Below are 56,419 nucleotides of genomic sequence, written 5' to 3'. Positions count from 1 at the left end.
GAACTCGAGGTGAGCGGCGCGTTCATGCCGCAGCCCGTGATGGACATGGCCGGCGGCTTCCTGACCATCAAGAACGACAGCACCACCGCGGACAAGCTCACCTCCGTCACCAGCCCCATCTCCGACGACGTCCAGATCCACGAGACGAAGAACCAGAAGATGCAGCAGGTGACGTCCTTCGACATCCCTGCCAACGGTGAGCTGAAGCTCGAACGCGGCGGCAGCCACATCATGTTCATGGGCCTGAAGACCAAGCCGAAGCAGGGCGAGAAGGTCAGCATCGAGCTGCACTTCGAGAAGGCCGACCCCATCAAGGTCGACCTTCCCGTCGAGGCCGCCACCCACAACCCGAAGCAGCACTGAGCTCCTTGAGGGACTGACACACTCATGCCAGCCACCGCCCCGCGCCTCGGAACCGCCCTGGCCCGACTGCTGCTCGTCGCGGCCGCGCTCCTCGGCACCCTGCTCGCCGGCGCCGCCCCCGCGTCCGCACACGCCGCGCTCACCGGCAGCGACCCGAAGGACGGGGCGGTGGTCGCCATCGCCCCCAAGGACGTCAACCTCACCTTCTCCGAACAAGTCGCCATGAGCGCCGACTCGATCCGGGTCCTCGACCCGGATGGCAAGCGCGTCGACACCGGAGAGATCCGCGACCTGTGCAGCGGATCGATCGTCAAATACGGGGTCGGACTCCGCTCCGGACTGCCGGAAGGCACCTACACCGTCGCCTGGCAGACCGTCTCCGCCGACAGCCACCCCATCGCGGGCGCCTTCACCTTCTCCATCGGCGCCCCCTCCCAGACCTCCGTCGCCCTGCCGGACCAGGAAGCCGGCGGCGGACTCGTCGGCACCCTGTACGGCATCGCCCGCTACCTCTCCTACGCCGGCTTCGTCGTCCTCGTCGGCGGCGCCGCCTTCGTCCTCGCCTGCTGGCCACGCGGCGCCGGCGCACGCCCCGTGCAGCGGCTCGTCGTCAGGGGCTGGCTGACCCTCACCGCGGCCACCCTCGCCATGCTCCTGCTGCGCAACCCGTACACCGGCTCCGGCGAACTCGCCGACGCCTTCGACCTCGGCGGACTGAAGACCGTCCTGGAGACGAAAACCGGCGCCGCGCTGATCTCCCGGCTGATGCTGCTCGGCGCCGCGGCACTCTTCGTCGCCGTGCTGTTCGGCGCGTACACCAAGCGGACCGACGAGAAGGAGAAGAAGGACCTCACCTTCGGACTCGCCATCGGCGGCACCGTCGTGGCCGCCGGCATCGCCGGCACCTGGGCACTCGCCGAACACGCCTCGACCGGCCTGCAGCCCGGCATCGCGATGCCCGTCGACATCCTGCACCTGCTGGCGGTGGCGGCCTGGCTGGGCGGCCTGACCGCGCTGCTCGTCGCGCTCTACCGGGCTCCCGGCATCGAACGGACCGCCGTCGAACGCTTCTCGAAGGTCGCCTTCGGATCGGTGATCGTCCTTGCCGCGACCGGGCTCTACCAGTCCTGGCGACAGGTCGGCTCCTGGTCGGCCCTCACCGGCACGGCGTACGGACAGCTGCTGCTGGTCAAGATCGGGCTCGTGGCTGTGCTCGTGGGCATCGCCTGGATCTCCCGCCGATGGACCCAGCGACTCGGCGCACCTGCGGCGGACGCCGAGACGGCGGAGGCGGCCGAAACCGCAGAGGCCGTCGACACCGCGGAGAGCGCTGATGTCGAGGAGGTCGAGGAGGTCGAAGACGTCGACCCCGAACGCGCCGCCCAGCTCGCCCGGCAGCGGGCCGCCGTCGCCACCGCCCGCAAGAAGCGGAACCGGGACGCCGACCCCGAGCGGACCGGCCTGCGCCGCTCCGTACTGACCGAAGCCATCGTCGCCGTCGTCCTGCTCGCCGTGACCACCGTCCTCACCTCGACCGAGCCCGGCCGCACCGAGGAAGAGGCAGGACGCTCACAGTCCGCCTCCGGCTCCACCGCCGTACCCGAGCGGCCCGTGGACATCCGGCTGCCCTTCGACACCGGAGGCGTCGACGGCAAGGGAACGGTACGACTCAACCTCGACCCCGGCCGCACCGGCGCCAACGCCCTGCACATCTACGTCGACCGCCCCAACGGGCGCCCGCTCGACGTCCCCGAGATCAAGGTCGCCTTCACCCTCAAGGAGAAGAACGTCGGCCCGCTGCCGGTCGTACCCGACCGGATCCAGACCGGACACTGGAGCGCCACCGGCGTCCAGATCCCCATGGCCGGCGAATGGCAGATCCAGGTGACGGTCCGCACCTCCGACATCGACCAGACCACCATCGACAAGAACGTGAAGATCGGCTGACCCGCGTGAGCAACGACGACAACCTTGAGATCTCCCGGCGGCGGCTGCTCGGCACGGTCGGCGCCGCAGGCGCCGCCGGCATCGCGCTCGGCGCCGCCGGTGGCGCCGGGGTGTACGCGGCGGCCGCCGACTCCGGCCCCTCGGCCACCGACGCGAAGGCACTGACGACGGTCGGAGCGACGGAGGCGATGTTTCACGGGAAACATCAAGCGGGGATCACCACTCCGCTTCAATCACGGGGCCACCTGATCGCCTTCGACCTCGCACCCGGAGCCGGCCGCAAGGAAGCCGCCGCACTCCTGCGCCGCTGGTCCGCGACCGCCAAGGCCCTGATGGCCGGCGAGCCCTCGACCGACGACACCGGCATCGCCCTCGACGCCGGCCCCTCCTCCCTGACGATCACCTTCGGCTTCGGCCACTCCTTCTTCGGCCGCACGGGCCTCACCGCACGCCGCCCCACCCAACTCGATCCACTGCCGGCGTTCTCCGCCGACGCACTCGACCCGAAGCGGTCGGAGGGCGACCTGTGGGTCCAGATCGGCGCCGACGACGCCCTGGTCGCCTTCCACGCCCTGCGCGCACTCCAGAAGGACGCGGGCGCGGCAGCCAAGGTCCGCTGGCAGATGAACGGCTTCAACCGCTCCGCGGGCGCCACCGCGAAGCCCATGACCGCCCGGAACCTGATGGGCCAGGTCGACGGAACCGGCAACCCGAAGCCCTCCGACCCCGACTTCGACCAGCGGATCTTCGTCCCCGCGGGCGCGACGGGCTCGCAGGAATGGATGGCCGGCGGCTCGTACGCCGTCGTGCGCCGCATCCGCATGCTCCTCGACGACTGGGAGAAGCTCTCCCTCGACAAGCAGGAGAAGGTCATCGGCCGGCGGAAGTCCGACGGCGCCCCGCTCACCGGCGGGAACGAGACGACGGAACTCGATCTGAACAAGGTCGGACCGGACGGCAAGCTGGTCATCCCGGACAACGCCCACTCCCGCATCTCCGCCCCCGAACAGAACGGCGGAGCGGCCATGCTCCGCAGGCCTTTCTCCTTCCACGACGGCATCGGACCGGACGGCACACCCGACGCCGGCCTGCTCTTCGTCTGCTGGCAGGCCGATCCCCTGAGGGGCTTCGTGCCCGTGCAGCGCAAGCTCGACCGCGGCGACGCCCTGTCCACCTTCATCCGCCACGAGGCCAGCGGCCTCTTCGCCGTACCGGGCGGGGCGGCCGAGGGCGAGTACGTGGGCCAACGACTGCTGGAGTCGTGAGCCCGGGCGAGCGGCGGGTCCACACGTCCGGCGCCTATTAGGGTGACCGTATGTCAGCCACCCGGTATACGTATCTCGGTCCCGAAGGCACCTTCACGGAGGCCGCGCTGCGTACGCTGCCCGAGGCCGCGACCCGGGAGCTCGTCCCGATGGTCTCCGTCCCGGCCGCGCTGGACGCCGTACGCAACGGAGAGGCCGCCGCCGCTCTCGTACCGATCGAGAACTCGGTGGAGGGCGGCGTCACCGCCACCCTGGACGAGCTGGCCTCCGGCGAGCCGCTGATGATCTACCGCGAGGTGGTCCTGCCGATCGCCTTCGCCCTGCTCGTACGGCCGGGCACCACCATGTCCGAGATCAAGACGGTCACCGGGCACCCGGTCGCCCAGCCGCAGGTGCGGAACTGGATGCGGGCCCACCTGCCCGATGCCCTGTGGGAGTCGGCGGCGTCGAACGCGGACGGCGCCCGGCTCGTCCAGGAGGGCCGTTTCGACGCGGCCTTCGCCGGCGAGTTCGCCGCGGCGACCTACGGCCTGGAGGCCCTGGTCACCGAGATCCACGACGCCGAGAACGCCGAGACCCGGTTCGTCCTGGTGGGCCGGCCGGCCCGGCCGGCCGCCCCGACGGGCGCGGACAAGACCTCGGTCGTGCTGTGGCTGGGCGAGGACCACCCCGGTGCCCTCCTCGAACTGCTCCAGGAGTTCGCGGTGCGCGGGGTCAACCTGATGCTGATCCAGTCCCGGCCGACGGGCGCGGGCATCGGGAACTACTGCTTCGCCGTGGACGCGGAGGGTCATATCTCCGAGCGGCGGGTGGGCGAGGCGCTGATGGGCCTCAAGCGGATCTGCCCAAAGGTGCGCTTCCTCGGGTCGTACCCGAGGGCCGGTGTCTCGCGGGAGGACGTGCGGGGGCTGCGGCGCGGGACGTCGGACGAGGAGTTCATGGCGGCCTCCGATTGGCTGGCGAGGGCCCAGGACGGTCGGGCCTGATCCGATGATGCGCCACCGCTCCCGGGGCCGGGGGCGGTCGTCCACAGGTGTGAACCACTAGTCCTACCTGCATACTTTTCGGTTACCCACAGAAGTTATCCACAGGTGCGCTTCTCGACCTGGGGACAAGTCGACAACACAAGCAGACATGGTCGACAAATCACCCTAGTCACTCCACAAGCGTCCACAGTGCGCCACGTCGGCCCGTGTCACCTCAATTCCATTGATCAACTCTTTAGAGCGAGGAATTCCCACCCGAATGAGTGTGTGGGGGAGGTTTGATCGGGGAATTCTTGGGCCTGCACAACCGATTCGAAACGATCTCCTCAGTGATCCACAGAACTTCCGCACAGCCTGTGGATAACTCTCGGGAGGCCCGCACTCCTGTGGAGAAGTCCCTTGATCCACTGGGCGGTTCGGTCAAGCCGCGCACATCGATCCGCCCCTTTTCGGGGGCTCGCGGCCGGTTTATTGACGAATAGGGTAGGCATTTCCCAATCCCGGCAATTCGGGCAAAGCGACACGCAAGGCTATATCCGGTTGGGGTGTCACGACCCCGCACCGGTAGCCTGGTGGGGTGATTGACCTTCGCCTGCTCCGTGAGGACCCCGACCGTGTTCGCGCCTCCCAGCGCGCCCGTGGAGAGGACGTCGCGCTCGTCGACGCCCTGCTCTCTGCCGATGAGCGGCGCAGGTCGTCCGGCGTCCGCTTCGACGAGCTCCGTTCCGAGCAGAAGGCGCTCGGCAAGCTGATCCCCAAGGCCACCCCCGAGGAGCGCGCCGAGCTCCTGCAGCGGGCCGAGCAGCTCAAGACCGACGTCAAGGCGGCCGAGGCCGAGCAGAACGAGGCCGACGAGACCGCCCGCGCGCTCCTGCTCCAGCTCGGCAACATCGTCCACGCGGACGTGCCCGTCGGCGGCGAGGAGGACTTCGTCGTCCTCGAGACGCACGGCACCATCCGCGACTTCGCGGCCGAGGGCTTCGAGCCCAAGGACCACCTGGAGCTGGGCGAGGCGCTGGGCGCCATCGACGTCGAGCGGGGCGCCAAGGTCTCCGGCTCGCGCTTCTACTACCTGACGGGTGTCGGCGCCCTGCTGGAGCTCGCCCTCGTCAACGCGGCGATCGCGCAGGCGACCGAGGCCGGGTTCATCCCGATGCTGACGCCGGCGCTGGTGCGCCCGCGGGCCATGGAGGGCACCGGCTTCCTCGGCCAGGCCGCGGAGAACGTGTACCACCTGGAGAAGGACGACTTCTACCTCGTCGGTACGTCCGAGGTGCCCCTCGCCGCGTACCACATGGACGAGATCATCGACGCCGACAAGCTCCCGCTGCGCTACGCCGGCTTCTCGCCGTGCTTCCGTCGCGAGGCCGGTACGTACGGCAAGGACACCCGGGGCATCTTCCGGGTCCACCAGTTCGACAAGGTCGAGATGTTCTCGTACGTCGCTCCCGAGGACGCGGAGAACGAGCACAAGCGGCTCCTGGACTGGGAGAAGCAGTGGCTGACCGCCCTTGAGCTGCCCTTCCAGGTGATCGATGTGGCCACCGGCGACCTGGGCTCCTCCGCCTCGCGCAAGTTCGACTGCGAGGCGTGGATCCCGACGCAGGGCAAGTACCGCGAGCTGACCTCGGCGTCGAACTGCGACGGTTTCCAGGCGCGCCGCCTGTCCGTGCGGATGCGTGACGAGCGGGACGGCAAGAAGGTCGTCCAGCCGCTGGCGACGCTGAACGGCACGCTGTGCGCCGTGCCGCGCACGATCGTGGCGATCCTGGAGAACCACCAGCTGCCGGACGGTTCGGTGCGGGTGCCGGAGGTGCTGCGGCCGTACCTGGGTGGCCGCGAGGTCCTGGAGCCGATCTCCAAGTGAGCCCCTTCCCGTACAAGCTCGTCGCGACGGACCTCGACGGCACGCTGCTGCGCGCCGACGAGTCGGTCTCGGAACGTACGCGTGACGCCCTCGCCGCCGTGGTGGCGGCGGGGGCCGCGCACATCGTGGTCACCGGGCGCTCCGTGCCCTGGACCCGGCACATCCTCGACGACCTCGGTTACGAGGGACTCGCGGTGTGCGGTCAGGGCGCGCAGGTCTACCACGCGGGCGAGCACCGGCTGCTGACCTCGGTGACCCTGGACCGGCAGCTGGCCGGCCTGGCGCTGTCGAAGATCGAGGCCGAGGTCGGGCCGCTGGCGCTGGCCGCGAGCCGCGACGGTCTCGACGGCGAGGTGCTGGTCAGCCCCGATTACCGGGTCCAGGAGGGACCGCTGCCGGTGGTCCTCTTCGAGGACCCGACGGAGCTGTGGTCCGCCCCGCTGAACAAGCTGTACATCCAGCACCCCACGCTGTCCGACGACGAGCTGGCGGGTGCCGCCCGGCAGACGGTCGGCAGTCTGGTGGATGTGGTGATGGCCGGTCCGGGGATCGTGGAGATCCTTCCGCTGGGTCTGACCAAGGCCACGGGTCTGTCGCTGGCGGCGCGCCGGTTGGGTGTGAAGGCGGCGGATACGATCGCCTTCGGCGACATGCCGAACGACATCCCGATGTTCGGCTGGGCGGCGCGGGGTGTGGCGATGGCCAACGCGCACGAGGCGCTGAAGGCGGTCGCGGACGAGGAGACGGCCTCGAACGAGGACGACGGCATCGCGGTGGTGCTGGAGCGTCTGCTCGCGGAGTAGGGGTTTTCTGTGTCTGCGGAGGATGCGCGGATCGAACGCGCGCGGGGGTGACCCCGACCAGGGCTTAGCAAGCCCGTGCCTTACCACTCGGCCAATCCTCCGGGTGGGCGGCCCGCGCGGAGAACCCGCGCGCTCGAAGCGGCCGCCCCGGCGGCGCTAGGGGGCGCCGCCCTGCAGGGAGCTCGACGGACTCGAACTCCGGCTCGAACTGGTGTCGGTCATGGTCGCGCTCCTCCCCGGTCTCGTGGCCGGCCTGGCCTCACGGCGGGTGTCTCCCGCCCGCACAACTAGTGTGCGCGCGGCGGAGGTTCGTAGGCCAACGATTTACTGTGCGGGACGCCCCGGGTGAGCGGCCGGCAGGCAAGGCCGATCGCGAGCGAGATCGCGTGCCCGAGGTCCGTGTACGTATGGCTCGTGCAGAGCGGTACGGCGAAGAAGGCCACCGCCCCCGCCAGATAGAGCCACCGCCAGGGGCGCGGGATCCGGTACGTGAGGATCCCGGCCGAGGCCGCGAGCCCGTAACTGACCCCGATGTCCACGACGTGCGCCATGCTGCGCGGCACGTCGTGGTCCTGGATCGCCTCCAGGACGACCTTCTGGCTGATGAGCGTCGCCGCGATGTGTGCCGTGGCGACGGTGAGGAGCCATCTCGGCGTGCCGAGCCAGCGCTCGACGGGCGCGTGGAAGGCCTCGAACAGCACCGCGTACGCGAGGAAGTCGGAAGGGTCCTCGATCCAGAAGGCGCTGCCGAGCAGGGCCTGGAGGGGGTGGTGGGAGAGCTGGTGCAGGTTGCTGCTGTTGCGGTGCAGGAGGTAGTGCTCCAGGCCGTCCGACGACAGCGCGATGACGATGCTGGTCATCGCGATGATCAGCAGCCAGACATGCGTACCGGGTGACGAACGCACCCACGACCTGATCGGTCGGGACGGTTCGCCACCCGGCGGCTGGGGTTCGGGGGTCGGCACCCTTCAGTGCCTATCACCCTGAGGTGGGAGAACCCTTAGAAATTGATCATGTGTCCGGCAAGGCCGTGGATGGCTTCCTTCACGGCCTCGCCCAGGGTCGGGTGCGCGTGGACGTTCCGCGCGACCTCGTTGACGGTGAGGTCCCACTGCTGGGCCAGCGTCAGCTCGGGCAGCAGCTCGGTGACGTCGGGGCCGATCAGGTGGGCGCCGATGATCTCGCCGTACTGCGCGTCGGCGATGATCTTCACGAAGCCGGTGGAGTCGCCGAGGCCGTGCGCCTTGCCGTTGGCGGTGAAGGGGAACTTGGCGACCTTGACGTCGTAGCCCTTCTCCCGCGCCTGCGCCTCGGTCCAGCCGAAGCTGGCGATCTGCGGCTGGCAGTAGGTGGCGCGCGGGATCATCGGGTAGTCGAGCTCCATGGTCTCGGCGTCCCCGATGGTCTCGGCGGCGACGACACCCATGGACTCGGCGGTGTGCGCGAGCATCAGCTTCGCGGTCACGTCGCCGATGGCGTAGATGTGCGGCACGGACGTGCGGCAGCGGCCGTCGACGTCGATGGCGCCGCGGTCGGTGAGCGCCACGCCGGTGTTCTCCAGGCCGTAGCCGGAGACGTTGGGGGCGAAGCCGATGGCCTGGAGGACCTTGTCGGCCTCCAGGACCTTCTGCGCGCCGTCCTTGCCGGTGACGGTGACGCGGACCTGCGGGCCGGACTCGTCGATCGTCTCGACGCGGGTCGAGGTGAGGACGTCGATGCCGAGCTTGCGGTACTGCTTGGCCAGCTCCTTGGAGACGTCCGCGTCCTCCAGCGGCGCGATCCGGTCCAGGAACTCGACGATGGTGACCTTCACGCCGTAGTTGTGGAGCACGTACGCGAACTCGATGCCGATCGCGCCGGCGCCGGCGATGATGATCGACTGCGGCACGTCCTCGGCGACGATCTGCTCCTCGAAGGTCACCACGCGCTCGCTGCGGGCCGTGCCGGGCAGCAGGCGCGGGGTGGCGCCGGTGGCGATGATGCAGTTGTCGAAGGTGATCGTCTGCGTGGTGCCGTCGGACTTGGCGACCTGCATGGTGTGCGCGTCGACGAAGGTGCCGCGGCCGTCGAACTCCGTGATGTTGTTCTTCTTCATCAGGAAGTGGACGCCCTTGACGCGGCCGTCCGCGACGGTGCGGCTGCGGCGGAACGCCTCGCCGTAGTCGAAGGAGACCGTGCCGTCGACCTTGATGCCGAAGGTCTTCGCCTCGTGGTTGAAGATGTGGGCGAGCTCCGCGTTGCGCAGGAGCGCCTTGGTGGGGATGCAGCCGACGTTCAGGCAGACACCGCCCCAGTACTTCTCTTCGACGACCGCGACCCGCTTGCCCAGCTGGGCGGCGCGGATGGCGGCGACGTAGCCGCCGGGGCCAGCTCCGAGTACGACGACGTCGAAGCGGTCTGACATGACTGACTCCCGAAGGTGGTGAGGGTGTTCGTGTCCGCGTACGGGCCCACAGTAGTCCGGTGCCTCTCGCACGGTCAGTTGTAGGATGACTGGGCAACCGGGCGAATATCTTTCGTGGAGTGGTGATGGCGCTGAAGGCGGCGGGGCGGACCTCGCTGGTGGACTCCGTGGTGGAGCAGCTGCGCGACCAGCTGGCGGAGGGCGAGTGGGAGGTCGGGGACCGCATTCCGACCGAGCACGAGCTCGCCGAGCAGCTGGGCGTGGGGCGCAACACGGTCCGCGAGGCGGTACGGGTGCTGGTCCACGCGGGTCTCCTGGAGTCCCGGCAGGGCAACGGCACCTTTGTCAGGTCGACCGCCGATCCGGCCGCCGTCCTGCGTGGAATGCGCCATGCGGGTGCGGGGGACGTCCTGGAGCTGCGGATGGCGCTGGAGGCGGAGGCGGCGCGCCTCGCGGCGGTACGGCGGGACACGCACGACCTGCTGCGGCTGCGGGCGGCGCTGACGACGCTGCGCGAGGAGGGCGGCCGGGACGCGGACGCGGACATGGCCTTCCACCTGGCCGTCGTCGGAGCCACGCACAACGCTGCCTTCACCGAGATGTACCGCTTCTTCTCCACCCAGGTGCACGAGGCGCTGGTGGAGGCCCTGGGTGACCGGGAGATGCCGCCCGTCGACATCGACGCGCACGAGGCGCTGCTCGCGGCGATCGAGGCGGGCGACGCGGAGGCGGCGGAGGCGGGGGCACGGGAGCTCCTGCGGGTGCCCCTGGAGACGGTCGCGACGCTGACGGGTGAGGCCCATGCGGACGAGAAACCGGCGGGCGGGGCGCTGTGACCATCGGGTCCGAGCCGCCGCCTGTCGTCGACGCCGAGGCCGGCGGCCAGGGACCGGAAGGTCTGAGCCTGCTGGGTCCCTGGCCTCGGCGTCCGCCCCCGGGCTTCTACTCCTCGCCGGCCAGCTTCAGCGTCCGCAGCTTCTGGCCCGCGTACCAGGTCGCGGCGACCGTCACGCCGACCAGCAGCGCCACCGCCGTCCCCAGGCTCACGTCCGAGGTGACCAGCCCCTCGCCGCTGACCTTCTGGGCGACCGCGAGCGCCCACTGCTGCACGCTGAGGGTCTTCGCCCCGGAGATCAGGGAGCCGAACAGGGCCTCCCAGACCAGCGCGTAGACCAGCCCGATGACCACCGCGTGGCGGCTGACCGTGCCGAGCAGCAGGAACAGCGCGCTGTACGCGATGGAGGCGACCAGCGCCGCGACGGTGTACGCCACCGCCACCTGCTGCCCGTTGCCGTTGAGGATCATGCCCGCGATGAAGGTGGGCACCGCCGAGAACACCATGGTCACGGCGATGGCCACGATCAGCTTGGTGAAGATGATCGTGGGCCGCTTCACCGGCTTGCTCAGCAGGTAGACGATCGAACCGTCGTCGATCTCCGGGCCGATCGCGCCCGTTCCGGCGATGACGCCGATCAGCGGCACCATGGTGGCGAGCGCGAAGCCGCCGAGGACGTCGGCCGCGATCTGGTCGTCGGCGCCGTTGAACGCCCGTACGGCTGCGGCGATCACCAGCAGGAGCGCGGGGAGCGCGAAGAGGATCAGCGCCCGCCGGCGGCCGAGCAGGGCCCGGTAGGTGAGCCGGGCGACTGTGGGGTTGTACATCGGTCAGGCTCCTTTCACGCCGCTACGAGGTACGAGAAGACGGATTCGAGGGACTCGTCCGACGGCGAGACCGTCAGCAGCCGGATCCCCTGCTCCCGGGCGACCCGGGGCAGCAGTTCCGTGAACCGCCCGAAGTCCACCGCCTGGATGCGCAGGGCGCCTTCGGCGAGGTCGACCTCGATGCCGGCCGTGGACGGGTCCGCGATGAGCGCGGCCGCGAGCGCCCGGTCGTCGCTGGAGCGAACGAGATAGCGGTGCGGCCGGTCCGTCATCAGCCGGCGGATCTTGCGGAAGTCGCCGGAGGCCGCGTGACGCCCGGCCACGATGACCTCGATGTGCGAGGCGAGCTGCTCGACCTCCTCCAGGATGTGCGAGGAGAACAGCACCGTGCGGCCCGCGGAGCCCATCCGCCGCAACAGGTCCATCAACTGCATGCGCTGGCGGGGGTCCATGCCGTTGAACGGCTCGTCGAGCAGGAGCACGGACGGATCGTGGACGAGGGCCGACGCCATCTTCACGCGCTGCCGCATGCCCTTGCTGTACGTGGCGATCTTGCGGTCCTGCGCGTACTCCATCTCGACCGTGGCGAGCGCCTGCTGGGCCTCCTTGGCACCCAGTCCGTGCAACTCGGCGTTGGCGACGACGAATTCGCGTCCGGTGAGGAAGTCGTACATCGCTTCCCGCTCGGGGACGACGCCGATCTTCCGGTAGACGGACTCGTTGCGCCAGATCGCCTCGCCGTCGAGGGTGACCGTGCCGGTGGAGGGGGCGAGGAAGCCGCCCATCATGTTGATGAGGGTGGACTTCCCGGCGCCGTTGGGGCCGAGGAGGCCGGTGACACCAGGGCCAATCGTCATGGTGACGTCGTTGACGGCGACGACGTTGCCGAACCACCGAGAGGCGTGGTCGATGTTCAGGGTTGTCACAGCCCGACCTTTCGGTAGCGGCGCATCAGGACTCCGTACGAGCCGGCGATGAGCGCGAGGACGACCAGCAGGTACACCACGCCGACTCCGGCGCCCGGTCCCACTCCGTCCCCTCCGGGGAAGGAGGTGGTGGCGCCGAGGAAGGCGGTCTGCACCCCGTCGATCAGCGTGATCGGCGAGAACAGGCCCATCCACTGGATGGCGTCGAGGTTGTCCGTGCCGTAGGCGATGCCCTGGAGCGTGGAGACCGCGCCGTAGGAGATCACCAGCGTGGCGATGACGGCGGCGACGCCGAAGCCGCGGCGCGGCGTGAGCGCGGCCATGACCAGGCCGATGCCGCCGAACAGCAGAGAGAGCAGCGCCACGGAGACCAGACCCTGGCCGAAGCCCTCGGCCTGGTCGGCGAAGTCCAGCTTCGCGAGCAGCGAGCCGACGAAGAGGATCAACAGCGGCGCGGCGGTGAGGATGAACAGCGCCGAGGCCATCGCCCCGAACTTCGCCAGGACGTAGTCGATCCGCTCGATCGGGCGCGAGAAGTACAGCGGCACCGTCCGGAACCTCAGGTCTCGGGAGACGGACTGGGGGGCCTGGGCGGCCAGGTAGATGCAGATCACCAGCTGGAGGTAGATCGCGTAGGCCGTGTAGTCGACCGGCAGCTTCGACGCCTTGGTGACGACCGCCACCGCCACGATGATCAGCGCGGGAACGCACATCACCGCGAAGAGGATCATCGGCAGCACCTTGGACTTGGCGCTGCGGCCCAGTCCGTACGCGCCGCGCAGCGACTGCGAGAACAGCGCGCGGCGCGCGTACGCGCGGCCGAGGCGCGGCCCGTCGTAGTTGCGGTAGCCGATGTTGTGGATCCGAGTGGTCTCGGGGGCCTGGGAGCTCATCGCGCCGGCACCTCCTCCTGCTGCTGGGCGTCGGGGCGGAAGACCTCGGCGATGTGGTGCCGCCGCTGCTCCATCCGTACGAGTCCGAGGCCGAGGTCGGCGACCGTGTCGCGGACGAGGTCGTACGTCTCCTCGCCCGCGGCCTCCACGAGGAGGATGTGGCCCGCGCCCGGCAGCCCGTCCTCGACACCCTCGTGGAGCGTGACGCCCGCCGCGGCGAGCGCGGTACGCACGGCGTGAGCGCCGTCGGGGTGGGTGTCGGAGTCGGTGACCTCGACCGCGAGGGTCGTGGTGATCTGCGTGAAGTCGCTGGTGGAGCTGGAGCGCAGCAGCTGTCCGCCGTCGATGACGACGACGTGGTCGCAGGTGCGCTCGAGCTCGCCGAGGAGGTGGGAGGTGACGAGGACGGAGATGCCGAAGTCGGTCCAGATCCGTCGGATCAGTCCGAGCATCTCGTCCCGGCCCACCGGGTCGAGGCCGTTGGTGGGCTCGTCGAGGAGGACCAGCTGCGGGTCGTGGACCAGCGCCTGGGCCAGCTTCACCCGCTGCTTCATGCCGGTCGAGTAGCCGCCGATGGGGCGGTACCGCTCCTCGTACAGACCGACATGGCGCAGGGTGTCGGCCGTCCGCTCACGGGCGGCGGTGGCGGGCAGGCCCGACATCCGCGCCATGTGGACGACGAGCTCGGTCGCCGAGACGTCCGGCGGGAGGCAGTCGTGCTCGGGCATGTACCCCACGCGCTCACGGATCTGGGCGCCGGAGGTGGCGACGTCCAGGCCGAGCACTTCGGCTCGGCCTTCCGTGGCGGGGGACAGGCCCAGCAGAATTTTGATCATCGTGGACTTGCCGGCTCCGTTGGCACCCACCAGTCCGGTCACACCGGGCCCGATGTCCAGGGAGAGCCGGTCGAGAGCGGTCACCCGGGGGAACCGCTTGCTGAGGCTTTCGGTGGCGATCACAGTCACGCTTCGAAGGTAGTGGCGCAGACCACAGGAGTCGTCAGCCCAACGGCTCGTTCCGTATCCGACTCCAGGTGTACGAACCCGTAGGGGAGCCGAGACCAAAGTCGTTCGCCGGCCACCGGCACCGAGTTTTCCACAGGCGTCCTGCACACCCCTTGACGCAGCCGCCGGGCATTGTCACATTCATCAGTGTCAAGTTACGACCGCGTAGCGCACGCATACGCTCACGGGACGGACGGGTGGCATGACCTCAGCAGTGACGAGCGAACTGACCGCGGAACTGCGGGGGTTCAGGGAAGTGCAGCGCCTCTCCTTCGAGTGCGCGGAAGCCGTCGCGGCGCAGCTCAAGCCGGGCGTGACCGAGCGCGAGGCCGCGAAGATGCAGCGCGACTGGCTGTACGAGCGGGGTGTGCGGGACTGGTTCCACCGGCCCTTCGCCTGGTTCGGCGACCGTACGGCCTTCGTCGACTTCAAGATCCCCCTGCAGTTCTTCCCCACGAACCGGCGCCTCGAGGCGGGGATGCCGTTCATCCTCGACATGGCCCCGGTGCACAAGGGCTACACCTCGGACATCGGCTACTCCGGCTGCCTGGGTCTCAACCCGGTCCACGACAAGCTCCTCGCCGATCTGAAGGCGCACCGCGAGCTGATCCTGAGCGAGGTGCGCGAGCGCCGCTCGCTGCGGGAGATCTACGAGAACGTGGACCGGCTCATGGTCCGCCAGGGGTACGCCAACCGGCACCGCGCGTATCCCTTCGGCGTGATCGCGCACAAGATCGACCGGGTGAAGGAGCGCCGCTGGTCGCCCACGCTCTTCGGCTTCGGCACCCAGTCGCTGAAGGGGCTGGCGAGCGACGCGATCCACGGCCACCGCGACGGCTGGTCGCCGCTCTGGTCTCCGTACAAGTTCTCCGACCACCCGCCCCGGCCGGGGCTGTGGGCGGTCGAGCCGCACCTCGGATTCCGGGGTACGGGCGCGAAGTTCGAGGAGATCCTGGTCGTCACCGACTCCAAGGACCCCGAACAGAGCGCGTTCTGGCTGGACGACGATCTGCCGCACGTGCGGCGCTGGAACGAAGGAGCGGCGTGATGGCGGGGCTGACGGGGGCGCGGGAGCGCTGGGTCCGTACGGGCGGGATCGAACTGTGCGTGGCCGAGCTGGGCGACGAGAGCCGGCCGACCGTACTGCTCGTGCACGGCTATCCGGACTCCAAGGAGGTCTGGTCCGAGGTCGCGCACCGGCTCGCCGAGCGGTTCCACGTGGTGCTGTACGACGTCCGCGGCCACGGCCGGTCCACCGCGCCGGCCCCGCTGCGTGGCGGATTCACCCTGGAGAAGCTGACGGACGACTTCCTGGCGGTCGCCGACGCGGTGAGCCCGGACCGGCCCGTCCACCTGGTGGGGCACGACTGGGGTTCGGTGCAGTCCTGGGAGTTCGTGACCGTCCCGCGCACCGAGGGCCGGATCGCCTCCTTCACCTCGATGTCGGGCCCGTCCCTGGACCACTTCGGGCACTGGATCAAGCAGCGGATGACCCGGCCCACCCCGCGCCGGGTCGGCCAGCTCCTCGGCCAGGGGGCCAAGTCCTGGTACGTGTACATGCTGCACACCCCCGTCCTGCCCGAGCTCGCGTGGCGCGGCCCGCTCGGCAAGCAGTGGCCGAAGCTGCTCCAGCGCATCGAGAAGGTCCCGGCCGGCGACTACCCGACGCCCTCCCTGCCCAACGACGCGGCGCACGGCGCCTGGCTCTACCGGGACAACGTCCGCGCGCGACTGGGCCGTCCGCGCGCCGACGCGTACGCACACGCCCCGGTCCAGCTGATCACGCCGACCGGTGACGCCTTCCTCTCGGAGCGGCTCTACGACGACCTCGCCACCTGGGTACCGGAACTGACCCGGCGCTCCCTGCCGGCCAAGCACTGGGTGCCGCGCACCAGGCCCGACCAACTCGCCGCCTGGATCACCGAGTTCGTGGACCGCAACGAGGACCCGTCGATGAAGGCGCCCGCGCCGGCGACGAAGAGCCAGGCGAAGCCGGAGTACGCCGAGCGGTTCGGCGGCCAGCTGGTCCTGGTGACCGGCGCCGCGAGCGGTATCGGCCGAGCCACCGCCTTCGCCTTCGCCGAGGCGGGCGCGCGGATCGTCGCCGTCGACCGGGACGGCGAGGGCGCGGCACGGACGGCGGAGATGTCGCGGCTGATCGGCGCGCCCGAGGCCTGGGGCGAGACCGTCGACGTCAGCGACGAGCAGGCCATGGAGAAGCTCGCCTCGAAGGTGGCGAGCGAGTACGGAATCGTCGACGTCCTGGTCAACAACGCCGGGATCGGTCTGTCCGGCTCGTTCTTCGAGACGACCACCGAGGAGTGGAAGAAGGTCCTGGACGTCAATCTCTGGGGCGTCATCCACGGCTGCCGGATCTTCGGAGGACAGATGGCCGAACGCGGCCAGGGCGGCCACATCGTCAACACCGCCTCCGCCGCGGCCTTCCAGCCCTCCCGCGCCCTGCCCGCGTACAGCACGTCCAAGGCGGCCGTGCTCATGCTGAGCGAGTGCCTGCGCGCCGAAATGGCGGGCCAGGGCATCGGGGTCTCGGCGATCTGCCCCGGAATCGTGAACACCAACATCACCGCCACGGCCCGGTTCGCCGGGGCCGCCGACGAGGAACAGAAGCGCCGACAGAAGGAGGCCTCCCGCCTCTACGGCCTGCGCAACTACCCGCCGGAGAAGGTCGCGGACGCGATTCTGCGGGCCGTCGTACGCAACCAGGCCGTCGTCCCCGTCACTCCGGAGGCGCGCGGCGCCCACTTCATGTCCCGATTCGCCCCCAGGGCCCTGCGGGCGATAGCCCGACTGGAGCCACCGGCATGAGCAACGAGGAGCACACGGAGCACCATGTGATCGCGCCGCGGCGGGTCTCCTTCGACTGGGAGTCCACCCCGCTGCACTGGATACCGGACGAGCCGACCGCCACCCATGTGATCAACGTCCTCCATCTGCTCCTGCCCGCCGGGGAGCGGTGGTTCGTCAAGGTCTTCAAGGAGGCCCTGCCGCTGGTCCGCGACCCGGCGCTGCTCAAGGACGTCAAGGGCTTCATGGGCCAGGAGGCCACCCACAGCGTCCAGCACGCCTCTGTGCTGGACCACCTGGCCGCCCAACGGTTGGACACCTCGGCGTACACCCGGCACGTGGACTTCCTCTTCGAGAAGCTCCTCGGCGAGACCCCGCCGTGGGGCGTGCCGATACCGACCCAGGAGTGGCTGCGCTTCCGGCTCTCCCTCATCGCGGCGATCGAGCAGTTCACCGCGGTGCTGGGGAACTGGGTGCTGCACGCCGAGGCGCTCGACCGGGCGGAGTGCGACCCGGTCATGCTGGATCTGCTGCGCTGGCACGGCGCGGAGGAGGTCGAGCACCGGGCGGTCGCCTTCGACATGTACCAGCACTGCGGGGGCACGGGGGCGGCGCGCTATGCCCGCCGTATCGAGGGCATGGCCGTCACCGCACCCGTACTCCTGTGGCTGTGGGCGTGGGGCGCCTCGTACCTGATCCGGCACGATCCCCGCCTGGCGGGCCGGCTGCGGTATTCGCTGCGCGCGCACAACCAGGCGGTCGCCAAGGGGCTGCTGCCGAGCTGGCGCGAGCTGGGCGCGGCCGTACCCCGCTACTTCCGGCGGTCGTACCATCCCTCGCAGGAGGGGTCCCTGCGCAAGGCCGTGGAGTACCTCGCGTCCTCTCCCGCGGCGAGGGCCGCCGCAGGCGCGGTGGGTCGCGCCGCGATCGGGTAGCCGGAGCGAGCGGGTGGGAGCGGGTTTGTCGGAGCAGTCGACGGAGTACCGGATCGAGGACCTGGCCCACCACAGCGGTGCCACGGTCCGGACGATCCGTGCCTACCAGGACCGCGGCCTGTTGCCCCGGCCGGAGCGCCGGGGCAGGTCCAACGTGTACGGGGACACGCATCTGGCCCGGCTGCGGCAGATCGCCGATCTGCTGGACCGCGGGTACACCCTGGCCTCCATCAAGGAGCTCCTGGAGGCCTGGGACGCGGGGCGCGGGCTGGGCGGCGTGTTGGGTCTGGTCGCCGAGGTCGACGGTCCCTGGACGGACGAGAAGGCCGACCGGATCTCCCGCGAGGAGCTGGACGCCACGTTCGGCGGCAAGCCCGACGAGGACGCGATCCGGGAGGCGATCGAGCTCGGGGTCCTGGAGCGGGTGACGGACCGGGACGACGAGTTCCTGGTGCCGAGCCCCCAAGAGCTGGCGGTGGCGGCGGAGTTGTACGAGGCTGGCGTGCCGCTCTCCGCAATCTCTGGTCATCTGCGGGAACTTCGCGTCCAGGTCGAGCACATCGCCTCGCGCTTCCTGGAGTTCACCACCGAGCACGTCTTCGCACGGTATCTGGAGCACCGGCCGCCGACGGACGCCGACGCGGCCGCGGCGGCGACGATGGTGCGCAGGCTGCGGCCGCTCGCCCAGCAGACCGTCGATGCCGAACTCGCGCGTGCGATGCGCCTGTTCGCCACCCGGCATCTGCAGCACCACCTGTCACCCGACCCTCCGCCGGCGCGGGACGACGAGCCCCGTCCGGTGGCGCTTCCGTCCGGAACGATCCGGGCCGTTCAGCGGCTGGTTGGCGCGGAGAACGTGGCGGCGTTCATCACGGCCGCGACCGAACGTGAGGTACAGACAAGAAGATTGGACACGCTCGCCTCAAATGCCATGGAAGACAGCTAAATAGCCCAATACCCCTTAAATCGCAGGCCTGTTGTCCACAGAATCGTCAATTCCCCTGTGGATAACTCCAGTTGGCTGTGGATCAAACATCCGTGCTGCAATTCAATGGCCCGCCCGGCGACCCTCCGGCATCCTGTCGCCATGAACAGACCGATGGACGAGAGACGCACCGTGAAGGTGTCGAAGTACCTCTCGAAGCATCTGCGCCATCAGCCCGAGCGGATCGGACTGGTCCTCGACGCCAACGGCTGGACCGAGATCGACACCCTCCTGCGGGCGGCGGCCGCGCACGGATTCCCGATCAGCCGCGCCGAGCTGGACCATGTCGTCGCCGCCAACGACAAGAAGCGCTTCGCGATCGAGGGAACACGGATCCGGGCCAGTCAGGGCCACACCGTCACGGTGGACCTGGACCTTCCGCCCGCCGAGCCGCCCGCGTTCCTCTACCACGGTACGGTCGCCGCCCGCCTGGACGCCATCCGGGCCGAGGGCCTGCGCCCCATGGCCCGCCACCACGTCCATCTCTCCCCCGACCGCGAGACCGCGACCCGGGTCGGCGCTCGCCGCGGCCGCCCGGTGGTCCTGAGCGTCGACGCCGGGGCGATGCACCGGGCCGGGTACGTCTTCCACGTCAGCGCCAACGGCGTCTGGCTGACGGACACCGTCCCCCCGGAGTTCCTCCGCTTTCCCGGCTGAGCCTCCCCGGCCGAGATCTCGACCTCACGGCCGATCCAGCCGGGCCGGCGGCGAGGCATGATCGTTGCCATGGGACACCCGCACCTGCCCACCACCGAGTCGGCCGTCGCCGCGATCCGCGAGATCGCCCACGAGTACAACCTGGAGATGACCGTCACCGACGACATCGGTGCGGACCAGACCTCCCGCCGCACGTCCTCCGGCGTCTTCACCGTCCTCGACCCGGACGGTTCGCTTCCGCACGAGGCGTTCGTCGAGCTCGGCGGCTCGCCCCCGGTCAGCGTCCAGCTCTTCCCCGAGGACGACGCGAAGATCACCGTCGACGGGGTGGCGTTCGAGGACATCCCCCGCGACTCCGTCCCCGCCTTCCTGCGCTCCGTCCACGGCGGGCTCGCCCATGTGAAGGGCAGGTTCTTCCCTCCCGGCTGGTGGCTGGTCGTCCCCCTCCCCGGCGACGAGACGTACAAGGAACTCGTCCTGGACGGCTCGCTCAGCACCTGGCTGAGCCGGCGGGTCCGCTGACCCGGGCCACGTACGCCGCCCGCCGCCGGCGGCTGCCCGGCCACCCCGCGGGCACCGCCCTCCGCCACCGGGCGACGGGAGAGTCCCCCGAGACCGTCGTAGGCTCGAGTGCATGACCTTGCGCCTGAGTACCGTGATCCTTCCCGTCCACCGCTGGCACGACGGCGGACGCGAGCGCTGGCGGCGGGCCGAGGAGCTCGGCTTCCACGCCGGCTACACCTACGACCACCTGTCCTGGCGGAACTTCCGCGAGGGCCCCTGGTTCGGCGCGCTGCCCACGCTCACCGCCGCCGCGACGGCCACCGAGCGGCTGCGCCTGGGCACCCTGGTCACCTCGCCGAACTTCCGGCACCCCGTGACGCTCGCCAAGGAGCTCATCTCCCTGGACGACATCTCGGGCGGCAGGGTCACGCTCGGCATCGGCGCGGGCGGCAACGGCTTCGACGCCACCGTGCTCGGCCAGGAGGCATGGACCCCGAAGGAGCGGGCCGACCGGTTCGGCGAGTTCCTGCCACTCCTCGACCGGCTGCTCACCGAGGACGTGGTGACGGAGCGGGGCACCCACTACTCCGCGCACGAGGCCCACAACATCCCCGGCTGCGTCCAGCGCCCGCGGCTGCCGTTCGCCGTGGCGGCCACCGGCCCGCGCGGCCTGAAGCTCGCCGCGCGCCACGGGCAGGCGTGGGTGACCACCGGCGACCCGAAGCTGTTCGAGGAGGGCACGCCCGAGCAGTCGTTCGAGGCGATCCGCGGCCAGGCCGAGAAGCTCGGCAAGGCGTGCGCGGACCTCGGCCGGGACGTGGCCGAGCTGGACAAGGTGCTGCTCACCGGCTTCACCCCGGACCGCGCGCGGCCGCTGGAGTCCTTGGATGCCTTCGTCGACTTCGCCGGCCGTCATCAGGAGCTCGGCTTCACCGAGATCGTGATCCACTGGCCCGTCCCCGACTCGGGCTTCGCGGCCGACCAGGCCGTCTTCGAGAAGATCGCCACCGAGGCCGTCGCACAGCTCGGCTGACCCGGGAGCCGGAGCGGCGCCGGAGCCCGGTGCCGCGAAGGAGACCGGAGCGGCGGACGCGCCGTGGCGGCCGGGGCGGCGGTCGCCGTGGCGGCCGGGGCAGGTGCGACGGGAACGGACAGAATCGTCCCTCTCAGATGTGCGCCCCCTCGCACGCCCGTGCACGCGGTACGGAAGAATGGATCGGTGACCTCACCCCACTCCCCGCGCCCTGCCGCCCCGGCCCCCCGGCTGATCGCCACCGACCTCGACGGCACCCTGCTGCGTGACGACAAGTCCGTCTCGGAGCGCACGGTCGCGGCGCTCGCCGCCGCCGAGCGGGCCGGGATCGAGGTCTTCTTCGTCACCGGCCGTCCGGCCCGCTGGATGGACGTGGTCAGCGACCACGTCCACGGCCACGGCATGGCGATCTGCGCCAACGGCGCGGCCATCGTCGATCTGCACGCGGGCGGAACGTTCCTGAAGGTGCGCCCGCTGGAGCGGGACGTCGCGCTCGATGTCGTGACGACACTGCGCGCCGCCGCTCCGGGCACCTCGTTCGCGGTCGAGCTCACCACCGGCATCCACTACGAGCCGCAGTACCCGCCCTTCTTCCTCGACCCGGGCGCGACCGTCGCCACCGCGGAGAAGCTCCTCTTCGAGGAGGAGCCCGGGGCCGCCGCCCCGGTGCTCAAGCTGCTCGCCCAGCACCCGGATCTCGACCCCGACGCCTTCCTGTCCACGGCCCGGGCGGCCGCCGGGGATCTGGCCTCGTTCACCCGCTCCAGCCCGACCGCGCTCCTCGAGATCAGCGGCCTCGGCGTCTCCAAGGCGTCCACCCTGGCTCTCTTCTGCGCCGAGCGGGGCATCTCCGCCGACGAGGTCGTCGCCTTCGGCGACATGCCCAACGACATCGAGATGCTCAGCTGGGCGGGCCGCTCGTACGCGATGGGCAACGCCCACCCGGACGTGATCGCCGCCGCCTCCGGCCATACGGTCGCCAACAACGAGGACGGCGTGGCCGTCGTCATCGAACGGATCCTCGCGGGCACCGTCGACGACGCCTGACGGGCCCGGCGGCTACAGCGGGGCCTGCCACACCACCGTCGTACCCCCGCCGTCCTCTCCGATCCCCGGACCGCACCAGCTCGATCCGCCCAGGGACTCGGCGCGCCGGGTCAGATTGCGCAGTCCGCTGCGCCGGCCGCCCTCCGGGATGCCGACCCCGTCGTCCGCGACGGAGAGCCGGACCCCGGCGGTGCCGTCGGGCAGTGCGGCTCCCGCGTCGACGACGACCTCGATCCGGGTGGCCTCCGCGTGCCGGAAGGCGTTGGAGAGGGCTTCGCGCAGAGCCGCGATGAGGTTCTTGCCGGTGAGGTCGCCGACGGTCGAGTCGATCGCGCCGAGGAAGCGGTGCGCGGGCTTGAAGCCCAGGGGCACGGCCGCCATGTTGATCTCCCGCAGGACGCGGGTGCGCAGCCCGGACGGGGCCTCGGCGGGTCCCTGCTGGAGCGCGAAGATCGCGGTACGGATCTCCTGGATGGTCACGTCCAGTTCATCCACGGCCTTGCCGACGCCCTCGCGCACCGCCGGCACGATCGACTTGCGCTGGGCGCTCTCCAGCATCATCCCGGTGGCGAACAGCCGCTGGATGACGAGGTCGTGCAGGTCGCGGGCGATCCGGTCGCGGTCCTCGTAGACGGCGAGCCGCTCCCGGTCGCGCTGCGCGTCGGCCATCATCAGCGCGAGCGCGGCCTGGGAGGCGAACTGGGTGGCCAGGGTCCGCTCCGTCTCGGTGAACGGGCGACCGCCCCGTGTGCGGGGCATGGCGAGCGCGCCGAGCACCTTGCCGCCGCTGTGCAGGGGCAGCAGCATGCTCGGTCCGTACTGGCCCGCCAGTCGGCTGATCATGCGCGGGTCGCCGGAGGCGTCGTCCACGAAGACCGCCTCGCCCTCCAGCAGCCGCTCCACCACGGTGCTCTCGGGTGGGATCACCACGCCCAGCGACTTGCTCGGCCGGTCGGCGGAGACGGCGACGATCTCCAGGCCGCCGTCCTGGGCGGGCAGCAGCACGATCCCGGCGGCCGCGTCGGCGAGTCGGCGGGCCTGTTCGGCGACCACGGCGAGGGCGTCGTCCGCGTCGCCGCCGGAGAGCAGGGCGGTGGTGACGGCCACCGAGCCGTCGATCCAGCGCTCGCGCTGGCGGGCGGCTTCGTAGAGGCGGGCGTTGCCGATGGCGATCCCGGCCTCGGTGGCGAGGACGCGGACCATGTGGACGTCGTAGTCGCTGAACTCGCCGCCGCCGTTCTTCTCGGCGAGGTAGAGGTTGCCGAAGATCTCCCCCTGGACGCGGATGGGGACGCCGAGGAAGGTCCGCATCGGAGGGTGTCCCGGCGGGAAACCGGCGGCGCGCGGGTCGGTGGACAGGTCGGCCAGCCGGATCGTCTCGGGGTCGCGGATCAGCGCGCCGAGCAGCCCCGCGTGGCCGTCGGGGCGCCGCCCGATCCGGCGCGCGACGTCCTCGTCGACCCCGTAGGTGACGAAGTCGGAGAGCCCCTCGCCTTCCTCGTCGACGACACCGATCGCGGCGTAGCGTGCGTCGGCGAGTTCGGCGGCTGTCTCGCAGATCCGGTCGAGGGTCGAGTGGAGTTCGAGTCCCGTGCCGACGGAGCGCATGGCCTCGAGGAGCTGTGGCACCCGTGCCGTGAGCTCCGTGGACAGGCCCTGGAGGCTGCGGGTGGCCTGGGTCGCGGCTTCCAGGGGGTCGGGGACGTCGGGCACGGCGGCGGTCATGGCCTTGAGCCTAGTAAGTCCTATTTGGCGAGAAAAGTCGGGTGGCCCGTCGTTCTCTCCGGGGCGAGCAGGAGATCGCTCTCCCGTTCCTGCTCCAGCATCCGGCGCAAGGGGCCTTCGGCCTGCGCGAGCTCGGCGTAGGGCCCGCGCTGCACGGTGCGGCCCTCGTCCAGGACCAGCACCTCGTCGACGGCGTCGAGGCCGCGCAGCCGGTGGGTGATCAGGACGGTGGTGCGGCCTTCGGTGGCCAGCAGCAGGTCGTCGGTGAGCGCGTCCGCCGTGGCCAGGTCGAGGTGCTCGGCCGGTTCGTCGAGGACGAGGACGGGGAAGTCGGCGAGGAGCGCCCTGGCGAGCGCGAGGCGCTGCCGCTGACCGCCGGAGAGCCGTGAGCCGTGCTCGCCGACCTGGGTGTCGAGGCCGTCCGGCAGCCCGTCCACCCAGTCGAGGAGCCGGGCGCGGCCGAGCGCGGCGCGCAGTTCGTCGTCTTCTGCGCCGATGCGCGCCAGGCGCAGGTTCTCGCGGATGGTGCTGTCGAACGTGTGGGCGTCCTGGGCGCAGAGTCCGACGAAGCGGCGGACGTCGTCGCCGTTGAGCTCCGCCGCCTCCGTCCCCCCGAGCCGGTACGAGCCGGCGTCGGCGTCCAGGAAGCGCAGCAGCACGTGGGCGAGGGTGGTCTTTCCCGATCCGGAGGCGCCGACGACGGCGACCCGGCGTCCGGCCTCCAGGGTGAGCGTGAAGCCGCTGAGGGCCTCCCGCTCCTGCCCCGCGTGGCGGGCGGAGAGGCCGGCGACCTCCAGCGGGAAGGGGCTCTGCGGGGGTGTGGCGGGCTGTGCGGGCTCGTGTACGGGTGCGGGGGCGTCGAGCACTTCGTACACCCGCTCGGCGCTGCGCTTGACGCGCTGGCGGTACTGGACGGCGAGCGGGAGGCCGGTGACGGCTTCGAAGGCGGCGAGGGGGGTGAGGACGACGACGGCGAGCGTCACGCCGTCGAGGCGTCCGTCACGGACGGCCTGGACGCCGACGAACGCGGCGGCGGCGACCGTCACTCCGCAGGCGAGTGCGGAAAGACCGGCTCCGAGCGCGGTGGCGGCGGCCTGGCGGGAGGCGATGGCGGTGAGCGTACGGTCGGCGGCCCTGGCCCGCTCGATACGGCCCTTCAGCGCTCCGGCGACCGTCAGTTCGGCGCAGCCGCGCAGCAGGTCGAGGACCGTGACGGCCAGCGCGCCGCGGGCGGGTGCCAGCCGTTGTTCGGCGCGGCGCGCGAGGGCGCCGCTCAGCAGCGGGACGGCCGCACCCGCGGTCAGCAGACCCACGGCGAGCACGGCGCCTGCCTCGGGCAGCAGCCAGGTGGTGAACCCGACGGAGCCTGCGCCGACGACGAGCGCGGCGCCCGCGGGCAGGAGCCAGCGCAGCCAGTAGTCCTGGAGGGCGTCGACGTCCTGGACGAGTCGGGAGAGCAGGTCGCCTCGGCGGGTGCGGCGCAGCCCGGCGGGGGCGATGCGCTCCAGGCGTTGGTAGACCGAGACCCGCAGTTCCGCGAGCATCCGCAGCACGGCGTCGTGGGACACGATCCGCTCGGCGTACCGGAACACCGCCCGCCCGATGCCGAAGGCCCGCGTGGCGGTGACGGCCACCATCAGATAGAGCACGGGCGGCTGTTCGGATGCCCGCGAGATGAGCCACCCGGACACGGCCATGAGCCCGACGGCGGAGCCCAGTGCCAGGCTTCCGAGCAGCAGGGCGAGCCCCATCCGTCCCCGGAGCTCGCCGGCCATGGCGCGTACGCGCCGAAAGACGGCGCTCCCGCCGGGACTCGTCGCCGCGCCGCGCGCGCCGCCCGCTCCGGGACCGGCGGGTGCGGGCGTCTGCCCACCCGCTGCGTCCAGGCGGTCCGCACCGGACGGCGCCCCGGCGAGCGTCTCGCGCTCGCCGGCCGCGACGAGATCGGCGGGGTCGACGGTCGCGCCCGGGCCGCCGGGCGTGGCGTGCACCGCAGCCGACACCGCGCCCGCGCCACCGGGTGCGGGGCGTCCGCCCGACTGCGGCGCCGCGCCGTCCCCGGAGGGGGAGGCGGCGGGTGCCAGGGTCACGACGCGGTCGGCGACCGCGAGCAGCGCCGGGCGGTGGACGACCAGAAGCACCGTACGGCCGGCGGCGAGACGGCGCACCGCGTCGACGACGGCCGCCTCCGTCTCGCCGTCCAGCGCGGCCGTGGGCTCGTCCAGAAGAAGCAGTGGCCGGTCGGCGAGGAACGCCCGGGCCAGGGCGAGGCGTTGACGCTGGCCCGCGGAGAGGCCCACGCCCTCCTCGCCCAGCAGCGTCTCGACGCCCTCCGGGAGGTCCGCCACGAACGCGTCGGCCCCGGCGTTTCGGAGCGCCTCGCGAACCGCCTCGTCGGAGGCGTCCGGCCGGGCCAGGCGGACGTTCTCGGCGATGGTGCCCGCGAAGAGGTACGGACGCTGCGGCACCCAGGCGATCCGCGACCGCCACTCCTCCACGTCCAGCGCACCGAGCTCCACGCCCCCGACGCGGACGGAGCCGCCCGCCTCCGGCGCGGTGAACCCGAGCACCACATCGAGCAGCGTCGACTTGCCCACCCCGCTCGGGCCCACCAGGGCCACCGTCTCGCCCGGCTCCACGACGAGCGAGGCCGCGTCCAACGAGGGTTCCGTGCGCCCCGCGTGCCGCACGGTCACGTTCTCCAGCGCGATGCGCGGCGAGGACGGAACCGCGCCCGTGCCATGCTCCGTCACCGAGGTCTCCAGGACCTCGAAGATCTCCTCCGCGGCGGCCAGCCCCTCCGCAGCCGCGTGGTACTGCGCCCCCACCTGCCGGATCGGCAGATAGGCCTCGGGCGCCAGCACCAGGATGACCAGACCGGTGTACAGGTCGAGGTCTCCGTGGACCAGCCGCATGCCGATGCCGACCGCGACCAGCGCCACCGACAGCGTCGACAGCAACTCCAGGGCGAAGGACGACAGGAACGCGATGCGCAGCGTCTTCATCGTCGCCTGTCGGTACTCCGACGTGATGGCGCGGATCGACTCGGCCTGCGCCTTGGCCCGTCCGAACACCTTGAGGGTCGGCAGCCCGGCCACCACATCGAGGAAGTGTCCCGAGAGCCGGGACAGCAACTTCCACTGCCGGTCCATCCGGGCCTGGGTGTACCAGCCGATCAGGATCATGAAGAGCGGGATGAGCGGCAGGGTCACGACGATGACCGCCGCCGAGATCCAGTCCTCGGTGACGATCCTCGCCAGGACCGCCACGGGAACCACCACCGCGAGCCCCAACTGCGGCAGATAGCGCGAGAAGTAGTCGTCGAGCGCGTCCACTCCGCGGGTCGCCAGCGCGGCCAGCGAGCCGGCCTTCTGTCCGCTGAGCCACCCCGGTCCCAGCGCGGCCGCCTGCGCCAGCACTCGGCCCCGCAGTTCGGACTTGACCGCCGCGCTCGCTCGGTGGGCGGCCAGCTCGGTCAGCCAGGAGACCAGCCCCCGCCCCACCGCGACTCCGGCGAGCAGCAGTAGCGGCGTGGTCAGGTCGGAAACCGACAGGCCCTTCTGGAAGGCCCCCACCACCACCTCGGCGATGAGCATCGCCTGGGCGACGACCAGCGCCGCCCCGGCCAGGCCGAGAACCACCACGGCCGTCAGGAAGAGACGGGTGGCCCTGGCGTACCGGAGCAGACGCGGATCGATCGGTTTCACGTGAAACATTCCCTACTAGTGAGCGACTAGTGAGCGGCGTCGGCGATGTGCTGGGTGCCGATCCGCTTACGGAACACCCAGTAGGTCCAGCCCTGGTAGAGCAGCACCAGGGGTGTCGCGATCGCCGCACACCACGTCATGATCTTCAGCGTGTACGGGCTCGACGACGCGTTCGTCACCGTAAGGCTCCACTCGGGGTTGAGTGAAGACGGCATCACATTGGGGAAGAGCGTCAGGAAGAGCATCGCCACGGCCGCGGCGATCGTGATGCCCGAGAGCGCGAACGACCAGCCCTCGCGCCCCACCTTGATCGCAGCGATCGCCCCGACCAGCGCCACCACGGCGACGAGCATGGCGACCAGGCTCCCGCCGTCGCCCTTGTCCGCCTGGGTCCAGATCAGGAAGCCGAGCGCGAGGGCGGCCGTGACAAGACCCAGCTTCAGCGCGAGCGCCCGGGCCCGGGCCCGGATGTCCCCGACCGTCTTCAGGGCCGCGAAGACCGCCCCGTGGAAGGTGAAGAGGGCGAGCGTGACCAGGCCGCCGAGGATCGCGTACGGGTTGAGCAGGTCCCAGAAGGTGCCGACGTACTCCATCTCTCCGTCGATCTTCACACCGCGCACGATGTTGCCGAAGGCGACGCCCCACAGCACGGCGGGGATCAGGGAGGTCCAGAAGATGGCCTCCTCCCAGTTGCGCTGCCAGTTCTCCTCGGGCCGCTTCGCCCGGTACTCGAAGGCGACACCGCGCACGATCAGACAGACCAGGATGATCAGCAACGGCAGGTAGAAGCCGGAGAAGAGCGTCGCGTACCACTCGGGGAACGCCGCGAAGGTCGCGCCGCCGGCGGTCAGCAGCCACACCTCGTTGCCGTCCCAGACGGGACCGATGGTGTTGATCAGGACCCGCTTCTCGGCGCGGCCGCGGGCGAGCAGCTTGGTCAGGACGCCGACACCGAAGTCGAAGCCCTCGAGGAAGAAGTAGCCGATCCAGAGGACGGCGATGAGTACGAACCAGACGTTGTGGAGTTCCATGCCTCGATCTCCTGTGCCTCAGTACGAGAAGGCCATGGGCCGGTCGGGGTCACGGTCGTGCCCGCCGATCTTGGTGGGCGGGTTGAGGTCGTCCTCGGTGAGCTCGGGCGGTCCGGCCTTGACGTACTTGACCAGCAGCTTGACCTCGATCACCGCGAGCACGGCGTAGAGCAGGGTGAAGACGGTCATCGAAGCCAGGACCTCGCCCTGTGAGACACCGGGGGAGACCGCGTCCCTGGTGCGCAGCACGCCGTAGACGACCCAGGGCTGGCGGCCCATCTCGGTGAAGATCCAGCCCCAGGAGTTGGCGATCAGCGGGAAGGCCATCGTCCAGAGGGCGACGATCCAGTACCACTTGGCCAGGCGGGGGCTGAGCGCCTTCCGCTTGAACAGGACCAGATTCGGCACCTCGTCCTCACCGGTCCGCATCCCCGGCGACAGCATGAACTTCTTGCGGGTCAGCCAGAGGCCGACCATGCCGATGGCCAGCGAGGCCATGCCGAAGCCGATCATCCAGCGGAAGCCCCAGTAGGCGACCGGGATGTTCGGGCGGTAGTCGCCGGGGCCGAACTGCTCCTGCTCGGCCTTGTTGATGTCGTTGATGCCCGGGACGTACGAGCTGAAGTCGTCGTTCGCCAGGAAGGACAGCAGTCCCGGGATCTCTATGGCCACCGTGTTGTGGCCCTTGTCGACGTCGCCGTACGCGAAGACCGAGAACGGCGCCGGCGCTTCGCCGTCCCAGAGCGCCTCGGCGGCGGCCATCTTCATCGGCTGCTGCTTGAACATGACCTTGCCGAGCAGGTCACCGCTGATGGCCGTGCCGAGCCCGGCGATGATCAGTGTGATCAGGCCGAGCCGCAGGGAGGTGCGCATCACCGGGACGTGCTTCTTGCGCGCCAGGTGGAAGGCGGAGATGCCCACCATGAACGCGCCTCCGACCAGGAACGCGGCCGTCATGGTGTGGAAGAACTGGGTGAGGGCGGTGTTCTGGGTGAGCACGAGCCAGAAGTCGGTGAGCTCGGCCCGGCCCCGCTCCTCGTTGATGCGGTAGCCGACCGGGTGCTGCATCCAGGAGTTGGCCGCCAGGATGAAGTACGCGGAGAGGATGGTGCCGATCGACACCATCCACATGCAGGCCAGGTGGATCTTCTTGGGGAGCTTGTCCCAGCCGAAGATCCACAGGCCGATGAACGTGGACTCGAAGAAGAACGCGATCAGCGCCTCGAAGGCCAGCGGGGCGCCGAAGATGTCGCCGACGAAGCGCGAGTAGTCGGACCAGTTCATGCCGAACTGGAACTCCTGCACGATGCCGGTGACGACCCCCATCGCGATGTTGATCAGGAAGAGCTTGCCCCAGAACTTCGTCGCCTTGAGGTACTTCTCCTTCTCCGTACGCACCCAGGCGGTCTGCAGCCCGGCGGTGAGAGCGGCGAGGGAGATCGTCAGGGGGACGAAGAGGAAGTGGTAGACGGTGGTGATGCCGAACTGCCATCGCGCCAGAGTCTCCGGCGCCAGAGCTAGGTCCACGTCTTCTCCTTACATCGCGTGGTCACGTCGGCAGTTTGCCCCCTTAATCCCACCCATTTAGGGAGGAACAGGGACACGCTTGTGAACGCGTTCACATTCACAAGCATTATGGCTCATACGAAATCCGTACGTAAGACCGGGGTACCCCTACTCGAAGGTCACCCCTTCCCCCGACCTTCAACATATTGTTGAATCGGGGGCATGACCCTTCGGATTCGTATCTCCTGGCCGGCCGGACACACCACGGCCACCCTCGACGAAACCCCCACGAGCAAGGCGCTCGTGGGGGCTCTCCCGATCTCCTCCACCGCCCGGACGTGGGGCGAGGAGGTCTACTTCGACACTCCGGTCTCCACCGCGGTCGAGGCCGACGCGCAGCAGGTGGTGGAGCCGGGCACGGTCGCCTTCTGGACCGAGGGCGACGCACTCGCGCTCCCCTACGGCCCCACCCCGATATCCCGGGGCTCCGAATGCCGGCTGGCGAGCCCGTGCAACCTCCTGGGCTCGCTCGACGGCGATCCGCGCGTCCTGGCCACCGTCAGGGACGGCGACCCGATCCGCGTCGAGCGCGTCGAGGGCTGACCGGCCGCCCTCGACCCACTGCCACCAGACTGATCAGCCTTCCTTGCGGAAGCCCTCCGCCGTCTTCAGGAACAGGTCGTTCGCCTCGCACTCACCGATCGTGACGCGCACGCCCTCACCCGCGAACGGACGCACCACCACGCCGTGCCGCTCGCACTCCGCCGCGAAGTCCATCGTCCGCTCACCGAGCCGCAGCCAGACGAAGTTCGCCTGGGTGTCCGGCACGGTCCAGCCCTGGGCCACGAGCCCCGCATGGACCCGCTCGCGCTCGGCCACCAACGAGCCCACCCGCCCGAGCAGTTCGTCCTCTGCCCGCAGCGAGGCCACCGCCGCGTCCTGCGCCAGCTGACTCACGCCGAACGGCACCGCCGTCTTGCGCAGCGCCGCCGCCACCGGCTCATGGGCGATCGCGAAGCCGACCCGCAGCCCGGCGAGGCCGTACGCCTTGGAGAACGTCCGCAGCACGGCGACGTTCGGACGGTTCCGGTACAGCTCGATGCCGTCCGGGATGTCGGCGTCGCGGACGAACTCGCGGTACGCCTCGTCGATCACCACCAGGACGTCGGAGGGCACCCGGTCGAGGAAGCGCTCCAGCTCGGCCCGGCGCACCGCCGTGCCCGTGGGGTTGTTCGGGTTGCAGACGAAGATCAGCCGGGTCCGGTCGGTGATCGCCTCGGCCATCGCGTCGAGATCGTGCACCTCGCCGTCGGTCAGCGGCACCTGCACCGAGGTGGCCCCGCTGATCTGCGTGATGATCGGGTACGCCTCGAAGGACCGCCAGGCGTAGATGACCTCGTCGCCCGGGCCCGAGGTCGACTGGAGCAGCGACTGCGCGACGCCGACCGAGCCGGTGCCGGTGGCCAGGTGCGAGACGGGGACGCCGAAACGGTCGGCGAGCTCCTCCATCAGACCGGTGCAGGCCATGTCCGGGTACCGGTTGAAGTTCGAGGCGGCGGCCAGCGTGCTCTCCATCACGCCCGGCAGCGGCGGATACGGGTTCTCGTTGGAGGACAGCTTGAAGGCGACCGCACCGCCCGCGGCGGCCGGCTTGCCCGGCTTGTAGGTGGGGATGCCGTCCAGCACGGCGCGCAGCTTCGGGCTGCCCGCGCTCGTCCCGCCGGTCTCGCTCACTGAGCTCACTGTGGTCCTCCTCGACCGTCCGTACCACCAATACTCCTCACCTTATGAGGATTCGCCTCCGCTGCGAATGGGCTGTGGACAACGGGTGGGACAAGCTGTGGACGACGGAGGGAGCGCGGGCTCGGGTGGCGTGCGCCGGTGGCGGGCGCCGTGGCGCGCATCCCCCGTAGAGGTGAGTTGAGACCTCTTCGAGACATCGTCTCCTTGGCAGGCCCATGCGGGTCGACAACCCTGGATCACACAAGAGCACCCCTAACTCCCTTGCTTTCCCAGGCAATTGGGCGGTCTTGATCATGCAGAAACGTGCCTGTCAACGAGTGAATATGCGACCGGCCCAACCACCCGCCCTCGCCCTACTATCGGCTCGCCATGACAGCAGCAGGGAAGCACCAGGTGAGCCGGGCACAGACCCGGGGAAGCCGGCAGGGGCGAGCGGGCATCCGGGATGTGGCCGCCGCCGCCGGGGTCTCCATTACGACTGTCTCCGACGCGCTCAACGGCAAGGGCCGGCTCCCGGACGCCACCCGCCGCCACGTCCGCGAGGTCGCAGACCGGCTGGGCTATCGCCCATCCGCGGCGGCCCGCACGCTCCGTACCGGCAAGTCGGGCCTCATCGGCCTGACCGTGACGACCTACGGGGATGAACCTTTCACCTTCACCGAATTCGCGTACTTCGCGGAGATGGCCAGAGCCGCCACATCCGCCGCGCTCGCGCGCGGCTACGCCCTGGTCATCCTGCCCGCCACCTCCCGCCATGACGTCTGGTCGAACGTCGCCCTCGACGGCACCGTCGTCATCGACCCCTCCGACCACGACCCGGTCGTCACCGAACTCGTCCGCCAGGGCCTGCCCGTCGTCTCCGACGGACGCCCCGCCGGCACCCTCCCGGTGACCGCCTGGGTCGACAACGACCACGAAGCCGCCGTACTCGACCTCCTCGACCACCTCGCCGACGCCGGCGCCCGCCGCATCGGCCTCCTCACCGGCACCACCACCGACACGTACACCCGCCTGTCCACCACCGCGTACCTCAACTGGTGCGAGCGGGTCGGACAGGACCCCGTCTACGAGTGCTATCCGGCGCACGATCCGTGCGCGGGCGCCGTCGCGGCCGACCGGCTGCTCGCCCGCCCCGACCGACCCGACGCCGTCTACGGACTCTTCGACCCCAACGGGACCGATCTGCTGGCGGCAGCCCGCCGCTACGGACTGCGCGTCCCGGAGGACCTGCTGCTGGTCTGCTGCAGCGAGTCGACCGTGTACGCCAACACCGAACCACCCATCACGACGCTCTCGCTCAAGCCCCGCCGGATCGGCACGGCCGTCGTCCAGCTCCTCATCGACGCCATCGAGGGGATCGACACCGACGGACCGGTCGAGCAGGTCATACCGACCGAGCTCATCGTCCGGACGTCCTCCCAGAGGCGTTCGCCGCGCACGACGGTCAGCCCGCCCCGGTCACCTTCGAAGGACTAGACACCGACCAGTACGCGCCGGAATCCGGCCCGGGCAGGGCCCAAACCCAGCCCGGCCCGGTCCCGACCCTGGCCTGGACCTTCTCAATTCGGGCGAAACAACCGGTGAACCCGGAGTGGACCCGGATTCACCACCCCTGGTGCGTCACACAGGCGGACCCTCATTCCTATGATGGGCGCACGACACCGCGGACCACCCCGACCAGGCCGGTCCGCGATGTGCAGGGCATCGCGACGGTGGTGGAGGGGTCGATGACTCAGGGGGCCGGGCAGGAACCCGTGGTGCGGACGGCGACATTGCGTGACTTCCGCGTACCGCCGTACGCCCGCGTGCCCGTGCAGGGCCATGCCACCGAGCCTCCCCCCGGAACCCCGGACGGCTCGACCGGCGCCTTCACCGAACCCGGCGCTCGCCTCGAACCGGGCGCCTTCACCGAACCCGGCGCTCGCCTCGAACCGGGCGCCTTCGCCGAACCCGGCGCCCCGCTCGAACCGGGCACCTTCACCGAACCCGGCGCCCCGCTCGAACCGGGCACCTTCACCGAACCGGGCTCCCCGGTCGAACCCGGCGCTCCCCTCGAGCCCGGTGCCTTTCCCGACCTCGGTGCACCCGTCCGGCTGGTCGACGCCGGCGCCCCCGTCGGGCCGCTCGACCCCACCCTCCATCTCCCCCTCGCCGGCGGCATGTCCTCCATCGTCGCCGTCGCGACCGGCCACCCCGGCAACGCGTTCCCCGACGAGGACCTGCCCGAGGGCTACACCCCCACCGAGCGCGACCTCCCCGTCATCAATCGGGGTGACACGGTGCAGGTCCGCGTCGACCCGGTCCCGGCCCCCGCGCCCGCCCCGGCCGGCGACGGCCCCGGCCCGCTCTTCGTGGTCGGCGACGTCCACGGCTATCTCGACGAGCTCATCGCCGCCCTGCGCGAGCAGGGCCTCATCGACGAGAACGGCGCCTGGGCCGCCGGCAACGCCCGCCTCTGGTTCCTCGGCGACTTCACCGACCGCGGCCCCGACGGCATCGGCGTCATCGATCTCGTCATGCGCCTGTCCGCGGAGGCCGCGGCCGCCGGCGGCTACTGCAAGGCCCTGATGGGCAACCACGAGCTGCTCCTGATCGGCGCCAAGCGCTTCGCCGACACCCCGGTCAACTCCGGCGCGGGCACCGCCACCTTCCAGGCCGCCTGGCTGCTCAACGGCGGCCAGAAGCACGACATGGACCGCCTCCAGGACGTCCACCTCCAGTGGATGTCCCGGCTCGACGCCGTGGTGGAGGAGGACGGGCACCTCCTGATGCACTCCGACACCACCGCCTACCTCGAGTACGGCAGCACCATCGAGGACGTCAACGACACGGTCCACGAGATCCTCAACCGGAACGACGCCGACGAGGTCTGGGACCTGTTCCGGAAGTTCACCAAGCGCTTCGCGTTCCGCGACGACGCAGGCCCCCAGGCCGTCCAGGAGCTGCTCGGCACCTATGGCGGCCGCCGGGTCGTGCACGGCCACAGCCCCATCCCGTACCTCCTCGGACAGGTCGGCACCGAGGACGGCGAGGACGGATCCGGGCCGATCGTCGACGGTCCGCACGTGTACGCGGACGGTCTGGCGATCGCCATGGACGGCGGTGTGACCATGGCCGGAAAGCTGCTGGTCGTCCAACTCCCGCTGCATGGCTGACGCATAACCCTGCGCATCCGGGGAAGTCGATTTCGGGAAACCCCCTGTCACCCTGTGCCGTAACCGCAATACCATCGGATCATCCGTAGCAGGCTCTCCTCCGTTTCCGCCCAACTGCCCGTTTACCACGGTCAATCCGGCCTTACGGAGCATCGGGGGATGCACATGAACGTGGCTCCGCACCTGCTGACCGAGGACCGTGCCGAGTACGAGCGCATCCTCGACGACGCACTGCGCCAGGCGCGCGACCGTCCGGATCTCGCCGAGATCGGGAAGCGGCTCACGCACGAACAGCTGCGCGCGATGGCGCTGAGCGCGACAGCGCTGATCACCGCCGCGGCCGCGGTGGAGTACGACCACTTCGTCAAGGTCCGCGCGGAGGGCCGCTCATCGAGCGGAACGAGCGTGATGGACGCCGTCCTCACGGCGGACGGCGAAGGCGCGGGCGGCAGCCCGGGCGCAGGCATCGTCGCGGTCGTCACGGTCCTGGCACCGGTGCTCGCGGGCACGGCCGCGGTGATCTTCCTGCTGGTCGGGGCCGTGCTGAAGGTGCTGGCCCCCACGCTCGGGTTCGCCGACACGCTGCTGACGGCGGGCTGGTTCTTCGGTGGCGTGGCCGCCGCCGGACTGCTCTGCGCGGCCGCCGGCCTCCTCCTGACGGCGCTGCGCAACCGCTCCACGGAAGTGGCCGCGGGCGCCGCCGAGGGCGAGCAGGACGACGAGCTGTCCCGGGCCCGCGACGCCTGGCGCCGCGCCGTGCTGGAACGGGGCATCCTGCCGTTCCTGCGGGAAGCCCTGACCGACCCCGCCGCCCAGTCGGCCGCGCCGCTGCCTCCGCAGCGCTCGGAGCGTACGGACCGCATGCCGAAGATCGGCTACAGCGGACCGGACTTCTCGAGCCCGAACGAGGGCGCGTCGGGCACCCGTCCGAAGTTCAGCAGCCCGGACTTCACCAGCCCGGATTTCGGCCCTCCGGAGCACCGACCGGAATGATCGAGGCGAGCAAGAAGGACACCTCTCGGTCCGCTCGGTCCGCGGGCGCCGTGGCGGCCCTGGCAGCTGCCGTGGCACTGCTGACCGCCTGTGGGGCGTTCGCGGGCGACACCCATCGCTGCACCTTGATCGACTCGCCGGCAGGTCTCCGCGTGGACATCGCTCCTGAACTGGCGAAGAAGGCGGTCGGCGCACGCCTCACGGCCTGCTGGGACGACACATGTCACCAGCGGATCCTGCGGCTCCGTGAGGCGACGTCGCCGGGGGACCCGACGATGACGACGGAGAGCCCCGCCGCGGGAGGACCGTCCATCGAGACGGAACGCCCGGCCGAGCCTGCCGGGTGGCCCGACTTCGCGCTCGTACCCGGCCTCCCCACGAAGCCGGTACGCGTGACTCTGGTCCTCACGGATCAGAGCGGCGTCACACTGGTCGACCGACAGACCACCCTCACCCCGAAGCCCACCCATCCCAACGGCCCCAGGTGCTCCCCCGGCGGACCGCAGGCGGCCCTGGCGGTCGCGGAGGACGGCTCGCTGCTCCCACGGTGAGCCGGCTGTACGAGGCTTCCTCGGCGAGCGGCGGGCGGGGCTTCCTCGGTGAGCCGGCGTACGGGCTTCCACGGTGAGCGCCATACGGGACGCGCAGCGCCCCGGAACGCGGACGACCGGCGACTCCCCCGAGTGTCGCCGGTCGGTCGCTTTCCCGCTGGTCAGTCCGCCAGCGGGAGGTACACGCGGTTGCCGGCCGCGGCGAACTCCTTGGACTTCTCCGCCATCCCGGCCTCGATCTCGTCCGTCTGCAGGTCGCCGCCGTGCTCGCGCCGGATGTCCTGCGAGATCTTCATCGAGCAGAACTTCGGACCGCACATCGAGCAGAAGTGCGCGGTCTTCGCGGGCTCCGCCGGCAGCGTCTCGTCGTGGAACTCACGGGCGGTGTCGGGGTCGAGGGCCAGGTTGAACTGGTCCTCCCAGCGGAACTCGAACCGCGCGTCCGACAGCGCGTCGTCCCACTCCTGCGCCCCCGGGTGCCCCTTGGCCAGGTCGGCCGCGTGCGCCGCGATCTTGTACGTGATGACACCGGTCTTCACGTCGTCGCGGTTGGGCAGACCCAGGTGCTCCTTGGGCGTGACGTAGCAGAGCATCGCCGTGCCCCACCAGGCGATCATCGCGGCGCCGATGCCCGAGGTGATGTGGTCGTACGCCGGCGCGACGTCCGTGGTCAGCGGGCCGAGGGTGTAGAACGGCGCCTCCTCGCAGATCTCCTGCTGGAGGTCGATGTTCTCCTTGATCTTGTGCATCGGGACGTGGCCCGGGCCCTCGATCATCGTCTGCACGTTGTGGCGCTTGGCGATCGTGTTGAGCTCGCCGAGCGTCTTCAGCTCCGCGAACTGCGCCGCGTCGTTGGCGTCCGCGATCGAGCCGGGGCGCAGACCGTCGCCCAGCGAGTACGTGACGTCGTACGTCGCGAGGATCTCGCAGAGCTCCTCGAAGTTCGTGTAGAGGAAGTTCTCCTTGTGGTGCGCCAGGCACCAGGCGGCCATGATCGAGCCGCCGCGCGAGACGATGCCGGTCTTGCGGCGGGCGGTCAGCGGCACGTACGGCAGGAGCACGCCGGCGTGCACCGTCATGTAGTCGACGCCCTGCTCGGCCTGCTCGATGACCGTGTCCTTGTAGATCTCCCAGGTCAGCTCCTCGGCCTTGCCGTCGACCTTCTCCAGGGCCTGGTACAGCGGCACGGTGCCGATCGGCACGGGGGAGTTGCGCAGCACCCACTCGCGGGTGGTGTGGATGTTGCGACCGGTGGACAGGTCCATGACCGTGTCGGCGCCCCACTTGGTCGCCCACGTCATCTTCTCCACCTCCTCCTCGATGGAGGAGGTGACGGCGGAGTTGCCGATGTTGGCGTTGACCTTCACCAGGAACCGCTTGCCGATGATCATCGGCTCGATCTCCGGGTGGTTGACGTTCGCCGGGAGCACCGCGCGACCCGCCGCGATCTCCTCCCGTACGACCTCGGGGGAGACGTTCTCGCGGATCGCGACGTACTCCATCTCCGGGGTGATCTCGCCCCGGCGGGCGTACGCGAGCTGCGTCACGGCCGCGCCGCCGCGGCCCCGGCGGGGCTGGCGCGGCCGGCCGGGGAAGACGGCGTCGAGGTTCTTCAGGCCCCCGCGCGGCGAGGTGTGCTTGATGCCGTCGTCCTCGGGACGGACGGGCCGGCCCGCGTACTCCTCGGTGTCGCCGCGGCCGATGATCCAGTTCTCCCGCAGCGGCGGAAGGCCCCGCCGTACGTCGGTGTCGATGGTGGGGTCGGTGTACGGACCGGACGTGTCGTAGAGCGTCACGTCCTTGCCGTTGGTGAGGTGCACCTGTCGGACGGGCACTCGGAGGTCGGGGCGCGAGCCCTCGATGTACCCCTTGTGCCAGCCCGGCTTGCGCTCGTCCTGGCTGGTGGCAGGCGTGCGTGCATCCTGAATGGTCATGAGACCGATCTCCCTACGCCGGCATTACCCGGTAACAGGTTCGGCGGTCGGCGCAGCCTCCTCCCGTACGTACGTCAGTACGCGCGTACGGTGATCAGCGCCCTCTCAGCCCGGTGCTCCGAGCTCCCGCGTGTGCAAAGGTGCCACCACGCTAGCGTCAATCCGGCCGTGCTGAACAGTGGGCCCCCACCGTTCTTGCGATGATCGGTCGGTGACTTCCTCGCAGCAGACCCCAGAACCCGACGGCCACGACGGACATGGCGACGCGGGCCACGGGCACGGCCACACCCACAGTCACGGGCCGGCCGCGCCTGTCTCCCGGCATCTGCGCAGGGTCATCGCCGCGGTCCTGATCCCGTTCGCCACGGCCGTGGCGGTCGGTCTCGTCGTCCTGTGGCCGGGCGGCGCCCCGGAGCACGAGCGGACCGGTGTCGGCTTCGACCGGCAGACGTACCAGGGCAAGGTCGTCTCGGTCGAGCAGGTCGACTGCGCGGACGTGAACGCCGCCCAGGTCCCGCCGACCGGGGACACCTCGACGCCCGAGGGCCGCGAGGCCGTCAACGCCCAGCAGGGGCAGTGCGAGAAGGCGACGATCGAGGTCACCAGCGGACCCGACAAGGGCCGTACGTTCACGGAGATCGTGCAGCCGGACGCACCGCGCCAACTGGACCAGGGGCAGGGCGTGGTGGTGGCCTACGCCCCCGATGCCCCGCGCGATCTGCAGTACTCGGTGACGGATGTGAACCGCAAGGTTCCGCTGGCGGTCCTCGCCCTGATCTTCGCGCTCGTGGTCGTGCTCATCGGACGGATGCGCGGGGTGATGGCGCTGATCTCGCTCGCGGTGAGCTTCCTGATCCTGACGTTCTTCATCCTGCCGGCGATTCTCCAGGGCTCGAATCCGCTGGTGGTCGCGGTGGTCGGATCGAGCGCGATCATGCTGATCGCGCTCTACATGTGCCACGGCCTGTCGGCCCGCACCTCGGTCGCGGTTCTCGGAACCCTGATCTCGCTGCTGCTGATCGGGCTGCTCGGCTCGCTCTTCATCGGCTGGGCATCGCTCAGCGGGAACACGGACGACAACACCGGTCTGATCCATGGCCTCTACCCGGACATCGACATGTCCGGTCTGCTGCTCGCGGGCATCGTCATCGGTTCGCTGGGTGTCCTCGACGATGTGACGGTGACCCAGACCTCGTCGGTGTGGGAGCTGCACCAGGCCGATCCGCGGATGGGGCCCCGCGCGCTGTACCGGGCCGGGATCCGGATCGGCCGCGACCACATCGCGTCCGTGGTGAACACGCTGGTTCTCGCCTACGCCGGTGCGGCGCTGCCGCTGTTGCTGCTCTTCTCCATCGCGCAGAGCAGCGTGGGGACAGTGGCCAACAGCGAGCTGGTCGCGGAGGAGATCGTCCGGACGCTCGTGGGATCGATCGGGCTGGTCGCCGCGGTACCGGTCACCACGGCGCTGGCCGCCCTTGTCGTCTCCGCCGACCGGCCGGGCGACCTGGCTCCGGAGAAGCGTTCATCCAGGGGTGGACGCCGTCGCCGGGCGAAGTGATCGGCCCCGGGCCCCTCTTCGACGGGGCGCCGGGGGTGGCGCTCAGCCCGCGTTCTCCTCTGCCAGAATCCGGCCGAGCGCGGCTTCCAGATTGTCCTCGAAGTCGCCCAATGTCCGTTCCTGACCAAGCGGAACCAACTTGTCCGTACGGTCGAGGAAGGCGACGAGAGGCGGAGCGCTGGCCCGGAACAGGGCCCGGTCGCTGCCGACCTGGAGTCGGATGGAGACGTCCGAAAGGGCCTCGGGATCGGTCGGCGCAATGTGCACATCGCCGTCCCCGCTCGGCCGGTTGATCCCGTCCAGCAGCAGCTCCCGTCCGAACGCCCAGGTCACGGGCGCGTCTCCGGGGAGATGGAAGGTCATCCGCACCGCGTAGGGATCCCGGGTCTCGTACCGGAGTTCCACCGGGATCCTGAAGGAGAGCTCCTCCGAGACGAGGAAGCTCATCAGGACCTCGGCCTGAACCGACTCTCGCATCATGTACCCCGCAGTAGATGAAGCAGTTGTGTAAACACGGCTGCTGAAAGCTGTGATCAAAACGGCCAGGAATGATCCCCCATGGCCCTCTTGACGCAATCGTGCTGGAAGCGATAGCAGATCACAAGGAGTGATTTTTCAGATACTGATAGAGAACGCAAAGGAGCTGAGGAGCCTTCCGATCTCGTTGCGTAGCCGATCGACTGCGGGCAGCAACCGTTCTTCCTGGTGAAGGGGGAGGGAAATCGCCATGGCGGCCGCCGTGGACCCGGCGGTGATCGGGATGGCGGCGCAAACTGTGCCGAGCGCATATTCCTGGCGCTCCACCAGAGGCTCCATTCGCCCCATACCGCCCAAACGCTCCAAAAGCGCCCGCCGGTTACGCACCGTGTACGGAGTGATCGCTTCCACCGGATGGCGATCGAGGTGGTCTTGACGGCTCTTCAGATCGAGTTGACTGAGCAGGCACTGGCCGATCGCGTGGGCGTGACCGGTCTCGCGGAAGTCGGCCCACTCGTCCACGGCGGGGGCGGCGGGGGTGTCGGCGACGGCGGCGAGCTCGATCTCGCCCTCGCGGTAGATCGCGAAGTAGACGGGGACACCGATCTCGTCGCGCCAGTGCGCGAGGGAGTCTTCGATCTTGGTGCGACGATTCTGCACGACTCCGCCGCCGGCCAACCGGCCCGCCGCGTCGCCGAACACGAACACACCCTTCTCGCGGCGCAGATAGCCCTCGTGCGTCAGGGTGCGGAGCAGGTGGTACGCGGTGGGAAGCGGGAGTCCGGCTTCGCGCGCGAGCTGTTTGGCGGGGGCTCCGTCCTCGTGGGAGCCCACGGCTTCCAGAAGTCTCAGTGCCCGCTGCACCGAGCCGATCAAGGTAGGAACGGCGGACTGCGTAGCCGTGGCCAAAGGTCACCCCCAGGCGTGACGACGGGTGCCATGCACCCGCCCGCGGGGGCCGCCCCCGCGCGCCCGCCGCGGCCTGGGAACCGGTGGGGTCCGGTGGCGGACCCGCCCGGGACAGGTGAAGAACCGCTGGTCAGCGCGGAGATCTACGCCGGTTTTCCCCGGGGCGGCAGAGATTTGCCACTCTAATGGCAGGCCCAGGGCATGCACGCGGTTTCAACCACCGCGTCCCTCGGCCGGGCTAACACCGAGCAGCTGGTCCATACCGGCGGGTAGCTTGTGCTACCAATCCTCGCGCGAGGCCGACGCGGAGGTGAACTTCCGTACGACGTAGATCAGTCCCCCGACGAGGGCGACGAAGACCAGCACCTTGAAGAGCAGACCGATCACGAACATCGCGATGCTGGTGATCAGTCCACCGAAGACGAGCAGGGCGATGACGGGTATGGCCACCCACTTCACCCACCAGGGCATCCCCGCGAGAATCTCTCGTACGGCCATAGCGCTTACCTCATCTCCCGAAGAGTCCGTTCCGCGCGCTCTGCGCCGAACACCATCGATGCTAGGGGCGGTACCGGGGCTCGCGGGGGCCTCGTGGCCCTTGATCTCCCCTGATCCGCCCCCTAGGGGAAGTCAGGACTCCGGCGGGGAGAAGACCACCATGACCCGCAGGTCCTCGGTGATGTGGTGGAACTTGTGGGCCACCCCGGCGGGCACGTAGACCACGCTGCCGCGCGCGACCTGTGTCGTCTCCATCCCGACCGTGATCGCGGCACGGCCGCTCACGACGAAGTACACCTCGTCCTGGCCGTGCGGCTGCTGGGGGTCGAGCGAGCCCGCGTCGAGGGCGTACAGGCCAACCGACATGTTCCGCTCCCGCAGGAACTGGAGGTACGCGCCGTCGTTGGCGGCGCGCTCCGCCTCCAGCTCGTCCAGCCGGAATGCCTTCATCGTGCGTCCGCCCCTGTTTTTGGCCCGACCGTGTCTGCCACGATCAGACACATGAAGAATTTCGTAGTCAAGACGCTCGCGAACGCGGGCGCCCTGGGAGTCGCCATCTGGCTGCTCCAGGACATCACCCTGACCGGTGACAGCACCGGCAAGAAGGCCTGGACGCTCATCCTTGTCGCCCTGGTTTTCGGGCTGGTGAACTTCTTGGTCAAGCCGGTCGTGAAGCTGCTCACTCTTCCCGTGTTCATCCTCACGCTCGGCCTGATCACCCTCGTGGTCAACGCCCTGATGCTGTTGCTGACCTCCTGGCTGGCCGACCAGCTCGACCTCAGCTTCCACGTCGAGGGCTTCTGGACCGCCGTCCTCGGCGGCCTGATCATCTCCGTCGTGTCCTGGGCGCTCAACGTCGTTCTCCCCGACGGGGACTGAGTGCGGACGATGACGTACCGCATCTGTTTCGTCTGCACCGGCAACATCTGCCGCTCGCCGATGGCCGAGTCCGTCTTCCGCGCCCGCGTGGAGGAGGCCGACCTGGCGAGCGCGGTGGAGGTCGACAGCGCGGGGACCGGGGGCTGGCACGAGGGCCACTCCGCCGATCCCCGCACGGTCGCGGTCCTGGAGGACCACGGCTACGACTCCGCCCACACGGCCCGCCAGTTCCGCGCCTCGTGGTTCCCGACGCTCGATCTCGTGATCGCCCTCGACGAGGGGCATCTGCGCGAACTGCGCCGGCTCGCCCCGACCCCCGACGACGCGGCGAAGGTGCGGCTGCTTCGCTCGTACGACCCGGCGGCCGGCGATCTCGACGTGCCCGACCCGTACTACGGCTCGGCGGCGGACTTCGAGGAGTGCCTGGAGATGGTGGAGGCCGCGAGCGAGGGGCTGCTCGCCGCGGTACGCGAGAGTGCGGAGGAACGAGCGGTATGAGCACGGACGCACGAGAGGGCGGGCCCGGCGAGGACGGCGGCGGGATCGGCGACGGTCGGCTCCGTGACGGCGGGATCGGCGACGGGACGCGGGCGGTGCGTGCCGGACTTCCCGAGCCGGTCAAGTACGAACCGACCCTTCCGGGGCCGGTGTTCGCCGCCCACTTCCACCTGCCGGGCGACCCCACCGGCCCCTATACGTACGGGCGGGACGAGAACCCCACCTGGACCCATCTGGAACGCGCCATCGGCGAGCTGGAGGCACCGGGGGAGCCGGGCGTCGAGACGCTCGTCTTCGCCTCGGGCATGGCCGCCATCTCCGCCGTCCTCTTCTCCCAGCTCAAGGCGGGCGACGCGGTCGTCATGCCGGACGACGGCTATCAGGCGCTGCCGCTGGTCCACGAGCAGCTCAGGGCGTACGGGATCGAGGTCCGCACCGCGCCGACCGGCGGCGACGCCCAGCTGTCCGTACTGGACGGGGCGCGGCTGCTGTGGATCGAGACGCCCTCCAACCCCGGGCTCGACGTCTGCGACATCCGTCGCCTGGTGCGGGCGGCGCACGAGGTCGGGGCGCTCGTCGCCGTCGACAACACCCTGGCCACCCCGCTCGGTCAGCGGCCCCTTGAGCTCGGCGCGGACTTCTCCGTCGCGAGCGACACCAAGGGCATGACCGGGCACGGCGACATCCTGCTCGGCCATGTCAGCTGCCGTGATCCGCAGCGGGCCGCGGAGGTACGGCGCTGGCGCAAGATCGTGGGCGCGATCCCCGGACCGATGGAGGCCTGGCTCGCGCACCGCTCCCTGGCCACGCTCCAGCTCCGCATCGACCGGCAGTGCACCTCGGCCCTCGCCCTCGCGGAGGCGCTGGGCCGGCGCGCCGACGTGGCCGGGCTGCGGTATCCGGGGCTGCCCGGCGACCCCTCGCACGCGGTGGCGTCACGGCAGATGCGGCGCTTCGGGCCCGTGGTGTCCTTCGTCCTTCCCGACCGGGCCTGGGCGGAGCGGTTCCTCGACGGGCTGCGCCTCGTGGACGACGCCACCAGCTTCGGTGGTGTCCGCTCGACGGCCGAGCGGCGTGGACGGTGGGGCGGCGACTCCGTCCCGGAGGGTTTCATCCGCTTCTCCGTCGGCGCTGAGGACCCGGAGGACCTGATCGCGGATGTGCTGCGCGCGCTCGACGAGGCCGAGAAGGCCGTCGGCTGACGCACGGAACGGGCGTTCCGAGCCTCCCCCCTCATGGCTCGGAACGCCCCGGTTCCACACGCGGAGAACCGCCTGACCAAGGCTAGTTGACTCTGCGTCAGTGTCCAATCACGGTAGCGACAGAGACCTATCGACTTATTTATAGTTGGACGGTCCTGAGGCGCCGTCAGCCGACCGCCTGAGTCGAACGGCCGCACGGCCGGGAGGGGGCGGACATGGATCTCGCCCTGCTGCGCACATTCGTCACGGTGCACCGGGCCGGCTCCTTCACCCGCGCCGCGGCGCTGCTCGGGCTCTCGCAGCCCGCGGTCACCAGCCAGATCCGCACCCTGGAGCGTCAGCTGGGGCGCCCGCTCTTCCTCAGACAGGCCCGTGGGGTCACCCCCACCACCATCGGCGACGAGCTGGCCCACCGCGCCGCACCGCATCTGGACGCGCTCGTCGAGATCGCCGAGACGGGCCTGGACGAGGAGAGCGGCGTTCGTACCCTCCACCTCGCCGGGCCCCCCGAGTTCACCTCGGTGCGCGCGCTGCCCGCCCTCACGCCCCTCGTCGCCCAGGGTCTTGCCGTACGCGCCTCCTTCCCGGGGAACACCGAGGAGATCCTCGACGGCCTCGCCGCGGGCCACCACGATCTGGCCATCGCCACCGCCCGCCCGCGCGGCGGCCTGCTCACCTCCACCCCGCTCTGCGACGAGGAACACGTCCTGGTCGCCGCCCCGCGGTGGGCCGCCCGGCTCGCTCCCGAGGTGCTGCTGCGCAAGGGCGCCGTCGTCCTGGAACACCTGCCGGTGGTGGAGGTGCACGAGTCGCTGCCGTTCGTCTCCCGCTACTGGGCGGCCGTCTTCGAGACCAAGCCGGCCGCGGCCGCCACCGTCATAGCGCCCGACCTGCGGGCCGTCCTGGAGTCGGCGGCCTCGGGAGCCGGTCTTGCCGTACTGCCGCGCTATCTGTGCGAGGAGGCCTTGGAGCAGGGACGTGTCGTGGCGCTGCTCGATCCGCCGGTTCCCCCGCTGCGGACGTACTTCCTGGTCGTCCGCGCCGGCACGCTCGCACTGCCCCACATCGCGCGGGCTCACGACTGGCTCCTGCGGGTCTCCGGCGACTGGTGAGTTTCAGGACACCCGTGGCGGGCCATTTTCTTCCCATGACCGAACGTCCTGTGGTCAAGCGCACCGCACGCGCCATCCTGCTCGATGGAAACGACCTCATCCTCATCAAGCGCACCAAGCCGGGGGTGGATCCCTACTGGCTGACACCCGGCGGCGGGGTCGAGCCCTCGGACACCACCGTCGTCGAGGCCCTCCACCGCGAGGTCCACGAGGAACTCGGCGCCAAGATCACCGATGTGGTCCCCTGCTTCGTCGACACCGTGGAGCACATCGTCGACGGCGGAGTCTCGGGGGTGAAGGTCCAGCACTTCTTCGTCTGCCGGCTCGAGTCGATGGACCCCTCGCTGCGTCACGGACCCGAGATCGAGGAACCGGTCGGCGAGTACGAGATCGTCCGGGTGCCGTTCACCCGGGTCGGTATCGCCGCCGTCCATCTCGTACCGCTGTCCCTGCGTCACTACCTGGACGGCAATATCGAGGGCGTCCGCGCGATGCACGCCCCCGACCTGGGCTAGGACGTGAGTTCCGCCAGGGAGTCGTGGCGGATCCGCTCGGCTGGGATGCCGATCCCCCGCAGGGTGTCCACCCCGCGGCGGATCATCCCGGGCGGCCCCGAGAGATAGGCCTCGTACTCGTTCCACGGGCCGTACTGGCGCACGGCGTCCGGCAGCTGGCCCTGGTCCTGGTCCTCAGTGATCGGCCGCACCGAAAGCCAGGGGAAGGTCTGCTGGAGCCGCATCATCGTGTCGATGTCGTACAGGTCATGGCCGCTGCGCGCCCCGTAGAACACCTCCATCGGGCGCCGGTCCCCGTGTTCGGCGACATCCTCGACCAGCGCCTTGATGGGGGCTATCCCGGTGCCGCCCCCCAGGCAGAGCAGTCCGTTGTCCGTGGAGTGGTCGACCGTCATGGACCCGGCCGGCGGCCCGAGGCGCAGGACGTCGCCGGGGCGCGCGTGGTGGACCAGGGCGTTGGAGACCCAGCCGGCCGGGACGGCTTTGACGTGCAGGGAGAGCAGTCCGTCGGGGCGGGGCGCGGAGGCGAAGGAGTAGTGCCGCCACACGCGCGGCCACCACGGCGTCTCGAGCGTCGTGTACTGCCCGGCGAGAAAGGGATACGGCTGGTCGGGGCGGAGCGTGATCACCGCGATGTCCGAGGTCCGCAGATCGTGCGAGACGACCTCGGCCTGCCACCAGGCCGGCGCCTGTCGCTCGCTCTCGGCCGCCGCGTCGATCATGATCTGGGAGATCGTCGTGTACGTGCGCACCCAGGCGGCCTCGGTCTCCTCGTCCCATGTGACCGTGGCGTACCGGATCAGCGCCCCGATCAGGGCCTCGCCGACGGCCGGATAGTGGGCCGACTGCGTGCCGTACTTGCGGTGCCCGCGACCCAGGTTCTGGAGGTACTCGGTGAGCACGGAGGCGTTGTCCATGTGCTCGGCCGCCGTCAGCAGCGCCTTGAGGAGCCGGTCCCGCTGGGTGTCCATGGCCGCGGGGAACATCGAGCGCAGTTCGGGGTGGCGGATGAAGAGCAACGCGTAGAAGTACGAGGTCACCTTGTCGGCCACGGGGGCGATCTCTGCCAGGGTGCGGCGGATGAGGACCGCGTCGGGAGAGGGTTCCGTGGGTATTCGGGGTGGTGCGTCGTCCTCAGCGGCCGACAGGGGGGTCGGAGCGTCCATCGTGTGCCTCGCCTCGCGCAAGCGGCTCTTGTCGCCGCAGCTTGGCAGGTTCGACCAACGGTTCGGACAGAAAGTGGAATTCTCGGGCATTAGCCTCGGGAGTGCGGCTAGGCTGCGCTCTTTCGAACCAGTTCGTACGCCTCGCGCAGATCGCCTCCCACGTAGGCATGGCGGGAGAGTCCGGCCAGATGGCGATCCGCGTTCACCGCCACCGTCAGGGGAACGGCGGCGAAGAGCTCCGCGTCGGACATCGAGTCGCCGTAGGCGACGCAGTCCTCGAACCCCCACCCGTACTCCGTGCAGAGTCGCCGCGCGATGCTCACCTTCGCCGCGGCATCGAGGATCCCCGGGCGATGGATGGGCGCTGTGAACGGAACCGACGGCCACCGGGAACCGTGCGCCGAGTCGACCCCCCAGTCGAGAAGGCGCTCGACGAAGAAGTCCGGCGAGAGCGAGATGACCGCACAGCGGCCTCCCTGGGCCCGGATGTCCGCCCAGACCTCACGGATACCGGCCAGCCAGGGCGCTCCCTCGAACGCGGCGGCGACGTGCTCCGAGGTCAGACCGGACCAGAGCTCGCGGGCCTGGACGGCGAACTCGTCCGGTGTCAGCCCGTGCAGCAGAAAACCCCGCTCCAGGGCGGCGATCTCATCGGTGAGGCCCAACTGCCGGGAGATCTCCACGGCCGCGGCAGACCCTCGGATCAGGGTGCCGTCGAGATCGAAGAGATGAAGCCTGCCTCGGCCCGGGAGAGTCGTCATGTACGCCGAGGCTAGTACGTGCGGTTACTCCCACGGTCAGACGCGGGAACACCGGGCCGGACGGCACGGTGTTTCACGTGAAACATCTCAAGCGTCCCGCTCGGCGGGCTCTCCTCGTCGTCCATGTCGCCGTCTCCGTGGCGTGGCTCGGGCTCAGCGCAGGACTGCTGACGCTCGGCATCACGGCCTGGACGACGGGCGATCCCTCTCTGACAGCAGCCTCGTATCGCGCGATGAAGGTCTTCGCCGACTGGCTCCTTGCTCCGGTCGCCGTGACGACGCTGGTGAGTGGTCTGGTGCTGTCGTTGGGCACGCCCTGGGGTCTCGCCCGGCATCGCTGGGTCTGGATCAAGTTCTGGATCACCCTGGCCACCGCGGCCGCGACCGTCTTCGCCCTGCGCCCGGAGATCGAGCATGCGGCGGCAGCCGGGGTGCCGGACGCCAGTCTGGTGGCGGCGCCGGCGGTGTCGACGACGGCCTATCTCTTCATGACCGCGATCTCGGTGCTGAAGCCGTGGGGGCTGACCCGAAGGGGCTGCCGGGCACGTTCTCATAAAGCGGTGGACGGACGATCAGTTCGTCAGACAGCCTGAGATCCATGCCGACCTCGCTCGCCCCGCTCGACCAGCTCCCCATCAGAAGTCTCACCGTGGAGGACCTCACCGCCTGCGCCGACCTCTCCGAGGACCGGGGCTGGCTTCGCGAGGAACACAAGTGGAGCCTGCTGCTCACCGCCGGGACCGGGTACGGCATCGACGATCCGGCAGGCAAGGGGCTGGTCGCCGCCTGCGTGGTCACCTCGTACGGGCCTGGACTGGCCGCGATCGGCATGGTGCTGGTCGCCGAGCGGTACGCCCGCCAGGGCGTGGGGCGTCGGCTGATGCTCCATGTGCTGGAGGAGGCCGGGGACACCCCGCTCACGCTGCACGCGACCCCGAACGGGCAGCCTCTCTACGAGCAGCTCGGCTTCGTCGAGACGGGCCGCGCGGAGATGGTCAAGGGCCGCTTCACTCCGACGGAACCGGCCCCGGACATCCCGACCCGCCCCGCCACGGCGGACGACCTTCAGGCGATCCTGCGCCTGGACGCCGAGATCTTCGGGCTGGATCGCACCCACATGATCACGCGCCTGCCCGCCTTCGCGGACCAGCTCCACGTCACCGAGGCGGACGGAGAGATCACCGGCTTCGCGGCGGCCTGGCCGAACATGGACACCCATGTCATCGGCCCCCTGATCGCCCGGGACACAGCGACCGCGCAGGCCCTCGTCGCCTCCCTGGCCGCCACCACGGATCGCCCCCTGCGCACGGACATCGATGTGCGCCACACGTCCTTGCTGCGCTGGCTCAAGACGAACGGCCTCACCCCGATCGCGTTCAACGCGGTCATGGTGCGCTCGCCGGCCGGGCTGCCGGGCGACTGGAGCCGCCGATTCGCGCCCCTCACGGTGGCAGCGGGATAAGCCCCGAGTAATTGCACACGCGGGCTATTGCAGTCATCGTCTACTCTGGGAGAAGCCGCTCCGGACCAAGGAGAGACCATGACCGCGACCGACCCCGCACTCACCGCCCTCTCCCAGGGCTGGTGTGCCCTCTCGCTGCTGCACGGCAGGATCGAATCCCACATCGAGCGCGCGCTGGAGGCCAAGCACAGCCTGAGCATGCGCGAGTACTCGCTGCTCGATGTGCTCAGCCGCCAGCACAGCGGTCCCGGCGGGCACCTCCAGATGAAGCAGGTCGCGGACGCCGTCGTACTCAGCCAGAGCGCCACCACCCGGCTGGTGACCCGCCTGGAGGACCGCGGCCTGCTCACGCGCTACCTCTGCGCCACCGACCGACGCGGCATCTACACCGATGTCACCGAAGCCGGCCTGAAGCTGCTCGAAGAGGCACGGCCCACCAACGACGGGGCGTTGCGCGAGGCACTTGACGAGGCGGCGAAGAATCCGGAGCTGACCCCCCTGGTCCGCGTCGTCGAAGGGCTGCCCGTTCCGGCCTAGCCGGACTGGTCCGGGGCGCATTCTGCGCCCCGCCGGCCTCTGAGGTGTTTCACGTGAAACAACGGGGTCAGAGCCCGCGCCAGCCCGCCTCGTCGACTCCGCCGGGCACCGCCTCGCCCTGCTCGTACGGCTCCCGGGTGAAGACGAAGGAAGCAAGATCAAGATGGCTCATCGAGCCGTCCGCCCGCCGCACCACGCGCAGCGTCTCCCCCTCGTAGTAGCCGTTCAGCCCGATCCACCCACCGCCCGGCAGCGCCCGGAAGGTCGCCCGTCGTCCGGCGCCGCGCAGCGGTTCGAGGACCACACTCCGGTCCGACCCCAACCGCAGCCCGTACGCGTACGTTCCCCAGTACCAGGGCCCGGTCAGCTCCAACAGCTCCTGGTCGACCTCGGCCTCGGGCAACGGCCGCCACGGCTCGGGGAACCTGGGCTCGGCCTCCGCCACGATCCGTACGAGGTCCGCGGCCACCACCGACGTCAGCGGCCCCGAGGTCGCGTTGGCAAGCGCCACCGCCCCAAGCCCGTCCTCGACGCTCACCCAGAGGCAGGCGACGAAACCGGGCAGCGAGCCGGTGTGACCGATCAGCGTCCGGCCGTCCTTGCGCACCAGTTGGAGGCCAAGACCGTAGCCACCCTCCCAATCGCCGGCGCCGGGCGGCGCCGCCGGCGTACGCATCTCCTCGACGGAAGCCGCGCTGAGCACTCGGTCGTCGCCCTGAGCGAGGAATCCGGCGAAGCGGCAGAGGTCCTCGGCCGTCGACCAGAGCTGTCCGGCCGGCGCCATCACCCCCAGGTGCTCGGACGGTTCGGGCAGCATCACATCGGCCCAGGGATGCACAGCCCAGCCCCCGGCATGGGGAGCCACCGGCTGCACGCTCGTACGCGTCAGCCCCAGAGGCTCCAGGATCTCGCCACGCAGCGCTTCCTCCCACGACACTCCCCGGACCTGCTCGATCAGCGAACCGAGCAGTGTGTAGCCGGGGTTGGAGTAGTGATGCCGACGACCCGCAGGGTGAACGAGAGGGGCGTCGCCCAGGACGTCGGCCAGCTCGGGCCGGACGGTCCCGGGTGTCCGTTCCCACCACGGCGCCGGCGTCTCGGCCGCGAGCCCGGCACTGTGCCCGAGGAGCTGGGCGATGGTCACCTCGCCCACCCTCGTACCCGAAAGGTGTTTCTCCAAGAGGTCGTTCAGATCCAGAAGCCCCTCGTCACGGAGCCGCATCACCAGAACGGCGGTGAACACCTTGGTGAGGGAGCCGATCCGGTACTGCGTGTCGGCGTCCGGGGCATGTCCGTCGACACAGCTGCGCGACCCGCTCCACACCATCGCCCCGTCACGGGCCACCGCCCCGACGAACGAAGGCGACCTCCCCTCGGACTGGGCGACGGCTACGCGGTGCAAGAGGGCTCGTTCGGTGCTGGGAAGCAGAACGTCGAAGGGTGAGGTCATGCGTCGATCCAACGCCGTCACATCGCCGGAGTCGACCGTATTTCACCCGCGGCGGACGAACGCGTGCTGCGCGCACGGTCCCGCAGGCGCGACGAGGCCGGATCACGCGACGGCGGTCCCCTCAAGCTCGACCATCTGGCCGGGGATCGCCAGTCGCGTCACCCCGAGCATCGTGGTGGTCGGCGCCACCCCGGCGGCACCCAACCGCCCCGCCAGCACGCCGTAGTGCTGGAAAAGCAGATCGACGTCGGTCGTGTACACGTTGAGCCGGACGAGGTTCGTGAGAGACATGTCGGCCTCGCCGAGCACGGCCTCCAGATTGTCGATGCTCAGCGCCAACTGCGCCGCCATGTCACCGTCATGCTGGGGCTTGCCGTCGCCGCTCATCGCCGTCTGCCCCGAGATGTACAGGGTTCGTGTGTGCCCGGAGACGACCTCGCCCTGGTTGAATCCCATCTCCACCGACCACGTCACCGGGTTGACCGCCGTTCGTTCCACTGCCACATCAGCTCCATTCGATTCGTCGGGAGTGCGCACGTCCACCAGCTCGATAGCCGCCGGCTGTGACGTCGCATCAACGAGCCTCCCAACGAATCACGACACCCTCAGTCATGTATTCCGTTAACGTTCTCGCGTGCGCGCCGACCGCTTGGTCTCACTGGTCCTGCTGCTGCGTCAGCGCGGTCGACTGACAGCGGACACGCTGGCCCGCGAGCTGGAGGTATCCACTCGCACCGTGCTGCGCGACATCGAGGCGCTGTCCACGGCCGGCGTCCCGGTCTACGCCGAGCGTGGCAGGCACGGCGGTTTCGCGCTGTTGCCCGGTTTCCAGACCGAGCTCATCGGGCTGAACCACGACGAGGCCCTCGCCCTGCTGACCGCCGGATCAGGGCGCGGCGAGGCGGTGTTGGGGCTCGGCTCGGCGCTCGCTTCGGCCATGCGGAAGGTGGTCGACGCGCTGCCCGAGGGCCACCGGGCCACCGCGAGCGACGCGGCCCAGCGCTTTCTCGTCGACCCGGAGACCGACCTGCTCTCACGCCGGCTGGTCACTGAGCAGGTACCCGACACCACGATGATCGAGGTCCGGCGCGCGGTGCTCGCCGGACACAAGCTGCGCATCCACTACGCGGCTGTGGACCAGACCCCGAAGTGGCGCACGGTGGACCCGATCGGCCTGGTCACCGTACGCGACCAGGGCTACTTGCTGGCCACGAGATCGGGCGCGGACCGTACCTACCGGCTGTCCCGGATCTTGGCCGCCGAGGAACTCCCCGAAGCGGCACAGCGACCGAACCGGGTCGACCTGGACCGGATCTGGCGTGAACGCTCCGCACGGTTTCTCTCCGGCGGCGACCACATCACCGTGCTGGTACGGGTGAACCCGACGCGGCGGGAGGACCTGCTGGACACCGCGCTGGCCGTCCGCGCAGAAGAACCCGACGCGGACTGCTGGCTGCGGCTGGAGGTGACCTTCCAAGATTCCCGACACGCCGAATGGGCGCTGTGGCAGCTCAGCACGGACGCGGAAGCCCTGGCCCCGCAGTCGTTGCGCGCCTCCCTGCGCGACCGCGCCGCCGCGATTGCCACCCGCTACGGAGACTCGTCCTGAGGGATCAGGTCTGCGCCATGTCGACGAAGCGGGAGTAGTGACCCTGGAAGGCCACCGTGATCGTCGCCGTCGGGCCGTTTCGGTGCTTGCCCACGATGATGTCCGCCTCGCCCGCGCGCGGGGACTCCTTCTCGTACGCGTCCTCACGGTGCAGCAGGATCACCATGTCCGCGTCCTGCTCGATCGAGCCGGATTCACGCAGGTCGGAGACCATCGGCTTCTTGTCGGTGCGCTGCTCGGGGCCACGGTTCAGCTGTGAGAGCGCGATCACCGGCAGCTCGAGCTCCTTGGCCAGAAGCTTCAGGTTTCGCGACATGTCCGAGACCTCCTGCTGTCGGCTCTCGGACCGCTTGGAGCCGCCCGACTGCATCAGCTGGAGGTAGTCGATGACCACGAGCTTGAGACCGGCGCGCTGCTTGAGCCGACGGCACTTGGCGCGGATCTCCATCATCGACAGGTTCGGGGAGTCGTCGATGTAGAGCGGGGCCTGCGAGACGTCCGGCATCCGGCGGGCCAGCCGGGTCCAGTCCTCGTCCGTCATGGTTCCGGAGCGCATGTGGTGCAGCGCGACCCGGGCTTCCGCGGAGAGAAGGCGCATCGCGATCTCGTTGCGGCCCATTTCGAGGGAGAAGATGACGCTCGGCAGGTTGTGCTTGATGGAGCAGGCCCGGGCGAAGTCGAGGGCGAGGGTCGACTTACCCATGGCGGGACGGGCCGCGATGATGATCATCTGGCCCGGGTGGAGTCCGTTGGTGAGCTGGTCGAGGTCGGTGAAGCCCGTCGGCACACCGGTCATCTCGCCGCTGCGGGAGCCGATCGCCTCGATCTCGTCGAGCGCGCCCTCCATGATGTCGCCGAGCGGCAGATAGTCCTCGGTGGTGCGCTGCTCGGTGACCGCGTAGATCTCGGCCTGGGCCGAGTTCACGATCTCGTCGACATCGCCGTCGGCCGCGTATCCCATCTGCGTGATCTTGGTGCCGGCCTCCACGAGCCGACGCAGGACGGCGCGCTCGTGGACGATCTCCGCGTAGTACGCGGCGTTGGCCGCCGTCGGCACCGACTGGACGAGCGTGTGCAGATACGAGGCTCCGCCGACGCGGGTGATCTCGCCGCGCTTGGTGAGCTCGGCGCCGACCGTGATGGGGTCGGCGGGCTCGCCCTTGGCGTACAGGTCGAGGATGGCCGCATAGACCGTCTCGTGGGCCGGCTTGTAGAAGTCGTGGCCCTTGATGATCTCCACGACGTCGGCGATGGCGTCCTTGGAGAGCAGCATGCCGCCGAGGACGGACTGCTCGGCGTCGAGATCCTGCGGGGGCACCCGCTCGAAGCCGGAGAGACCGCTGTCCCAGGGGCCGCTGTCGCCGCCTCGGTCGTGCTGGTCCTCACGGCCACGTCCGCGCCCACGGCCCTCGCCGCGGGGTCGTGCGACGGGCAGCCGGTCACTCGGTCCGCTGTCGGCCCAGGGGTCGTCCAAGGGCTCGGGAATGCTCATCCAGCCACCTCCTCCCGTCCGCTCCGCGGACCTAGCCGTGCCACTCTTTCTTACGCCACGGCTCGGACAAACAAGAGGCTTTGACTCCGCTTCTGGCGCGTCGGGCGCCGGACCACGGTAGGCCCGCGGGCACCGTCAGCCAATCTGGTTATCCACAGGGCCTGTGGGTGAAGCACCAGATGCTGTGGAGAACTCCACAGAACCTGTGCACGGACCGGGGGACAGCCATGTGGACAAACTCATAGCCGGCCCCGCTCCACCGCCCTGACCTGGCCTTTTTCCATCCACGGGCTGTGGGGGAGAAAAACTTCTTGCTCCGGATCAAGATCAGAACAAACGGCGCACACCCGAAGGCCGGAGCACGCCACTTGTAAGGACCCTTAGGGCATTGCATCTCTTACCTGTGGAAGATTAGATTGGGCCCCATGACCCAGGCTCCCCCGACCCCCAAGGTCGCCCGCCGGCAGCACGACCGAGAGATCATCTCGCTCGCCGTCCCGGCCTTCGGTGCGCTCGTCGCCGAGCCGCTCTTCCTCATGGTCGACAGCGCCATTGTCGGCCACCTCGGCACTCCACAGCTCGCCGGTCTTGCCATCGCGGCAGCCCTGCTCGCCACCGCCGTCAGCGTCTTCGTCTTCCTCGCCTACGCCACCACGGCCGCCGTCGCCCGTCGTGTGGGAGCCGGGGACCTCCCGGCCGCCATCCGCCAGGGCATGGACGGCATCTGGCTCGCGCTCCTGCTGGGCGGAGCCGTCGTCGTGCTCACGCTGCCCACCGCTCCCTGGCTGGTCGACGTCTTCGGTGCCTCCGACACCGCCGCCCCCTACGCCATCACCTATCTGCGCATCTCCAGCCTCGGCATCCCGGCGATGCTCGTCGTCCTGGCCGCCACGGGTGTCCTGCGCGGCCTCCAGGACACCCGCACACCGCTGTACGTGGCCATCGGCGGCTTCGCGGCCAACGCGCTCCTCAACGTGGGCCTGGTGTACGGCGCCGGCATGGGCATCGCCGGTTCCGCCTGGGGCACGGTCATCGCCCAATGCGGCATGGCAGCCGCCTATCTCGTCGTGGTCGTCCGCGGCGCCCGGCGCCACGGCGCCTCACTGCGCCCGGACGCGGCCGGCATACGCGCCAGCGCCCAGGCGGGCGTCCCGCTCCTGGTCCGTACGCTCTCCCTGCGCGCGGTCCTGATGATCGCCACGGCCGTCGCCGCCCGGCTCGGCGATGCCGAGGTCGCCGCCCACCAGATCATCCTGGCCTTGTGGAGCCTGATGGCCTTCGCTCTCGACGCGATCGCCATCGCGGGACAGGCCATCATCGGCCGGTACCTCGGCGCCGACGACGCCGAAGGGGCACGGCAGGTCTGCCGGCGCATGGTCCAGTGGGGTGTGGTCTCCGGCATCATGCTGGGCCTACTGATCGTCGTAGCCCGCCCGCTCTTCATCCCACTCTTCACCAGCGACACGGCGGTCCAGAACACCCTGCTCCCGGCCCTGCTGGTCGTCGCGGTGTCCCAGCCGATCTCCGGCGTGGTCTTCGTCCTGGACGGCGTCCTGATGGGCGCGGGCGACGGCCCCTACCTGGCCTGGGCGATGCTGCTCACCCTGGCCGTCTTCGCCCCGGTCGCGCTCCTGGTCCCCGCCATGGGTGGTGGACTGACCGCGCTGTGGTGGGCGATGACGCTGATGATGATCGTCCGGATGCTGACGCTCTGGCTGCGCTCCCGCTCCGGCCGGTGGATCGTCACAGGAGCCACCCGCTGAGATGTTTCACGTGAAACGGCGGAAGGGCCGCCCCCCCGGGGGGGGGCCCCTCCGGACCCCGGGGGGTATAAACAACAGAAGCGGCCGGCGACCCAAGGGG

52 protein-coding genes, 1 tRNA gene and 1 riboswitch (1 of these 54 only partly in view) are annotated in these 56,419 nt (G+C 70.1%); of the genes, 31 read left to right on the top strand and 22 right to left on the bottom strand.

Features of this window, described 5'->3' with window-relative positions; all coding sequences use genetic code 11:
• The 6 genes from ACFV9D_RS09760 to ACFV9D_RS09735 all read left to right on the top strand — a co-directional run.
• On the top strand, window positions 1-363 hold the 3' portion of the coding sequence (locus tag ACFV9D_RS09760; protein ID WP_385143520.1) for a copper chaperone PCu(A)C. The gene continues 105 nt to the left of window position 1, outside the view; 363 of the gene's 468 nt are visible here — the last part of the coding sequence; its start codon lies beyond the left edge, outside the window; it ends in the stop codon at window positions 361-363.
• A 24-nt stretch (window positions 364-387) separates the two neighbouring features.
• A complete protein-coding gene (locus tag ACFV9D_RS09755) occupies window positions 388-2,310 on the top strand; it encodes a copper resistance CopC/CopD family protein (protein ID WP_385143519.1) in 1,923 nt (640 codons plus the stop codon).
• 5 nt (window positions 2,311-2,315) lie between these two features.
• Entirely contained in the window at window positions 2,316-3,575 is a 1,260-nt protein-coding gene (gene efeB, locus ACFV9D_RS09750) for an iron uptake transporter deferrochelatase/peroxidase subunit (protein ID WP_385143517.1), read from the top strand.
• Between the two features lie 50 nt (window positions 3,576-3,625).
• Window positions 3,626-4,561, top strand: coding sequence for a prephenate dehydratase (pheA, locus tag ACFV9D_RS09745; protein ID WP_385143515.1), 936 nt, complete (start codon window positions 3,626-3,628; stop codon window positions 4,559-4,561).
• Window positions 4,562-5,138: 577 nt separating this feature from the next.
• Window positions 5,139-6,428 (top strand): serine--tRNA ligase, encoded by a 1,290-nt coding sequence (gene serS, locus ACFV9D_RS09740; protein ID WP_385143513.1) that lies wholly within the window; start codon window positions 5,139-5,141, stop codon window positions 6,426-6,428.
• On the top strand, window positions 6,425-7,231 hold the full coding sequence (locus ACFV9D_RS09735; protein WP_385143511.1) for an HAD family hydrolase: 807 nt from the start codon (window positions 6,425-6,427) through the stop codon (window positions 7,229-7,231). The genes serS and ACFV9D_RS09735 overlap by 4 nt, the downstream gene beginning before the upstream one ends.
• Window positions 7,232-7,247: 16 nt before the next feature.
• Here ACFV9D_RS09735 and ACFV9D_RS09730 read toward each other — a convergent pair.
• The 3 genes from ACFV9D_RS09730 to lpdA all read right to left on the bottom strand — a co-directional run bounded on the left by ACFV9D_RS09730 (window position 7,248) and on the right by lpdA (window position 9,635).
• Window positions 7,248-7,332, bottom strand: a tRNA-Ser gene (locus ACFV9D_RS09730).
• Between the two features lie 186 nt (window positions 7,333-7,518).
• A complete protein-coding gene (locus tag ACFV9D_RS09725) occupies window positions 7,519-8,136 on the bottom strand; it encodes a rhomboid-like protein (protein WP_385143509.1) in 618 nt (205 codons plus the stop codon).
• 95 nt (window positions 8,137-8,231) lie between these two features.
• Window positions 8,232-9,635, bottom strand: coding sequence for a dihydrolipoyl dehydrogenase (gene lpdA, locus ACFV9D_RS09720; protein WP_385143507.1), 1,404 nt, complete (start codon window positions 9,633-9,635; stop codon window positions 8,232-8,234).
• A gap of 125 nt (window positions 9,636-9,760) precedes the next feature.
• Here lpdA and ACFV9D_RS09715 point away from each other — a divergent pair, with 125 nt between their 5' ends.
• On the top strand, window positions 9,761-10,471 hold the full coding sequence (locus ACFV9D_RS09715) for a FadR/GntR family transcriptional regulator (RefSeq protein WP_385143505.1): 711 nt from the start codon (window positions 9,761-9,763) through the stop codon (window positions 10,469-10,471).
• A 106-nt stretch (window positions 10,472-10,577) separates the two neighbouring features.
• Here ACFV9D_RS09715 and ACFV9D_RS09710 read toward each other — a convergent pair whose 3' ends face one another.
• The 4 genes from ACFV9D_RS09710 to ACFV9D_RS09695 are packed head-to-tail and all read right to left on the bottom strand — an operon-like array spanning window position 10,578 to window position 14,075.
• Window positions 10,578-11,297, bottom strand: a complete 720-nt coding sequence (locus ACFV9D_RS09710; RefSeq protein ID WP_385143503.1) for an ABC transporter permease — start codon at window positions 11,295-11,297, stop codon at window positions 10,578-10,580.
• 14 nt (window positions 11,298-11,311) lie between these two features.
• Entirely contained in the window at window positions 11,312-12,223 is a 912-nt protein-coding gene (locus ACFV9D_RS09705) for an ABC transporter ATP-binding protein (RefSeq protein WP_385143501.1), read from the bottom strand.
• Entirely contained in the window at window positions 12,220-13,116 is an 897-nt protein-coding gene (locus tag ACFV9D_RS09700) for an ABC transporter permease subunit (protein ID WP_385143499.1), read from the bottom strand. Before ACFV9D_RS09700 ends, ACFV9D_RS09705 begins: the two co-directional genes overlap by 4 nt.
• The gene (locus ACFV9D_RS09695) at window positions 13,113-14,075 is read right to left on the bottom strand and encodes an ABC transporter ATP-binding protein (RefSeq protein ID WP_385143858.1); all 963 of its coding nucleotides are present in this window, start codon (window positions 14,073-14,075) and stop codon (window positions 13,113-13,115) included. Before ACFV9D_RS09695 ends, ACFV9D_RS09700 begins: the two co-directional genes overlap by 4 nt.
• Before the next feature lie 247 nt (window positions 14,076-14,322).
• Between ACFV9D_RS09695 and ACFV9D_RS09690 the strand changes: the two genes are divergently transcribed.
• The 8 genes from ACFV9D_RS09690 (at window position 14,323) to ACFV9D_RS09655 (ending at window position 22,086) form a co-directional block, all read left to right on the top strand.
• The gene (locus tag ACFV9D_RS09690; protein ID WP_385143497.1) at window positions 14,323-15,168 is read left to right on the top strand and encodes a M24 family metallopeptidase; all 846 of its coding nucleotides are present in this window, start codon (window positions 14,323-14,325) and stop codon (window positions 15,166-15,168) included.
• Window positions 15,168-16,946, top strand: a complete 1,779-nt coding sequence (locus tag ACFV9D_RS09685; protein WP_385143495.1) for an SDR family oxidoreductase — start codon at window positions 15,168-15,170, stop codon at window positions 16,944-16,946. The genes ACFV9D_RS09690 and ACFV9D_RS09685 overlap by 1 nt, the downstream gene beginning before the upstream one ends.
• Entirely contained in the window at window positions 16,943-17,860 is a 918-nt protein-coding gene (locus tag ACFV9D_RS09680) for a metal-dependent hydrolase (protein WP_385143493.1), read from the top strand. The genes ACFV9D_RS09685 and ACFV9D_RS09680 overlap by 4 nt, the downstream gene beginning before the upstream one ends.
• A 25-nt stretch (window positions 17,861-17,885) precedes the next feature.
• Window positions 17,886-18,806: a MerR family transcriptional regulator gene (locus ACFV9D_RS09675; RefSeq protein WP_385143491.1), complete on the top strand. Its 921-nt coding sequence runs from the start codon at window positions 17,886-17,888 to the stop codon at window positions 18,804-18,806.
• 153 nt (window positions 18,807-18,959) lie between these two features.
• Window positions 18,960-19,502: an RNA 2'-phosphotransferase gene (locus tag ACFV9D_RS09670; RefSeq protein ID WP_385143856.1), complete on the top strand. Its 543-nt coding sequence runs from the start codon at window positions 18,960-18,962 to the stop codon at window positions 19,500-19,502.
• 69 nt (window positions 19,503-19,571) lie between these two features.
• On the top strand, window positions 19,572-20,024 hold the full coding sequence (locus ACFV9D_RS09665; RefSeq protein WP_385143489.1) for a hypothetical protein: 453 nt from the start codon (window positions 19,572-19,574) through the stop codon (window positions 20,022-20,024).
• A 112-nt stretch (window positions 20,025-20,136) separates the two neighbouring features.
• Complete coding sequence (locus ACFV9D_RS09660; RefSeq protein WP_385143487.1) at window positions 20,137-21,039, top strand: LLM class flavin-dependent oxidoreductase; 903 nt, start codon at window positions 20,137-20,139, stop codon at window positions 21,037-21,039.
• A gap of 186 nt (window positions 21,040-21,225) precedes the next feature.
• A complete protein-coding gene (locus ACFV9D_RS09655) occupies window positions 21,226-22,086 on the top strand; it encodes a Cof-type HAD-IIB family hydrolase (protein ID WP_385143485.1) in 861 nt (286 codons plus the stop codon).
• A 12-nt stretch (window positions 22,087-22,098) separates the two neighbouring features.
• Here ACFV9D_RS09655 and ACFV9D_RS09650 read toward each other — a convergent pair whose 3' ends face one another.
• From ACFV9D_RS09650 to ACFV9D_RS09635, 4 genes are read right to left on the bottom strand one after another with little or no spacing between them, the layout of a single operon-like run.
• Window positions 22,099-23,811: a GAF domain-containing sensor histidine kinase gene (locus tag ACFV9D_RS09650; RefSeq protein ID WP_385143483.1), complete on the bottom strand. Its 1,713-nt coding sequence runs from the start codon at window positions 23,809-23,811 to the stop codon at window positions 22,099-22,101.
• A 20-nt stretch (window positions 23,812-23,831) separates the two neighbouring features.
• Window positions 23,832-27,518 carry a thiol reductant ABC exporter subunit CydD gene (gene cydD / locus ACFV9D_RS09645; protein WP_385143481.1) on the bottom strand — a complete coding sequence of 1,229 codons (3,687 nt, stop codon included), beginning with the start codon at window positions 27,516-27,518 and terminating at the stop codon, window positions 23,832-23,834.
• A 26-nt stretch (window positions 27,519-27,544) separates the two neighbouring features.
• Window positions 27,545-28,549, bottom strand: a complete 1,005-nt coding sequence (cydB, locus tag ACFV9D_RS09640; protein WP_385143479.1) for a cytochrome d ubiquinol oxidase subunit II — start codon at window positions 28,547-28,549, stop codon at window positions 27,545-27,547.
• Between the two features lie 18 nt (window positions 28,550-28,567).
• Window positions 28,568-30,076, bottom strand: coding sequence for a cytochrome ubiquinol oxidase subunit I (locus ACFV9D_RS09635; protein WP_385143477.1), 1,509 nt, complete (start codon window positions 30,074-30,076; stop codon window positions 28,568-28,570).
• A gap of 201 nt (window positions 30,077-30,277) precedes the next feature.
• Between ACFV9D_RS09635 and ACFV9D_RS09630 the strand changes: the two genes are divergently transcribed.
• Window positions 30,278-30,658, top strand: a complete 381-nt coding sequence (locus ACFV9D_RS09630) for a cyclophilin-like fold protein (protein WP_385143475.1) — start codon at window positions 30,278-30,280, stop codon at window positions 30,656-30,658.
• A 33-nt stretch (window positions 30,659-30,691) separates the two neighbouring features.
• Here ACFV9D_RS09630 and hisC read toward each other — a convergent pair whose 3' ends face one another.
• Window positions 30,692-31,789, bottom strand: coding sequence for a histidinol-phosphate transaminase (hisC, locus tag ACFV9D_RS09625; protein ID WP_385143854.1), 1,098 nt, complete (start codon window positions 31,787-31,789; stop codon window positions 30,692-30,694).
• A 378-nt stretch (window positions 31,790-32,167) separates the two neighbouring features.
• On the opposite strand from hisC, the gene ACFV9D_RS09620 reads away from it, so the two are divergent.
• The 4 genes from ACFV9D_RS09620 (at window position 32,168) to ACFV9D_RS09605 (ending at window position 36,497) form a co-directional block, all read left to right on the top strand.
• Entirely contained in the window at window positions 32,168-33,274 is a 1,107-nt protein-coding gene (locus ACFV9D_RS09620) for a LacI family DNA-binding transcriptional regulator (RefSeq protein ID WP_385143473.1), read from the top strand.
• 251 nt (window positions 33,275-33,525) lie between these two features.
• Complete coding sequence (locus ACFV9D_RS09615) at window positions 33,526-34,953, top strand: metallophosphoesterase (protein WP_385143471.1); 1,428 nt, start codon at window positions 33,526-33,528, stop codon at window positions 34,951-34,953.
• A gap of 159 nt (window positions 34,954-35,112) precedes the next feature.
• Window positions 35,113-35,946 (top strand): hypothetical protein, encoded by an 834-nt coding sequence (locus ACFV9D_RS09610; protein WP_385143469.1) that lies wholly within the window; start codon window positions 35,113-35,115, stop codon window positions 35,944-35,946.
• Window positions 35,943-36,497 (top strand): hypothetical protein, encoded by a 555-nt coding sequence (locus ACFV9D_RS09605; RefSeq protein ID WP_385143467.1) that lies wholly within the window; start codon window positions 35,943-35,945, stop codon window positions 36,495-36,497. The genes ACFV9D_RS09610 and ACFV9D_RS09605 overlap by 4 nt, the downstream gene beginning before the upstream one ends.
• A gap of 161 nt (window positions 36,498-36,658) precedes the next feature.
• Here the strand turns inward: ACFV9D_RS09605 and thiC are convergent, their stop codons facing one another.
• Window positions 36,659-38,431, bottom strand: coding sequence for a phosphomethylpyrimidine synthase ThiC (gene thiC / locus ACFV9D_RS09600; protein WP_385143465.1), 1,773 nt, complete (start codon window positions 38,429-38,431; stop codon window positions 36,659-36,661).
• Window positions 38,425-38,571: riboswitch (TPP riboswitch) on the bottom strand. (Overlaps the previous gene by 7 nt.)
• Before the next feature lie 71 nt (window positions 38,572-38,642).
• Between thiC and ACFV9D_RS09595 the strand changes: the two genes are divergently transcribed.
• The gene (locus tag ACFV9D_RS09595) at window positions 38,643-39,989 is read left to right on the top strand and encodes a YibE/F family protein (RefSeq protein WP_385143463.1); all 1,347 of its coding nucleotides are present in this window, start codon (window positions 38,643-38,645) and stop codon (window positions 39,987-39,989) included.
• Between the two features lie 42 nt (window positions 39,990-40,031).
• On the opposite strand, the gene ACFV9D_RS09590 is transcribed toward ACFV9D_RS09595, so the two are convergent.
• The 4 genes from ACFV9D_RS09590 to ACFV9D_RS09575 all read right to left on the bottom strand — a co-directional run bounded on the left by ACFV9D_RS09590 (window position 40,032) and on the right by ACFV9D_RS09575 (window position 42,323).
• Window positions 40,032-40,466 (bottom strand): SsgA family sporulation/cell division regulator, encoded by a 435-nt coding sequence (locus ACFV9D_RS09590; protein ID WP_362369274.1) that lies wholly within the window; start codon window positions 40,464-40,466, stop codon window positions 40,032-40,034.
• 138 nt (window positions 40,467-40,604) lie between these two features.
• Window positions 40,605-41,342, bottom strand: a complete 738-nt coding sequence (locus ACFV9D_RS09585; protein ID WP_385143461.1) for an IclR family transcriptional regulator — start codon at window positions 41,340-41,342, stop codon at window positions 40,605-40,607.
• A 312-nt stretch (window positions 41,343-41,654) separates the two neighbouring features.
• Window positions 41,655-41,873 (bottom strand): DUF5326 family protein, encoded by a 219-nt coding sequence (locus ACFV9D_RS09580; RefSeq protein WP_385143459.1) that lies wholly within the window; start codon window positions 41,871-41,873, stop codon window positions 41,655-41,657.
• A 132-nt stretch (window positions 41,874-42,005) separates the two neighbouring features.
• Window positions 42,006-42,323 carry a cupin domain-containing protein gene (locus tag ACFV9D_RS09575; protein ID WP_355110745.1) on the bottom strand — a complete coding sequence of 106 codons (318 nt, stop codon included), beginning with the start codon at window positions 42,321-42,323 and terminating at the stop codon, window positions 42,006-42,008.
• A 51-nt stretch (window positions 42,324-42,374) separates the two neighbouring features.
• On the opposite strand from ACFV9D_RS09575, the gene ACFV9D_RS09570 reads away from it, so the two are divergent.
• The 5 genes from ACFV9D_RS09570 to ACFV9D_RS09550 all read left to right on the top strand — a co-directional run bounded on the left by ACFV9D_RS09570 (window position 42,375) and on the right by ACFV9D_RS09550 (window position 46,079).
• The gene (locus tag ACFV9D_RS09570) at window positions 42,375-42,752 is read left to right on the top strand and encodes a phage holin family protein (RefSeq protein ID WP_385143456.1); all 378 of its coding nucleotides are present in this window, start codon (window positions 42,375-42,377) and stop codon (window positions 42,750-42,752) included.
• A gap of 9 nt (window positions 42,753-42,761) precedes the next feature.
• A complete protein-coding gene (locus tag ACFV9D_RS09565; RefSeq protein WP_385143454.1) occupies window positions 42,762-43,250 on the top strand; it encodes a low molecular weight protein-tyrosine-phosphatase in 489 nt (162 codons plus the stop codon).
• The gene (locus tag ACFV9D_RS09560) at window positions 43,247-44,452 is read left to right on the top strand and encodes a cystathionine gamma-lyase (RefSeq protein ID WP_385143452.1); all 1,206 of its coding nucleotides are present in this window, start codon (window positions 43,247-43,249) and stop codon (window positions 44,450-44,452) included. The genes ACFV9D_RS09565 and ACFV9D_RS09560 overlap by 4 nt, the downstream gene beginning before the upstream one ends.
• Before the next feature lie 215 nt (window positions 44,453-44,667).
• Window positions 44,668-45,564: a LysR family transcriptional regulator gene (locus ACFV9D_RS09555; RefSeq protein WP_385143450.1), complete on the top strand. Its 897-nt coding sequence runs from the start codon at window positions 44,668-44,670 to the stop codon at window positions 45,562-45,564.
• A 35-nt stretch (window positions 45,565-45,599) separates the two neighbouring features.
• Window positions 45,600-46,079 carry an NUDIX domain-containing protein gene (locus ACFV9D_RS09550; protein WP_385143448.1) on the top strand — a complete coding sequence of 160 codons (480 nt, stop codon included), beginning with the start codon at window positions 45,600-45,602 and terminating at the stop codon, window positions 46,077-46,079.
• Here the strand turns inward: ACFV9D_RS09550 and ACFV9D_RS09545 are convergent.
• The gene (locus ACFV9D_RS09545; protein WP_385143446.1) at window positions 46,076-47,245 is read right to left on the bottom strand and encodes a globin domain-containing protein; all 1,170 of its coding nucleotides are present in this window, start codon (window positions 47,243-47,245) and stop codon (window positions 46,076-46,078) included. The two genes, ACFV9D_RS09550 and ACFV9D_RS09545, sit on opposite strands and share 4 nt — an antisense overlap.
• Window positions 47,246-47,352: 107 nt before the next feature.
• Window positions 47,353-48,006, bottom strand: coding sequence for an HAD family hydrolase (locus ACFV9D_RS09540; protein WP_385143444.1), 654 nt, complete (start codon window positions 48,004-48,006; stop codon window positions 47,353-47,355).
• Window positions 48,007-48,083: 77 nt separating this feature from the next.
• Between ACFV9D_RS09540 and ACFV9D_RS09535 the strand changes: the two genes are divergently transcribed.
• From ACFV9D_RS09535 to ACFV9D_RS09525, 3 genes are all read left to right on the top strand, one after another.
• Window positions 48,084-48,599 (top strand): DUF2269 family protein, encoded by a 516-nt coding sequence (locus ACFV9D_RS09535; RefSeq protein WP_385143442.1) that lies wholly within the window; start codon window positions 48,084-48,086, stop codon window positions 48,597-48,599.
• A gap of 5 nt (window positions 48,600-48,604) precedes the next feature.
• A complete protein-coding gene (locus tag ACFV9D_RS09530) occupies window positions 48,605-49,468 on the top strand; it encodes a GNAT family N-acetyltransferase (RefSeq protein ID WP_385143440.1) in 864 nt (287 codons plus the stop codon).
• A gap of 78 nt (window positions 49,469-49,546) precedes the next feature.
• Window positions 49,547-50,005: a MarR family winged helix-turn-helix transcriptional regulator gene (locus tag ACFV9D_RS09525; protein WP_385143437.1), complete on the top strand. Its 459-nt coding sequence runs from the start codon at window positions 49,547-49,549 to the stop codon at window positions 50,003-50,005.
• 67 nt (window positions 50,006-50,072) lie between these two features.
• Here the strand turns inward: ACFV9D_RS09525 and ACFV9D_RS09520 are convergent, their stop codons facing one another.
• Both ACFV9D_RS09520 and ACFV9D_RS09515 read right to left on the bottom strand, forming a co-directional pair.
• Window positions 50,073-51,455 (bottom strand): serine hydrolase domain-containing protein, encoded by a 1,383-nt coding sequence (locus ACFV9D_RS09520; RefSeq protein ID WP_385143434.1) that lies wholly within the window; start codon window positions 51,453-51,455, stop codon window positions 50,073-50,075.
• A gap of 102 nt (window positions 51,456-51,557) precedes the next feature.
• Window positions 51,558-51,953, bottom strand: a complete 396-nt coding sequence (locus ACFV9D_RS09515; RefSeq protein ID WP_385143852.1) for a RidA family protein — start codon at window positions 51,951-51,953, stop codon at window positions 51,558-51,560.
• Window positions 51,954-52,089: 136 nt separating this feature from the next.
• On the opposite strand from ACFV9D_RS09515, the gene ACFV9D_RS09510 reads away from it, so the two are divergent.
• The gene (locus ACFV9D_RS09510) at window positions 52,090-53,064 is read left to right on the top strand and encodes a helix-turn-helix transcriptional regulator (RefSeq protein WP_385143430.1); all 975 of its coding nucleotides are present in this window, start codon (window positions 52,090-52,092) and stop codon (window positions 53,062-53,064) included.
• A 4-nt stretch (window positions 53,065-53,068) separates the two neighbouring features.
• Here the strand turns inward: ACFV9D_RS09510 and dnaB are convergent, their stop codons facing one another.
• Window positions 53,069-54,556: a replicative DNA helicase gene (dnaB, locus tag ACFV9D_RS09505; protein ID WP_385143427.1), complete on the bottom strand. Its 1,488-nt coding sequence runs from the start codon at window positions 54,554-54,556 to the stop codon at window positions 53,069-53,071.
• A 425-nt stretch (window positions 54,557-54,981) separates the two neighbouring features.
• Here dnaB and ACFV9D_RS09500 point away from each other — a divergent pair, with 425 nt between their 5' ends.
• On the top strand, window positions 54,982-56,319 hold the full coding sequence (locus tag ACFV9D_RS09500; RefSeq protein ID WP_385143423.1) for an MATE family efflux transporter: 1,338 nt from the start codon (window positions 54,982-54,984) through the stop codon (window positions 56,317-56,319).
• Window positions 56,320-56,419 lie beyond the last annotated feature (100 nt).

It is taken from the genome of Streptomyces sp. NPDC059875 (assembly GCF_042731085.1).
Taxonomy (GTDB): domain Bacteria; phylum Actinomycetota; class Actinomycetes; order Streptomycetales; family Streptomycetaceae; genus Streptomyces.
Note: the sequence above shows the minus strand (reverse complement) of the source record. Positions and strands in the feature narration are given on the sequence as shown.

Bases quoted from the DNA above. Each gene is read 5' to 3' on its own strand.
- ACFV9D_RS09555 (WP_385143450.1), top strand. From the start codon at position 44,668: ATGGATCTCGCCCTGCTGCGCACATTCGTCACGGTGCACCGGGCCGGC.
- ACFV9D_RS09665 (WP_385143489.1), top strand. From the start codon at position 19,572: ATGGGACACCCGCACCTGCCCACCACCGAGTCGGCCGTCGCCGCGATC.
- ACFV9D_RS09570 (WP_385143456.1), top strand. From the start codon at position 42,375: ATGAAGAATTTCGTAGTCAAGACGCTCGCGAACGCGGGCGCCCTGGGA.
- ACFV9D_RS09575 (WP_355110745.1), bottom strand. From the start codon at position 42,323: ATGAAGGCATTCCGGCTGGACGAGCTGGAGGCGGAGCGCGCCGCCAAC.
- ACFV9D_RS09545 (WP_385143446.1), bottom strand. From the start codon at position 47,245: ATGGACGCTCCGACCCCCCTGTCGGCCGCTGAGGACGACGCACCACCC.
- ACFV9D_RS09560 (WP_385143452.1), top strand. From the start codon at position 43,247: ATGAGCACGGACGCACGAGAGGGCGGGCCCGGCGAGGACGGCGGCGGG.
- ACFV9D_RS09530 (WP_385143440.1), top strand. From the start codon at position 48,605: ATGCCGACCTCGCTCGCCCCGCTCGACCAGCTCCCCATCAGAAGTCTC.
- ACFV9D_RS09615 (WP_385143471.1), top strand. From the start codon at position 33,526: ATGACTCAGGGGGCCGGGCAGGAACCCGTGGTGCGGACGGCGACATTG.
- ACFV9D_RS09520 (WP_385143434.1), bottom strand. From the start codon at position 51,455: ATGACCTCACCCTTCGACGTTCTGCTTCCCAGCACCGAACGAGCCCTC.
- ACFV9D_RS09685 (WP_385143495.1), top strand. From the start codon at position 15,168: ATGGCGGGGCTGACGGGGGCGCGGGAGCGCTGGGTCCGTACGGGCGGG.
- dnaB (WP_385143427.1), bottom strand. From the start codon at position 54,556: ATGAGCATTCCCGAGCCCTTGGACGACCCCTGGGCCGACAGCGGACCG.
- pheA (WP_385143515.1), top strand. From the start codon at position 3,626: ATGTCAGCCACCCGGTATACGTATCTCGGTCCCGAAGGCACCTTCACG.
- ACFV9D_RS09690 (WP_385143497.1), top strand. From the start codon at position 14,323: ATGACCTCAGCAGTGACGAGCGAACTGACCGCGGAACTGCGGGGGTTC.
- ACFV9D_RS09540 (WP_385143444.1), bottom strand. From the start codon at position 48,006: ATGACGACTCTCCCGGGCCGAGGCAGGCTTCATCTCTTCGATCTCGAC.
- thiC (WP_385143465.1), bottom strand. From the start codon at position 38,431: ATGACCATTCAGGATGCACGCACGCCTGCCACCAGCCAGGACGAGCGC.
- cydB (WP_385143479.1), bottom strand. From the start codon at position 28,549: ATGGAACTCCACAACGTCTGGTTCGTACTCATCGCCGTCCTCTGGATC.
- ACFV9D_RS09755 (WP_385143519.1), top strand. From the start codon at position 388: ATGCCAGCCACCGCCCCGCGCCTCGGAACCGCCCTGGCCCGACTGCTG.
- ACFV9D_RS09715 (WP_385143505.1), top strand. From the start codon at position 9,761: ATGGCGCTGAAGGCGGCGGGGCGGACCTCGCTGGTGGACTCCGTGGTG.
- ACFV9D_RS09620 (WP_385143473.1), top strand. From the start codon at position 32,168: ATGACAGCAGCAGGGAAGCACCAGGTGAGCCGGGCACAGACCCGGGGA.
- ACFV9D_RS09605 (WP_385143467.1), top strand. From the start codon at position 35,943: ATGATCGAGGCGAGCAAGAAGGACACCTCTCGGTCCGCTCGGTCCGCG.
- ACFV9D_RS09630 (WP_385143475.1), top strand. From the start codon at position 30,278: ATGACCCTTCGGATTCGTATCTCCTGGCCGGCCGGACACACCACGGCC.
- ACFV9D_RS09500 (WP_385143423.1), top strand. From the start codon at position 54,982: ATGACCCAGGCTCCCCCGACCCCCAAGGTCGCCCGCCGGCAGCACGAC.
- ACFV9D_RS09525 (WP_385143437.1), top strand. From the start codon at position 49,547: ATGACCGCGACCGACCCCGCACTCACCGCCCTCTCCCAGGGCTGGTGT.
- ACFV9D_RS09565 (WP_385143454.1), top strand. From the start codon at position 42,762: ATGACGTACCGCATCTGTTTCGTCTGCACCGGCAACATCTGCCGCTCG.
- ACFV9D_RS09700 (WP_385143499.1), bottom strand. From the start codon at position 13,116: ATGAGCTCCCAGGCCCCCGAGACCACTCGGATCCACAACATCGGCTAC.
- ACFV9D_RS09680 (WP_385143493.1), top strand. From the start codon at position 16,943: ATGAGCAACGAGGAGCACACGGAGCACCATGTGATCGCGCCGCGGCGG.
- ACFV9D_RS09610 (WP_385143469.1), top strand. From the start codon at position 35,113: ATGCACATGAACGTGGCTCCGCACCTGCTGACCGAGGACCGTGCCGAG.
- ACFV9D_RS09710 (WP_385143503.1), bottom strand. From the start codon at position 11,297: ATGTACAACCCCACAGTCGCCCGGCTCACCTACCGGGCCCTGCTCGGC.
- ACFV9D_RS09660 (WP_385143487.1), top strand. From the start codon at position 20,137: ATGACCTTGCGCCTGAGTACCGTGATCCTTCCCGTCCACCGCTGGCAC.
- ACFV9D_RS09580 (WP_385143459.1), bottom strand. From the start codon at position 41,873: ATGGCCGTACGAGAGATTCTCGCGGGGATGCCCTGGTGGGTGAAGTGG.
- lpdA (WP_385143507.1), bottom strand. From the start codon at position 9,635: ATGTCAGACCGCTTCGACGTCGTCGTACTCGGAGCTGGCCCCGGCGGC.
- ACFV9D_RS09550 (WP_385143448.1), top strand. From the start codon at position 45,600: ATGACCGAACGTCCTGTGGTCAAGCGCACCGCACGCGCCATCCTGCTC.
- ACFV9D_RS09590 (WP_362369274.1), bottom strand. From the start codon at position 40,466: ATGCGAGAGTCGGTTCAGGCCGAGGTCCTGATGAGCTTCCTCGTCTCG.
- ACFV9D_RS09670 (WP_385143856.1), top strand. From the start codon at position 18,960: ATGGACGAGAGACGCACCGTGAAGGTGTCGAAGTACCTCTCGAAGCAT.
- ACFV9D_RS09650 (WP_385143483.1), bottom strand. From the start codon at position 23,811: ATGACCGCCGCCGTGCCCGACGTCCCCGACCCCCTGGAAGCCGCGACC.